This window comes from Xanthomonas sp. NCPPB 1062 (genome assembly GCF_041481705.2).
Classification (GTDB): domain Bacteria; phylum Pseudomonadota; class Gammaproteobacteria; order Xanthomonadales; family Xanthomonadaceae; genus Xanthomonas; species Xanthomonas euvesicatoria.
Map to the genome: position 1 here is coordinate 971,729 of NZ_CM192987.1, position 54,520 is coordinate 1,026,248.

Consider the following 54,520-nt stretch of genomic DNA (forward strand, 5'->3'; position numbering starts at 1 on the left):
CGTCGGACTATCTGAGCGCAGACAAGCACAGCTACGCCGGCCTGAAGTTCGGCTACGAAGGCGACTGGAACGGCCTGTTTGCCGGTGCCACCGGCGCGTTCGGTGGCGAACGCTGGAGCGGCTTGGTGGCGGTGAGTCATCGCCAGGGCCAGGAGGCGCAAAACCAGGGCGATGACCGCAGCCGCGATTTCACCCGCACTGCGGCCAATCCGCAGCGCATCGATGGGCGCAGTGTGCTCGCCAAACTGGTGTACGCCCCAAGCGCACAACAGCGCTTCAAACTCACGGTCGAAGGCAACGAAGACTACGGCAGCATCGATGCATTGACCGGCGTCGATACGCGGAGTCCGACGGCGTCGCTACGCATCCTGTCGCAGCAAGGACGCGATCATCAGACACGTGCGCGGGTCTCGCTGCGGCATGAAGTCGATGCGCTGGATTCCGTGTGGACCGACGATCTGCAGTGGCAGCTGTATCGCCAGGACAGCGAGAGCCTGCAACGCACCAACGAACTGCGCGGCAACACCACGCGCCGGCATAACGAACATAATTTCGATCAGCGTGTTTACGGCCTGCTGGTCAACGCGCATAAGTCCATCGAAACCGGCACCCTCAGCCACGAAATCACCTATGGGCTGGATGGCACCTGGACCGATACGCGCGCCAAGCGCGACGGCTATTCGGTCAATCTGGCCAATGGCGTGGTGAGCAACCGCGTCGGTCAGGACGTGTTTCCGGTGCGCGACTTCCCGATGAGCGAAACCACCAAGCTCGGGTTGTATGCGCAGGACGAGATCGGCCTGCTCGATGGCCAGCTGTCGCTGGCGCCGGGCGTGCGCGTGGATTATTTCCGGCTGTCGCCGCAGGTGGACGACATCTTCCGCGAAGACAATCCCGGCGTTGCCGCCGAGACCATCGACGAGACCCAGGTGTCTCCCAAGTTCGGTGCGGTGTGGCGGTTTTCGGACGCCTGGTCGGCGTATGCCAATTACGCGCATGGCTTCCGCGCGCCGCCGTACAACGACGTCAATATCGGTTTCACCAATCTGCAGGCGCGCTACACCGCCATCGCCAATCCGGATCTGAAATCGGAGACCAGCCGCGGCGGCGAACTGGGCCTGCGTTTCAACGATGCGGTCGGCTATTTCGGGCTGGCCGTGTACTACACCGACTACCGCAACTTCATCGAATCGTATGCGCCGGCTGGCGTGAATGCCGACGGGCTGGCGCTGTTCCAGTCGCGCAACGTGGACGATGTGGTGATCAAGGGCGCAGAGGCGCGCGCGGGCATCGATCTGGGCATGCTGGCGGGTTGGCAAGGCTGGTCGTTGAACAGTGCCGTTGCCTATGCGGAAGGCGACAACCTCACCGACGGCACGCCGCTCAATTCGGTCGACCCGTTGCGCGGCACGCTTGGCATGGCCTTCGAAAGTGATCGCTGGGGCGCAGAAGTGATCGGTACCTTTGTGGCCCGCAAACATCGCCCGCAGCTTGACAGCTATTACGTGCCGGCCGGCTACGCCACGCTGGATCTGATGGGGCATTGGGAATTCGCGCCCGGCGCCAAGCTCACCGCAGGCGTGTTTAACCTGGCCGATCGCCGTTACGTGGACTGGAACGCGCTGCCCAACGGCACGCTGGCCAGCAACACGGTGCTGGACCGCTTCACTGGCGCCGGGCGCACTGCCTCGCTCAGCCTGGCCGTGAGCTGGTAGCGGCCATGCCCAACCTCCGCGCCATCCCGTTGCCCCTGCATGCACGCGCTACCCGCGCGGCACTGCCGCGACCACAGCAGTTGGCGGCGCTAGGGACGGTGCTTTGCCTGTATCGGCCCGCGTTGGGCAACGAACTGGATGGTTGGCAGCACGCGGTCGCTGCAGCCGCGTCCCGTCGGGTGGACAGCGACGGCGTGCACGAGGGCATCTGGTTCTTCGATGCGGCAGGACAGTGCTGCTGGCGGCTCTGCCTGTTGCCCGACAGCGATTTCCTGAGCTGGGACCGCCTGGTCTCTCGGCTGCCGCCACTGCCGATGGACACGCATGAACTGGGCGTCGGCGAACGGCTATGGCGCCGCCTGGCCGGACGCATGCGCGGCGATGCATGGCGCTTGAGCGCACTGCGCTTGCAGCCTGCGGCCAGCCACGATCACCCCATCACCGCCAGCCTGGCCACCGTCTCTGCGCTGGGCGCTGAGGTTGCTGCACGGTTGGCGCGCGACGAGGGCATCGACGGCCGCGTGGTCGTGGACGATTGTTGCTGCGCGCGCGCTGCAGCGCTGCGTACTGCCGCGGTGAATGCCCGCGGTGCCGACCCCGTGTCATGACGATGTCGCTGCTGCGCGCGCGTCCCTGATGTTCCCCAATGACTACCGAGAGTGCCGATGAGCCGATTGTTCTCCCGCTGTGTCGCCGCCACACTGAGCCTGTTGCCGTTGATTGCCGCCGCCGATGCTCAGCGCGATCGGCAGAGCATCCTGGCGATGCAGGGCGAGTACGCGGTGGATTTCGCGTTCGACGAAACCGTGCTGCTCAAGCCCGGCTACGAACGCGCTTCGGCGATGCGCAGCGGCGCCAGCGAAGTGGTCATCGTGGTGGAGGATTCGCCGCGCAGGCTGGTGCTGCAGCACGTGCTGGTCGACGAAAAGACCGGGCACGTGACCAAGCATTGGCGGCAGGACTGGACCTTCGAAGCACCGCAACGGTTTGAATTCACCGCCGAGCAGACCTGGACGGTGCATGCGCTGGCGCCGGCCATCACCAGCGGCACCTGGACGCAATGTGTGTACGAAGTCAGCGACGCGCCGCGTTATTGCGGCACCGGCCGCTGGGACTACGCCGATGGCCACCCCACCTGGACCAGCGATCCCAGCTGGCGCCCGTTGCCGCGGCGCGAGTACACCAGGCGCAGCGACTACAACGCGCTATCGGTGATCAACCGGCACACGCTGACGCCGAACGGCTGGACCCACGAACAATTCAACACCAAGGTGCTGCGCAAGCCCGACGGCACCCAGGAAGCGATTGCACGCGAGTTCGGCTTCAACGATTACCGCAAGACCACCGAGGTGGACTTCGCCCCGGCCTATGCGTACTGGAAAGGCACACAGGGGTATTGGGCCAAGGTGCGCGCGCGCTGGGCCGCATTCCTGCAAACGCCACCGGGTCTGCATCTGAAAACCAAGCCGGACGGCATGGCGATGATCGTACCGATGTTCGAGCAGGCCGAGTCAGCGCAGAAGGGCAAGCCGGTCAAGGACGCGCAAATCGATGCGGTGTTCGCACGGTGGGTCGAACCGGCGAACTAGGCACCCTGACGCCGTAGGAGCGCATCCGGGCGCGATATGGCATTCCCGGTAAGGCCCACGCACCGCAGGGGGCTCTTGCGAGGCCGACCCCGGGTGCGCGCCTACGAGCGAGAGGGCGCTTTGCCTCTATTCCTTGAACATCAGGAACGCGGCCACCAGGATCAGGCCGAACGCGGCCCAATGGTTCCACTTCAGCGACTGCCCCAGGTAGAAGGTGGAGAAACCGGCAAAGACCAGCAGCGTGATCACTTCCTGCATGCCCTTGAGCTGCGGCGCCGAATACACCGCGCTGCCCAGACGGTTGCCAGGCACCTGCAGGCAGTATTCGAAGAACGCGATGCCCCAGCTGACCAGGATGGCGATCATCAGCGGCGTGGTCTTGTACTTCAGGTGCCCGTACCAGGCGAAGGTCATGAACACGTTGCTGGCGATCAGCAGCAGAACCGGGTACAGGTAGGCGGTGAAGGGGGCAGTGGGCATGGCGGCGAGCGGCAGAGAAGGGGGGCCGAAGCATAAGCCAACTTCGTTAAGCGCACGCGACCGTGCCGCCGGGGCCGCGCTAGCGCTGCATGCCCCAGCGACGCACCGTGAGCCGCTCGATCGCCTGGAACACCACGCCCTCCACCAGCAGCCCCAGCACGATCACCATCGCCAGCCCCGCGAAGACCTTGTCGGTGTAAAGCTCATTGCGGTTCTGGAAGATGTACCAGCCCAGGCCGCCCTGGCCGGAGGTGGCGCCGAACACCAGTTCGGCGGCGATCAGGGTGCGCCAGGCGAATGCCCAGCCGATCTTCAGCCCGGACAGGATCGCCGGCAGCGCCGCCGGAACCAGCAGTTGCACCACATAGCGCGGGCCGCGCAGGCCGTAGTTGCGCCCGGCCATGCGCAGCGTGTCCGGTACCGCCTGGAAGCCGGCGTAGGTGGTCAGCGCCAGCGGCCACAGCACCGAGTGCACCAGCACAAACACTAGGCTGCCGGTGCCCAGCCCGAACCACAGCAAGGCCAGCGGCAACAGCGCAATGGCCGGCAGCGGGTTGAACATGGCGGTCAGCGTGCCGAGCACATCGCGGCCCCAGCGCGTGGAAGCGGCCAGCGCGGTCAGTACGAACGCCAGCAGCACGCCCAGCGCATAACCTTGCGCCAGCACACGCAACGACGCACCGACCCGGCGCAGCAGTTCGCCCGACAGCAGCCCGTCGTAGAACGCGCGCGCGGTCTGCACTGCGCCGGGCAGCATCAGATCGTCGCCGACCAGCCGCGCGGCGATCTCCCATGCCGCGACCAAGACCACCAGCACCAATGCCTTGCGCAGCCAGGGCGGTGCGTGCCAACGCGTGGGCGTGGTCGCGGCGCCCAGGGCAGGGTCCAGCGGGGTCAGTGCCACTTCGTACTCGGGCCGCACCGGTGGAATCGGCGGCACTGCGCTTGCGGTGCTGCGGCTCATGTCAGCGCCTGGCGTTGGCGCAGGGACGGGCGACGCAGCGGTGCCACCTTGTCGTCGTCCAGCGTGTCATCGGGCAGATCGAACAGCAGCCGGTGAATGCGTTGCGCGGTCTGCTGGAAGGCCACGCTGCCGGCACTGTGCGGGCCGAAGGCATGCGCGTTGAGTTCGGCGCGCACCTGGCCCGGGTGCGGCGACAACAGCAGCACGCGATTGCCGACCACCAATGCTTCTTCGATGGAATGGGTGACGAACAACAGCGTGAAGCGCAATTGTTCCCACAATTCCAGCACTTGCTCCTGCATGCGCGAACGCGTCAGCGCATCCAGTGCCGCGAACGGTTCATCCATCAGCAGGACACGCGGGCGCATCGCCAGGGCGCGTGCGATGGCTACACGCTGCTTCATGCCGCCGGACAAGGTGTGCGGGTAAGCATCTGCAAATCCGCTCAGCCCGACCTGGGCCAGACTGTCGTCTGCCCGCTCGCGCGCCTCGGCACGGCCGAGTTTGCGCGCCGCACGCAGCCCGAACACCACGTTCTCGCGCACGGTTTTCCATGGTGCCAACTGGTCGAATTCCTGGAACACCACCACCCGGTCCGGCCCGGGACCGGTGACCGCATGACCCTGCAGGCGGATCTGTCCTTCGCGCGGCGCAACGAAACCGGCCACCGCCTTGAGCAAAGTGGATTTACCGCAGCCTGAGGGCCCCAGCAGCACGAAGCGGTCGGCTTCGTGCACATCGAAGCGCACGCGATGGGTCGCGCGCACCACGCGCTGGGCCGAGGCATATTCCAGGCTGACATGATCGACCTGCAGCAGGGGCGTGCTCATCGCTCAGCTCCCGCCCGCAATCAGCGGGTCGTCGAAAAAGTAATCGCCCACCTTGCCCGGCGCCTGCTTGATCGCCCCGCTGTGCTGCATGAACTTGCCCAGCCCCAGCGTGTTCTGCGGTGCCACGGTGAACTGCACTTTCGGGTCCTTGAGGATCTGCAGCACCAGCGCGCGGTCGATGCCCGAGCCATTACGGCGCAGGAAGATATCGGCCGCCTGCTCCGGATGGGCCGTAACGAACTTCGCCGCCTGGTCCAGTGCGGCGACAAACGCGCGGTAGGTCTTGGGATTGTCCTTGCGGAATTTTTCGGTGGCGTACAACACCGTTGCCGACGACGGGCCGCCTTCGATCTCGTAGGAACTGGTGACGATATGCGCGGCCGGGTTGCGCGCCAGTTCCTGCTCCTGAAACGGCGGGCTGGCAAAATGCGCGGTGATTTCGGTACGCCCACGGATGATCGCCGCGGCGGCATCCGGATGCGGCAAGGCGACTTGTAGCGCGTCGAGCTGATGGGTGCCCTTGTCGCCCCAACGTTGTTGCGAGGCGTGTTGCAAGAAACGTGATTGCACGGAGACACCTGTTGCCGGCACCGCAATGCGGTCCTTTGGCGTGAAATCGCCGATGGACTTGATGCGCGGAGTGTTGCTGATCAGGTAGTACGGGAAATTGCCCAGCGATGCGACGCCGCGGACATTCTGGCGGCCGCGCGTACGGTCCCAGATGGTGAACAACGGCCCGACACCGGCACCGGCGATATCGATCGAACCGGTCAACAACGCATCGTTGACTGCCGCCCCACCGGAGAGCTGCAGGAATTGCACGTCGATGTCCACACCGGCGGCCTTGCCCTGCTGTTCGATCAACTTCTGGTCCTGCGCCACGTCCAGCAGCAGGTAAACGATGCCGAATTGCTTGGCGATCCGCAGCTTGCCTTCGGCCTGCGCATGCGCGCTGTGCAACAGCGGCAGCGCGGCCAACACCAGCAGCGCGATGCGCCGCGAAAAACGCCGGCGCGGCGCAGGAGCGTGGGAAGTGACGGTCAAACGCATGCGGCGCTCCAGTCGGGAAGGGGAGGGAACAGGGGCAGGCTCAGAACGGCGCATCGCCTTCGATGGTGGTGCGGTTGAGCCGACGGCGCAGATGATCCGGCGTGCCTGCAGCCAGATGCATCACCGAACGGTTGTCCCAGAACACCATGTCGTGCGGCTGCCAGCGATGCCGATACACCAGCCCAGCATGCGTGGAGTGTTCGAACAACCTCTGCAACAGCGCGCGGCTTTCGTCCTCGGGCAAGCCGACGATGCGCGTGGTGAAATGCTCGCTGACGAACAGCGCCTTGCGGCCCGTCTCCGGATGCGTGCGCACCACCGGGTGCTGCACCGGTGTCACTTCGGCAATCTGCTCCGGCGTCAGTGCCGGCCGCCACGGATTGCGGGCGCGCAACTCCTCGTACTTGGCCAGATAACTGTGTTCGGCACGCAGGTCCTGCACGGCGCGTTTGAGCGATTCGGGCAGCGTTTGCCATGCCAGGTGCTGGTTGGCAAAGAGGGTGTCGCCGCCTTCGCCGGGCAGCTCCTGCGCATGCAGCAGCGACCCCAGGCTCGGTGTTTGCTTGTACGACAGATCCGAGTGCCAGTAATGCCCGGCATCGCCCAGGCCGATCGGCTCGCCGTTCTCCTTGATGTTGGACACCACCAGCACTTCCGGGTGCCCGCGCAGTTGAAAGTTGCGCAGCACGTGAATCTGCAGCGGCCCGAAGCGACGGCTGAATTCCACCTGCTGGGCCGGTGTGATGCGTTGATCGCGAAACACCAGCACGTGGTAATCCAGGTGCGCGCGATGGATACGCGCGAAGGTGGCGGCGTCCAGCGGTTGCGCAAGGTCCAGCCCGATCACTTCGGCGCCCAGCGGAGCGTCGAATGGCACGATCCTGACGCTGGAGCTCTGCACGGGGGAAGACGCATCGCGCGGCGTGTGCACACGCGCTGCGGAAGTGATGCTGGCCATGACGTGGCACCTCGACGGCAACGAAAGGCCGCCTGGGCCGGCGGCCGGACATACCACTCTAGGCAGTCGTGCCACCGCTGCGAACGTACGATTTGCAAGGTGCTTATGCGCTGCAGACATATGCAGCACTCACAGAAGAGCAAGGCCCCTCACGCTGCGCGCCACAGCGTCCGTGAGCTGGCCTGCAGCACAGCCACCGGGCCGCGCGTCGCATGCCGTTGCCCGCATGCGACGCGTTTTACCCGCGCTTATTCGCTCCGCAATGCCAATGCCGGCGGCGTGGACAGGATGCGCCGCGTGCCCGACCAACCCGCCAACAGACTCAAGGCCAGCCCGAATGCGCCGCCGAGCAGCAGGCGCGGCCAATCCGGTGTCAACGCCATCTCGAACGCCTGCTTCCCGACGACCGCGCCGATCACGGCCGCAGCGGTCACCGCCAGCGTCGCCGCCAGCAAGCCAAGCGCGCCGAATTCCACCAGCACCGCACCGCGTAGCTGGCCACGGCGTGCGCCCAGGGTGCGCAACACTGCGCTGTCGTAACGGCGTTCGCCCGCGGTGGCCTGCAATGCGGCCAGCAACACCAGCATGCCGGCCAGCAGGCTGAAGCCCATCACCAGTTGCACCGCCTGTGCCACCTGGTCGATGACCTCGCGCACGCGGCCCAGGATGGCATCGATATCCAGCAACGAAATGTTCGGATAGTCGCGACTCAGCGCCGCCAGCTTGGACGCATTGCCCGGCGGCAGGTGGAAGGCGGAAATCAGGTTGTACGGCGCATCGCCGACCGATCCTTGATTGAGCAGCAGGAAGAAGTTGACCCGGAACGAATCCCAGTCGGCCTTGCGGATGCTGGTCACGGTGAACGTGCGTTGCTGTTCGCCCAGCAGCAGGGTGATGCGATCGCCCAGTTTGAGCTGGTAGCGCTGCGCCCAGCCTTCTTCCACCGAGGCTTCCGCCGCGGTGCTGTCGGCCGCCCAGAACTTGCCCTGCAGCAGCGTATTTGCCGGCGGGAACGCGTGGCGCCAGGAAAAATTCACCGGGCGGTTGTCGCCGTCGCCGTCGTCGGCCGGGTCGCGGTCGCCACGCACCGGCGGTTTGTCGTTGATGGCCACCAGGCGCCCCGTGGAAAACGGCTCCACGGCCGCATCATTCACCCCCAGACCGCGCAGCGTCTGCAGCACCGGCTGGGTTTGTTCGGGCTGGATGTTCATCAGGAAGTAGTTGGGCGTATCGGCCGGCAGGCGGTCGCGCCATTGGCCGAGCAGGCCCGGGCCGACCACCGCCAGCAGCAACAGCGCGCACAACGACAGCGACAGCCCGACCAGTTGCACCACGCTCAGGCCGCGGCGCCGTGTCAGCGAGGCCAGGCCAAGTTTCCAGGCACCGCGCAGACGGTGCTGGATCGGTCGCAGCAACGCGAGCAGGCCCAGCCCCAGCAACATCGCCACCAGTGCCAGCGCGGCCAGGCCGCCCAGCACCCAGCCGGCCAATACCAGGTTGCCGGTGGCATAGACGGTGAGCGCCAGCGTGGCGGCCAGGGCGGCGCCATACACCAGCAACGAGCTGGGCGGCACTGCGGCAAAGCTGCGGTTGAGCACGCGCATCGGTGGCACGTTGCGCAGCCGCAGCAGCGGCGGCAGGCCGAAGCCCAGCAACAGCACCAGGCCGATGCCTGCACCGGCCAGGGCCGGGGTGGCCTGCGGCAGCGGCAACCGGTTCGGGATCAGGCTGCCCAGCGCCTGCACCAGGCCTTCCTGCGCAAGCATGCCAAGCCCGATACCGACCAGGCAGGCCGGAATCGCCGTCAGCAGCAACTGCAGCGACAGCATTGCCAGGATGTCGCGCTGGCGGGCGCCCAGGCAGCGCAAGACCGCCACGGTGTCGATGCGTCGCATCGCAAACCGGTTCGCTGCCAGGGCCGTGGCCACGCCGGACAACAGCACCGCCAGCAACGCCGACAAGGCCAGGAAGCGGCCGGCGCGATCAAACGCTGCACGCATGCCGCGTTGGGTGTCTTCGATACCCACCAGGCGATACTCGCTGGCGCGTGGCTTGAGCCAGGCGCGCAAATCGGCGATGGCATCCGGTGCGCCGGCGAACATCAACCGATAGGAGGCGCGGCTGCCTGGGCCGAGCAGGCCGGCGCCGTCGATATCGGCGCGATTGACCAGCAGCGGCGGCGAGAGCTGCATCAGCTCCCCGGAGGCATCGGGCTCGGCGCGCAACACGCCGGTGATGGTCAGATGGCCGGCACCGAATTCCAGTTGCTCGCCCACGTGCAGGCCCAGCGCTTCGAGCAGGCGCGGATCGGCATAGGCCTGGCCCGGCGGCGGTGCGCTGGCGACGCTGCCTTCCGTCCCGGTGCCGTCCTTGGACACCAGCAACTGCCCGCGCAGCGGGTAGCCGGGGCCAACGCCGCGGATATTGGCCATCTGGCTGGCATCGCCATGGAACAGCACGCTGGGAAAGCTGACCATGCGCGTGCTCTGCAGGCCGCGTCGCTGGGCTTCTGCGGCGAAGTCGGCTGGGATCTCCTGCCGCCCGGTCACGCCCAGATCGCCGCCGAGCACTTCGGCCGCGCTGGAGGTCAGCGCGAGCGTCACCCGGTCGACCAGGGTGCCCACCGCGGTCATCACCGCCACGCCCAGCACCAGCGCGGCGAACACCGTCAGCAGATCGCCGGCCAGGAATTCGCGGCGCACGGCGCGCGCGGCTTGGCGCACGACGTTCATGCCGCCGGACCGGTCTGTGCGTGCAGGCGGCCGCTGTCGATGCGGTAGATGTGCCTGCAGCGCTGCGCCAGGCTCATGTCGTGGGTGACCAGCACCAGGGTGGTGTCGCTGGTGGCATTGAGCGCGAACAACAGGTCGCTGATCTGCGCGCCGGTAGCCTGGTCGAGGCTGCCGGTGGGCTCGTCGGCAAACAGGATGCGCGGGCGGGCCACGAAGGCGCGCGCCAACGCCACGCGTTGCTGCTCGCCACCGGACAGCTGGCGCGGGTAATGCCGCGCACGTGCACTCAGGCCCACGGCCTCCAGCACTTCGCGCACCCGCGCCGGATCCTCGCGCCCGGCCAGTTCCAGCGGCAGTGCGATGTTTTCTTCAGCAGTCAGCGCCGGCAGCAGGTGAAAACTCTGGAACACGAAGCCGACGTCGCGGGCGCGCAGCGCAGCGCGCGCTTCTTCGTCCAACTGGCCCAGCTGCTGGCCGGAGAGCGCGATGCTGCCGCGGCTGGGCAGGTCCAGCCCGGCCAGCAGGCCGAGCAGGGTGGTCTTGCCCGAGCCGGACGCGCCGACGATGGCGATACTGTCGCCTTCACTGACCGTCAAGCTCACGTTGTCGAGGATGTGGAGCGTTCCCTCCGGGCCACTGACGGACTTGCCGACCTCGCGAACGTCGATGGCGGTGCGGGTGCTGGAGCGGGGGGCCAGACTGTCGATGAGGAATCTCCGAATGCGTGAAAGAACACTGCGATATGGCGTGCTGGCCCTGTGGCTGCTGACACTCTCCCTGCTTGCGCCGGGGATTGCCTCTGCCAGAAGTCCGGTCGCCACTGCGCCGGTCCTGGTGGTGGGCGACAGCCTGAGCGCTGCGCACAACATCCCGGTGCAGTCCGGCTGGGTAACCTTGCTGGACCAGCGCCTGAAGCGTGACATGGCGACGCCCCCGGCAGTCGTCAATGCCAGCATCAGCGGCGAAACCACCTCCGGCGCGCTGACCCGGCTGCCGGGCCTGCTGGAAAAGCACCGCCCCGGCGTGGTGGTCATCGAGCTCGGCGGCAACGACGCGCTGCGCGGGCTGACCCCGGCCCAGCTCAAGGGCAACCTGGAAAAGATGATCCAGCTCAGCCAGCACGCCGGTGCCAAGGTGCTGCTGCTCGGGATCGACGTGCCGCCCAATTACGGCCCAGCCTACCGCGAGCGGCTCAAGGCCACCTATGCGGACCTCTCCACACAGTACAAGACCGCGCTGGTGCCGTTCTTCCTGGAAAAGGTCGCGCTGCAGCCCGGCCTGATGCAGGCGGACGGTCTGCACCCCACCGCCGCCGCGCAACCGAAGGTGCTGGAGACGGTATGGCCGGCATTGCGCCCGCTGCTCGGCCGCTAAATGCCGCGGAACACGAAACGTTATCCGGTCTTCACGCTCTTTCCACCGTCGATCCGGCATGTTTCACAAAGCTGAAGACCGAGGAAAGTCCATGCGTCAGACCAAGGAAACGTCCGGCCTCGTGCTGGTCGTCGAAGACAACCGCAATATCTCCGAAATGATCGGCGAGTACCTGGAAGGCCGTGGCTTCGAGGTCGACTACGCGCAGGACGGCCTGGACGGCTACCGTCTTGCCGCGGAGAACAGCTACGACGTGGTCGTGCTGGATCTCATGCTGCCACGCCTGGACGGCATCGAAGTGTGTCGCCGCCTGCGTAACGACGCACGCAAGTCCACCCCGGTGTTGATGCTGACCGCCCGCGACACGCTGGACGACAAGCTCACCGGCCTGGGCTTTGGCGCCGATGACTACCTGACCAAGCCGTTCGCGATTCAGGAACTGGAGGCGCGCCTGCGTGCCCTGATCCGCCGCGAGCGTCGCCAGGTGGGCTCGGAAGTGCTCAAGGTCGCCGACCTAGTGCTGGACCCGGTGAGCATGCGCGCCACCCGTGCCGGCACCGAGCTGCAGCTCTCGCCGATCGGCCTGCGCCTTTTGACCATCCTGATGCGCGAATCGCCGCGTGTGGTCACCCGCCAGGAAATCGAGCGCGAAATCTGGGGCAACGGCTTGCCCGATTCGGACACCCTGCGCAGCCATCTGTACAACCTGCGCAAGATCATCGACAAGCCGTTCGACCGTCCGCTGCTGCACACCGTGCAGAGCGCCGGCTATCGCATCGCCGACATCGCCCAACCGATGGCGTGATGTCACGCGCCGGCCGCCGTTCTGGCGGCCGGCTGCTGTATAGGCGCTCACGCGCCGCTCGATCTCCTGTGCTGCCGGCTGGTTGCACGAAGGACTCACGGAAGCGTTGCCTATACTCCGGCGCTCTTCCCTGGATGCAGTAATGCCACACGGGCTTCCGAGAAAAATACGTCTCGCCTTCCTGCTGCAGGTCGCGCTGGCGAGCCTGGCGCTGGTGCTGGCCGGGTATCTGGTGTCGTTCGTCATCAAATACAGCCTGGTGCGCACCGTGCTCGCCGACGAGGCCGTGCATTTCTGGCAGATGCAAAAGAGCGTGCCGGACAACCGGCCGCCCAATACTCGCAATATCCAAGGGTATTTTTCGCCCGCCGGCACCGCCGCCGAGGCTGCACCGGCCGCACTGCGCCACCTTTCTCCGGGTTTCAGCGAAGTGGCCGCCGCCGATGCGCTGGTGTATGTCGATCAACGCCCAGAGGGGCGGCTGTATCTGGTGTTTCCGCGCTCGCGGGCGGCGCATCTGACCTTGTGGTTCGGTGTGGTGCCGGCAATCGTGGTGTTGGTGGCGATCTATGGCGTGTCCTGGTTCACCTATCGGGTTTCCAAGCGGCTGGTCTCGCCGATCAGCTGGCTGGCCCGGCGCGTCTCGCATTGGGACCCACGCAACCCGGATGTGGACGAACTGGCTCCGGAGCGGCTGCCTGCCGAATTGCAGGGCGAAACGCGCCAGCTGGCCGCCGCGCTGCATGCGCTGGGGCTGCGCGTCAGCGAGCATGTCGCGCGCGAACGCAATTTCACCCGCGATGCCAGCCATGAATTGCGCACTCCGCTCACGGTGATCCGCGTGGCCAGCGACATGGCCTTGGCCGACGACGAGTTGTCGGCGCGCACGCAGCGCAGCCTGCGTCGCATCCAGCGCGCCGGCCACGATATGGAAGCGGTGATCGATGCCTTCCTGATCCTGGCGCGCGAAGCCGAGATCGACCCGCAGAGCGAAAATTTCGATGTGGCCGAGCTTGCCAGCGAAGAGCTGGAAAGTGCGCGCGAATTGCTTGGCGACAAACCGGTGTCGTTGCGCATGGTCGGCGACCGCAGCCTGCAGATGTTCGCCCCACCCAGGGTCATGCGGGTGGTGCTCAGCAACCTGTTGCGTAACGCCTGCGCTTACACCGATACCGGCAGCATCGAGGTGGAGGTGACCCACGACCGCATCGTGGTCCGCGATACCGGCATTGGCATGAGCGAAGAGGCGCGTGCCCGCGCGTTCGAACCATTCTTCCGCGCCGACCCCAGCCGCCCGCAAGGCACTGGGCTTGGCCTGTCGATCGTCCGTCGGCTATGCGATCGCTTCGGCTGGCGTATCGAACTGCAGAGCCAAGCCGGCGTCGGCACGTCCGTGGCGGTGGTCGTCGCCTGAGGCGTCACTTTGTGGTCCTGGCGCTTGCTGATGACGCCTTGCTGCCGCTCAACAGTCACGCGGCATGGCAGGAAGACGACGACCGGCTGCTGCACGCGCTTGGCTAACCGCTTCGATCACCCTATTTACCGCTCGGCAGCCGGAACGCTCAACGTGGTGCCAACAGTGCGCCGGCGCCTGGGCGTTTGCAGTGCCTTCAGCGACGTTGCAGGTGCTTGGCATTGCCGGTATTTCTTGCCCACACCGCCAATGCGGTCGCCACGTGCCCAAATCGCAGACCCCTACGTCAGTTGTGTGTGGGAACAGGGCCGGCAGGCTGCCGCCACGAAAAAACGCGCTGGCATGGAGCGGCAGCCAACGCCTCCCCTGCAGGCCGGCCGATCCGGCGACAGGCGCGCCGGATCGGCTCGGTTGCGTTCTAGCGTTGTTCCAATACCGGTGCCACGACCTTGCGCCAGATCGCGTAGCCATCGGCCGTCATATGCAGCCTGTCGGCGCGGAACAGTTCTGCGCGCGGTTTGCCGCTGGCATCGAGCATCGGGGTGTAGATGTCGACGAAGTCCACACGCGGCAGCGGGGCTAGCGCGTCCTTGATCAGGCGGTTGGCCTTGATCACGGCCGGCAGCAGTTGCGCGCGCGACGGGCTGGGCTTGATCGACAGATAGCTGATGCGTGCCTCGGGCAGGTCGCGGCGTACACGTGCCACGAATGCCAGCACATCATCGCGCACCTGTTCGGGTGTGCGGCCGCTGTTGAGGTCGTTGTCGCCGGCGTACAGCACGACCTGGCGTGGCGCGTATGGAATCACGATGCGGTCTGCGTACCAGGTGCTGTCGCGCACTTCCGAGCCGCCGAAGCCGCGATTGATCACCGGTTTGCCCGGGAAATCCTGGGCCAATGTCTCCCAGAACCGGATCGATGAACTGCCGACGAACACGATGCCGTGCTTGGGCGGCGGCTGACGCGCGTCGCTCTCGGCGAAGCGTTGCATGTCTTGTTCCCAAGCGGCATTGGAGACCTGCGCCGGCACCGCCGGAGCGGTGTGCAGGGCGTCGGCATACGCATGGCCGGACAGGAGGACTAGGGCGCACAGCACGCTGCGCAGGCGATGGATGGTCATGCAGGAACCTTCAAAGTGAAGCGGGCTGCCATGGTGCGCCAGGCTGGAAGCTGAGGGCAAACCTGCCGGTAGCTGGCGGGGCGGGGCGCCACGGTGCAAGATTCGCACTTTCCCCAGCAGCGACCATGCCATGCGTTTGATTTGTTCCCCTCTTCGCCCATGCGGCAGGACGCACTGACGCATGGCCGATCAATTGGGGCACGTCCCGCGCGGCCCGCGTCGCATGCTCAAGGCGGCGATCTGGTCATGGCAGGGATTGCGCGCGGCGTGGCTGCACGAATCCTCGTTCCGCCTGGAGGTCTGTCTGGCGGCAGTGCTGGTGCCGCTCGGTCTGTGGCTCGGGCAGTCGGGACTCGAGCGCATTGCACTGATTGCACCACTGTTGATCGTGCTGGCGGCCGAACTGCTGAACTCGGCCATCGAAGCGGTGATCGAACGCTACGGCCCGGAACATCACGTATTGGCGGGGCGTGCCAAGGACATGGGCTCGGCGGCGGTGTTCGTGCTGCTGATTAATGTGCTGCTGTGCTGGGGATTGATCCTGTTGCCGCGGCTGTGGTGACGCGCGGCAGGCAGGGCGAGCCGGGCAGGGGCGTGTGCATGCGGGCTTGACCTGGCACGTGGCATGCTCGGGCTCTCTTCCAATGGAATCGCCTGCATGCCTGTCCTGATTCGCGCCTTGGTGTTGCTGATCCTGACCGCGTCGCTGTCCGGTTGCGGCTACAACGCGATCCAGCAGAAGGAAGAGGGCGTCAAGGCCGGTTGGTCGGAGGTGCTCAATCAGTATCAGCGCCGCGCCGATCTGATTCCCAACCTGGTACGCACCGTGCAGGGCTACGCCCAGCAGGAACGCCAGGTCCTGACCGAAGTGACCAATGCGCGTGCGCGCGTCGGCCAGATCCAGGTCAACGCCGATGACGAAGCGTCGTTGAAGCAATTCCAGCAGGCGCAAGGCGAGTTGGGTAGCGCGCTGTCGCGGTTGTTGGTGGTCAGCGAGAACTATCCGCAGCTCAAGTCGGACCAGTCGTTCCGCGATCTGCAGGTGCAGCTGGAAGGCACCGAAAACCGCATCACCGTGGCACGTGGCCGCTATATCCAGACCGTGCAGGACTACAACACCTACATCCGCTCGTTTCCGCAGGTGATCACGGCCAAGATCTTCGGCTACCAGCCCAAGCCCAATTTCAGCGTGGAAAACGAAGCGCAGATCTCGCGCGCCCCGCAGGTGGATTTCGGTAATCAGCAGACGCCGCAGCAGGCACCGCAGCAACAGCCCGCGCCGCAGCCTGTGCAGTAATCAGTTGCTGTGCGTGCACGGCGGTTGTGCAGTCGTCGCTAGCAAGCGCAGTACGCGCGCTGTCGAACGACGCACGGGCACGCGCCAAGGCGATGCGCGCCGAGCCGCACATCAGCACGAATCTGCGGACCAAGCCAACAGACCGTGTCGAGGCGAGAGCTAGCTCTCCCATCGGGGAAGGGCTTGGTGAGGGTAGGTCGCCAGGCTTTGCAGTCGTTCGACCAGCCGCGGATTCGCTTCAGGCGCACACGTTCTCTGTAAGAGGCAATCTCCCGCAGGGAAGAAGCAATCGCAAAACCCCGCGCTGATGGACGATCGGCGCGCATCAGGTAGGAGTTGGCAATGCGACGAATGTGTTTGCGAGTGGTGTGGATGATGGCGTTGCTGCTGCCGGCATCGCTGCTGGCGCAGGAGTTGGCTGCCATCCCGCCGCTGCGCTCGCCGGTGGTCGACGTCACCGGCACCCTGGATGCGGCGCAGATCCAGCAACTCGAGCAACAGGCGCTGGCCTTGCAGCAGCGCAAGGGCGCGCAGTTGCAGATTTTGATCGTGCCGACCACGCAGCCGGAAGCGATCGAGCAATACACCCAGCGCGTGTTCGACCAATGGAAGATCGGTCGCAAGGGCGTGGACGACGGCGTGCTGCTGCTGGTGGCCAAGGACGACCGCCGCGTCCGCATCCAGCCGGGTTACGGCCTGGAAGGCGCCATTCCGGACATCACCGCCAACCGCATCATCCAGGAGTATCTGGCGCCGCGCTTCCGTGAGGGCGATTACGCTGGCGGCATCACGGCGGCGACCGCAACCCTGGCCGGCCTGATCGAGGGCGAGGCCCTGCCGGCGCCGGTCAGCGGGCATGCCGAGGGCGGCAACGGCGCGGGCGGCGGTGGCTGGATCATGGCGCTGTTCATCGGCTTCGTGGTGGCCACGGTGGCGCGAGGCATCCTGGGCGCGCTACCGCGCCCGCTGCGCGCCGTGCTGACCGGCGTTGCCGCCGGCGGTGCGGCGTTGCTGTTGACGTCGTTGCTGTTGGCCAGTGCGGGCGCGGCGCTGATCGGCCTGCTGGCCGGCCTGTCCTCCGGCTCGCCCGGCCGCTTTGTCGGTGGCGGAGGCTGGGGCGGCGGCTTCGGCGGCTTCGGTGGATTTGGCGGCGGCGGCCGCGGCGGTTTCGGCGGCGGTGGTGGCTGGGGCGGTGGCGGCGGGTCATCAGGAGGCGGTGGCGCCTCGGGGAGCTGGTAATGCGGTGGCTCAGGCATATCTTCGCGCCCTCGGCGCAGCGCACTTTTCCAGCCGCATGCATGGACGCCATTGCGGCGGCGGTGACCGCGAGCGAGCGCTCGCATACCGGCCAGATCATGGTCGCGGTCGAGGCCGACCTGCCGCTGGAGGCGTTGTGGCGCGGGCACAGCGCGCGGCAGCGCGCCGAGCAGGCCTTCGCCCAGCTGCGGACCTGGGATACCGAAGCCAACAACGGGGTGCTGATCTACCTGCTGCTGGCCGACCACGCCATCGAGGTGGTGGCAGACCGCGGTCTGCGCAGCCGGGTGCCGGAAGCGCGCTGGGCAGAGGTGTGCCGGCGCATGCAGCAATTCCTGCGCGAAGGCCAGCACGAAGCGGCTGTCCTGGCCGGCATCGAGGCGGTGACCGAGCTGGTGGCCGAGCAGTTCCCGGCCACAGACGGCGCGCAGCATGAAGACGAGCTACCTGACCGGCCGCGGATTTTAGGCTGAGCGCGTGCGAGGTGTCAGAATAGCGGCCTCGCTTGTTTGTGATACGCGGTCCGCATGATCTATCTGCACGCCATCGACCCCATCGCCTTCTCGCTCGGCCCGGTGCAGGTGCACTGGTACGGCTTGATGTATTTGGCGGCGTTTTTCTCGGCCTGGGCGCTGGGCCGTTCGCGCATCCTGCGCGGTCGCCTGCCCGGGGTAGACATGGATGGTTTTTCCGACCTGCTGTTCTACGGCATGCTCGGCGTGGTGTTGGGCGGGCGCATCGGCTACATGCTGTTCTATGCGTTCGAGACCTTCCTGGCCAACCCGCTGATCCTGTTCAAGGTCTGGGAAGGCGGCATGAGCTTCCACGGCGGCCTGCTTGGCGTGTTGATCGCCTGCTGGCTGTGGGCGCGCAAGCACCGGTTGCACTTCTTCGATGTGATGGACTTTGTCGCCCCGCTGGTGCCGCTGGGTCTTGGTTTCGGGAGGCTCGGCAATTTCGTCGGCGGCGAATTGTGGGGCAAATTCACCCAGGCCGGCTGGGGCGTGATCTTTCCGCACGCGCCGGAACTGGCGGACCGGTTGCCCGCGCAGATCCAGGCGCAGTACGCCGCCGGCGCGTTGAACCAGTTCGCACGCCACCCATCGCAGCTCTATGAAGCTGCACTGGAAGGCGTGGTGATGTTCGTGGTGTTGTGGACGTTCTCCATGAAGCCGCGCTCACGGTATGCGGTCTCTGGCCTGTTTGCATTGCTGTATGGCGTGTTCCGTTTCATCGTCGAATTCGTGCGCGTGCCCGACGCGCCGATCGGCTACCTGGCCTTCAATTGGCTGACGATGGGCCAGATTCTGAGCCTGCCGTTGATTGCGGTTGGCCTGGTGCTGCTGGCGATGTCGCGCCGCGCGCCGGTGTTGCAGCCGGTGCTGCCGGCGCCCGCAGGCGTGGAGGCTGCCAAGTGAAGCCGTACCTGGAGTTGTTGCAGCATGTACTGGAACACGGTGCAGAGAAGTCAGACCGCACCGGTACCGGCACGCGCAGCGTGTTCGGCTGGCAGATGCGCTTCGATCTCAACGACGGCTTCCCGTTGGTGACCACCAAGAAGCTGCACCTGCGCTCGATCATCCATGAGTTGCTGTGGTTCCTGAAGGGCGACACCAATATCGGCTACCTCAGCGACAACCAGGTACGCATCTGGGACGAGTGGGCCGACGACAACGGCGATCTCGGTCCGGTGTACGGCAAGCAGTGGCGGCGCTGGACCGGCCCGGACGGTGTCGAAATCGACCAGATGCAGTGGCTGGTGGATGAAATCAAGCGCAATCCGGATTCGCGTCGGCTGGTGATCAGCGCCTGGAATGTCGGCGAGCTGCCGCAGATGGCGCTGATGCCGTGCCACAGCCTGTTCCAGTTCTATGTGGTGAACGGCAAGCTCAGTTGCCAGCTCTATCAGCGCAGCGGCGACATCTTCCTGGGCGTGCCGTTCAATATCGCCAGCTATGCGCTGCTGACGCACATGGTGGCGCAGGCTACCGGCCTGGGCGTTGGCGATTTCGTGCACACGCTGGGCGATGCGCACCTGTATTCCAATCATTTCGAGCAGGCACGCGAGCAGCTGACGCGCACGCCGCGCGCGCTGCCCACCTTGCGTTTGAATCCCGAGGTCACCGACCTGTTCGGGTTCCGCTTCGAAGACATCGCCATCGAAGGTTATGACCCGCATCCGGCGATCAAGGCGCCGGTGGCGGTGTAATTAAGGTCAGTCAAGGAGGGCATATGACTAGTGGTTGGTCTTCACGAATCGGAATGGTCGTACTGCTTGTTGTAGCTAATTGCTTCGGCTCAATAGAGGTTTTCGCAGCAAAGCTGACCTCGCTGACGCCACTCGAGCAATCGCGCGCCTTCTATCAGCAGTTATTGGCGCCGACGCTTACAAAGAATTTAACTTCTAAATATCTAGCTGAGCTTGAAACGCAGCTGGAAGAGGAAATGCAAGATCGCTGGAAAGGGGGTTGCCCTGAGATGCGCCCCGCAATTCGCTCCGAGCTGGAAAAACAAATGCGGCCATCGCTGCAAGAATTATTTGATCGCCCCTGGCTTGGCGACACAATGGCCCCCTTGATCCTTTCTGCGACTACGGATTCGCAACGTTTGATGATTGCTACGGCACTGGATACCAATAATAGGGAGCTAGCATCATTCCTGATGGGGAAAACCAGTTTTGACTCTGTGACGCCGGGTAAGGTTGACGAAGTCATAGCATTGAAAGTGCAAGAAGCTATGCCTGGATTAGTGTCTAGGATGAATAGTATTTTTGCAGCGTTAAGGCCTATTACCGATCAATGCGATGCACGTTTAACCAGCGGTACTTTCAAGTGATGAAACTGACCCTGGTCGTGGCCTTCGACCGCAACAACGCCATCGGTCGCGATAACGAGCTGCCGTGGAAGCTGCCCGATGATCTCAAGCGCTTCAAGGCGCTGACGCTGGGCAAGCCAATCCTGATGGGGCGCAAGACGGCGCAGTCGCTGGGGCGTGCGTTGCCGGGGCGGTTGAATCTGGTGCTGACCCGCTCGGGGCAGGTGCCGTTCGACGGCATGCAGGCGGTCGCATCGGTGGAGCAGGCGATCGAACGCGCCGTGCAGGAGGGGGCGCAGGAGCTGTGCGTGATCGGTGGCGGGGAGGTGTATCGCCTGACCATGGAACGCGCCGATCTGCTGGCCGTGACCGAAGTGGACACCGCGGTGGATGGCGCCGATACGCACTTCCCGCCGATCGACCCTGCGGTGTGGTCGCCGGCGAGGCGCGAGTTACATGCTGCCGACGCCCGGCATGCCCATGCGTTTTCGTTCGTGGACTACGAACGCCGCTGAGCGATGCAGTGTCGCGCCCGGCACCGCGATGGCGACGGGCGCCTCGCGCGCTCAGTCCTGTGGCGTATCGACTGACGGCTTGGGGCCGGCCGCTGCGCTCCCCGCATTGCCGCGGTTGCCGCGCGAGCGCTGACGCCCCTGACGCTCACGTGGACGCCGCGGTGCGCGTGCGACCGGTGCCGGCCCGGTCACTTCCCGTCCGGGCACCTGCACCACGCGCAGCTCATCGCTATCCAGCTGCAACGCCGTCAGCTTGCCGCCCCAGACCGCGCCGGTATCGATCGCATGCACACCCTGGGTGATCGTCAGGCCCAGTGCGGACCAATGCCCGCAGACGATCTTCAGGTCGCGCTCGACCCGTCCCGGCACTTCGAACCAGGGATACAGGCCCTGCGCCTGCGTCCCCGGCGTGCCCTTGTCGTCGGTGGCGATGCGCCCACGCGGGGTGCAATAGCGCATGCGGGTGAACAGATTGATGATGGCGCGGCTGCGGTCGTAGCCGCTCAGGCCCGGCGACCAGCCCGGCTGGTCGCCGTACATATTGCGCAGCAGCTTGCGATAGCCGCCGCCCTGCAGTTGCTGCTCGACCTCGCGTGCATGCTTTTCGGCCATCTGCGTGGTCCACTTCGGCGCCAGCCCGGCATGGATCATCATCCAGCCCAGGGTGCGGTCCACGTGCGCCAGCTTCTGCATGCGTAGCCAGTCCAGCAACGCATCGCGATCTTCGGCCATCACGATGCGCAGCAGATCCGGGTTGACCTTGCGCTGCTCTTCTTCCGAACGCGCACCGATCGCCAGCAGCGACAGGTCGTGATTGCCCAGCACCACCACGCTGTGCGCGCGCAGGGAATGCACCAGGCGCAGCGTTTCCAGCGATTGCCCGCCGCGGTTGACCAGATCGCCGCAGAACCACAGCGTGTCCTGGGCGGGGTCGAAATTGATCTTCTCCAGCAACCGCTGGGTGATGTCGTAGCACCCTTGCAGGTCGCCGATGGCCCAGACGCTCATTGCGCGCGCTCCCTTACTCCGGCATTCATCAGTGCAGCGTCCTGGGCACGCTCAGCACGAAGGCGGCGATCGGGGCGATAAATTCGGTGCCATCGTCGGCCACCATGTCGTAGTGGCCTTGCATCTGTCCCTGCTCGGTCTCCAGCAGTACGCCGGAGGTGTAATGGAAAGCTTCGCCCGGTCGCAGCCACGGCTGTTCGCCGACCACGCCTTCGCCATCCACCTGCTCGGTGCGCCCGTTGCCATCGGTGATCTGCCAATGACGCGCGATCAGGCGCGCAGGCACCGCGCCCGCATTCTGGATGCGGATGCTGTAGGCAAAGGCGTAGCGGCCTTCGTCCGGGGTGGATTGATGGGCGAGGAAGCGGGGCGATACCTCGACCTCGACGCGGTAGCGCGGATCATCTTGCATGGCGAAAGTCTAAATAAAACGGTGTGGGAGCGGCGCTCAAGCCAGCTCGACATTGGCCAGCCGGATGAAATCCGCGACCTCCAGTTGTTCGGCGCGTGCATCCGGGCGCACCTGCGCGGCGTCGAAATGGGCCGGTTCGCAAATGGTGGACAAGGCATTGCGCAGGGTCTTGCGGCGCTGCCCGAACCCGGCGCGCACCACATCGGCGAAGCGGCGGCGGTCGTTGATCTGCACCGTGGCCGGGTCGCGCGGCACCAGCCGCACCACGGCCGAGTCCACCTTCGGCGGCGGCCGGAATGCGCCCGGCGGCACCACGAACAGCGCAGTCACCTCGCAATACGCCTGCAGCATCACGCTGAGCCGTCCGTACACCTTGCTGCCGGGGCCGGCGGCCATGCGGTCGACCACTTCCTTTTGCAGCATGAAATGCATGTCGGTCACGGCAGCGGCATGGTCCAGCGCATGGAACAGGATCGGCGAGGAGATGTTGTAGGGCAGGTTGCCGACCAGGCGGATCGGCGTGCCGTTGGCCAGTGCAGTGAAATCCACGCTGAGCACATCGCGGTGGATGATGCTCAGCGCGCCGATCGGGGCCGCCGCTTCGGTCAACGGCGCGATCAGGTCGCGATCGAATTCGATCACGGTCAGCGCGCCATGCCTGCGCAGCAACGGAAAGGTGATGGCACCCTGGCCCGGGCCGATCTCGACCAGATGCTGGCCGGCGCGCGGGTCTACCGCCTGCACGATGCGGTCGATGTAATACCGGTCGGCAAGAAAGTGCTGGCCAAGCGACTTCTTGGCCGGTGCGCTGAAAGAAGAATTCATCTGCGCAGTTTAACGGAGGCCGCGCCTGCACGCGGTGTCGTTCGCGTGCCCGCCTGGCCTGGCGGATCGGCAGCGTGCGCCATGCGGCATCCCCGCGCCGAGCCAAGCACGCGTGGTGTTAGCGGCGCGCCGCCAATCGGGCGCACAACGCAGTGGCTGCCATCAGGCTGGAGGGGTCTGCGATTCCGCGGCCGGCCAGTTCCAGCGCAGTACCGTGATCCACCGCCACGCGCGGGTAGGGCAGGCCCAGGGTGATATTTACAGCCTGCTCGAAGCCGCTGTACTTGAGCACCGGCAGGCCCTGGTCGTGATACATCGCCACCACCGCGTCGAAACCGCGCAGTTTCTGCGGCAGGAACGCGGTGTCCGCCGGCAGCGGGCCGATCAGCTGCATGCCCTCGCCGCGCAGCTGCTCGAGCACCGGAATGACGATATCCAGTTCCTCGCGGCCCAGGTGACCGTCTTCGCCGGCATGCGGGTTGAGGCCGAGCACGGCGATGCGCGGGTGCTCCAGGCCGAAGTCGCGCTGCATCGCTGCATGGGTGATGCGCAGGCATTGCAGCAGCGCATCGGCGGTGATCGCATCGGCCACCGCACGCAGTGGCAGATGGGTTGTCACCAGCGCAACGCGCACGATGCTGTTGGCCAGCATCATCACCACCGGGCAACCGGCTTGTTCGGCCAGCAGTTCGGTGGTGCCGGTGTAAGCAATGCCGCCGGCGTTGATCACTGCCTTGTGCACCGGGCCAGTGACGATTCCCTGCAGGCGGCCGGCGAGGCAGTCGCCCGCGGCGCTGCGCAGGCCGGCGATCACTGCTGCCGCATTGGCCGGGTCGGGTGCGCCCAAACGCGTGGCCACGGCCTGGCGAACGGGATGCAGCGGCAGGTCGCCGGGCGCACGTGCCGGCTGGTCGGGATCGAGCAGCCGTACAGGCAACGACAGCGCCGTTGCGGCGCTGTGCAGGGTATCTGGGTCGGCGTAGGCAATCAGATGCGCGTCCGAGCGCGGCTGCTGCGCAAGCCGGATACAAAGCTCCGGCCCGATTCCGGCCGGCTCGCCTGGCACCAGCGCGAGCGACGGGACCATCATGCTATCCGGCTGCCCGGTCTCAGCGCGTCGGCTTTGCCGGCGGCGGCGAGGGCGCTGCCGGGTCTGCCGATTTGGCCGGAGCGGCAGTGGCATTGTCATCGGCGCGGTCGCCGGTGCGGTAGCTCACGTACGCTTCGCCACGCAGTTCCTGCAGATAGCGGTTGTACTCTTCTTCCAGCTTGCGGCGACCGATGGTTTCACGCACCTGCGCGCGCTGGTTCTCGGCGCTGACGTCGGTCTGGCGGCTGCCGACGCGCTGCACGATGTGCCAGCCCGCCTGGGTCCGGAACGGTTCGGAGACTGCGCCGTCGGTCAGGCTTTCGACCTGCTTGCCGAAGTCCGGGCCGAACGCATCGGCGGGGAACCAGCCCAGATCGCCACCCTGACCGCGGCTGTTGGTGTCCTCGGAGGACTCCTTGGCCGTCGCCTGGAAATCGGCACCACCAACGATGCGCGCGCGAATCGTATCGATCTTGGCCTTGGCCTGCGCCTCGGTCTGGTTCTCGCCGATCCGCACCAGGATGTGGCGTGCGTGGTACTCGGTGACCATCTTCTTTTCGCCGCCGGCATTGGCGTCGCGCATTTCCACCAGCTTGAGCAACTGGAAGCCACTCGGGCCGCGCAGCGGTCCGGCCACCTGGCCGGGCTGCATGTCGCGGATCAGCTGCGCAAATGCGTTCGGGATTTCATCCAGGCTGCGCCAGCCCAGATCGCCGCCTTCCAGCGCATTGGGGCTATCGGAATAACGCACCGCAGCGGCCGAAAAATCCAGCTCGCCCTTGTCGATCAAGGCTTTGACGCCATCGACCTTCTTCTGGCCGGTGGCGATCTGCTCGGCAGTTGCCCCTTCCGGCAAGCCGATCAGGATGTGCGCCAGGTGGTACTGGCTACCGGTGGCGGCCTGTTGGGCCAGTGCGGTATCCACTTCGCCTTCGCTCACGCTGATGCGGCTCTGCGCAAAGCTCTGGCGCAGGCGCTGCACGATGATCTCGTCGCGCACCGATGCGCGGAAATCGGCGTAGCCCATCCCGTCGGCTGCCAGCTTCTGGCGCAGGCCGTCCACGGTCGTGCCGTTCTGCTGGGCGATGCTGGCGATGGCGCGGTTGAGTTCTTCGTCGCTGACGCGGATACCGTTGCCATCGGCACGGCTGACCTGCAGCTTGACCAGCACCAGGCGCTCAAGCACCTGCCGCTGCAGCACATCGTCTGGCGGCAGCTGGTTTTCGCGACCGGCATACTGCGACTTGACGTTGCGTACGGCGCGATCGAGCTCGCTCTGCAGCACCACGTCTTCGTCGACGATGGCAGCGATGCGATCCAGCGGCTGGGATTGCTGTGCCGAGGCCAACGGCGAAACCGTGCTGGTGATGGCCAGCAGCGAGGCAAGAACAACAGAGAAAGGCTTGGTCATGGAATCAGGTTCGGATCGTAATCGTCCGGATTGGTCGTGGTGTTGCTGGGCGGGACCAGGTAGAGGTCGTCGCGGTAATAGCCGAGAATAGCACGGCGCAAAGTGCGGTCCGTGTTCTGCCCGAACGAGCTCAAGCCCTTCAGCACGAACTCAATCTGGATCGAGTTGTCCATCTCGCCGTCGCGGTTGCGCACGAACCGGCGCACCAGCCCGCGTACCGCCAGGCAGCAGCTGTCCCATTGCACGCCACCGATGATTTCCAGCGGCTTGCGGTCCAGCAGCGAGTAGTAGTACCGACCGACCGCGCTCCAGCTGGGGTTGATCGGGTACAGGAAGGAGAAATCGGCCTGCTTGAGCTGGTCGCTGTTGTCGGTGAGGTTGCGACGGTAGCGATACGCCAGGTTGATGATGCCGTCGTTGTTGAGCAGGTAGCGCGTGCGCAGGCTGGCCAGATCTTCCTTGCGCGAGTTCGGGTTCCACTGGTAGGTGGCGCCCATCGACCAGCGGTCGTTGATCATGTAGTTGGCGTCGGCCACCCAGGCGGACTTGCCCTGCTCGACGGTCTGCTCGCTGCCGGCTGCCGAGTTGTTGCTGTTGTTGATGGTGACCAGCGAGTCGCTGAAGTACAGGATCTGGCCCGCGCTCAGCGAGAGCTTTTCGCGGCCGTCGTCCTGGCGCAGCCAGCGCGAGGTCACTGCCAGGGTCAGCTGGTTGGCATCGTTCTGGCGGTCGGCGCCGGTATAGCGAGTGTCGCGGAACAGCTGCCCGTAGCTGAAGGTGAACGGACGGGTGTCGAACACCGGCAGATCGTCCTGGTCGCGGTACGGCACGTACAGGTAGTACATGCGCGGCTCCAACGTATTGAGATAGTTGGTGCCAAACAGCGAGGTTTCGCGATCGAAGTACAGACCGGCGTCCAGCGAGGCGATCGGCAGGCTGCGCGTGGGCGTGCGGTTGCCGGTCAGCGGTGCGGTATCGGCCAGCGTGGAATCCAGCTGGTACGCGGTGTAGCGCCACGCCACGGTGGGCGTCAGGAACCATGCTGCGCCCGACAGCGGCATCGAGATGTACGGCTTGACGTCCAGGCGCGCGCCGCTGCCGTATTGCTTGTTGCGGATATTGGTACGGACGTACTCGTCGCCATTGTTGTTGTTGGCGTTCGGGATGAAATTCACCTGGTACGAATCGTCGTGGGTGAAGCGCACCGCCTCGGCATAGATACCGGCCTCGAAAATGCCCAGCGGCTTTTCCCAGGTGAAATACGCGCGCGGCTGCCGGTTATAGGGCAGGGCCTGCTCGTCCAGCGTGTAGTCGGTGAGCTGCCAACGGTCGGCCATCAGGCCCGCGGTCCAGGTCTCGCCGGTGCCGTAGATGCCCACGGTGCTCTGCAGGCTGGAGGCCGAGCCCATGCCGTTGATGCGGCTGGTGAAATCTTCCACGTAGCGCGTGTCGCTGACCCAGGAGATGCTGCTGCGCGCCTGCCAATTGCTGTTGACGTTGTGGTAGCCGCTGTAGAACACGCTGCCACGGTCCTTGTCGCGCAACTTGTCGTTGGGCAGGTAGTTGCCGGTGACTTCGCCGCGACCGCCCTCGTACAGGTAGCGGAATTCGGTGCCGAACATGAAACCGCGCTTGCTCATGTAGCGCGGCAACAACGTGGCGTCGTAGTTCGGCGCCAGGTTCAGATAGATCGGCTGCAGGTAGTCGAAGCCGTTACGGCCGGACAGACCGAATTGCGGAAACAGCAGGCCGGTCTGGCGGCGGTCGTCGATCGGGAACTTGAACCACGGGAAGTACAGCACCGGCACCTTGCCGATCTGCAGCACCGCGTTGCGCGCGGTACCGAAACCTTCCTCGTTGTCGACGTCGATCTCCGGCGCGCGAACGCGCCAGATCGGCTGGGAGGGGTCGCAGGTGGTGTACGTGGACCGATGCATCTGCCCGACCTGGCCCTGCAGGTCCACCGATTCGGCGTCGCCATTGCCGCGGCGCTCCACCAACTGGTACTGGATGTTGGTGACCTTGTGGGTGTCGGTGTCCTGATTGCCCTCGGCGCGGTCGGCGACCATGCGGAAAGAGGTGTCCTGGTAGCGGACATTGCCTTCGGCGATGTAGTTGCCGGTTTCGGTGTCCATGCGCAGGTTGTCGGCACCCAGGAACTGGTCGCCGCGCTTCAACGCAACATTGCCTTGGTATTGCGGGGTGGTGCTGGTGCCGGAGAGTTGGTCGCCTTCGATGTCGGTCGGCAACTGCTGGCGCATTTCTGCGGCCTTGGGGTCGGCGGCGGGGGCGCCGTCGAAGCCGGGTAGCGGGTCTACGGCCGGGCACAGTCCCCAGTTCAACGGCTTGTCGGCAGCCATGGCCGGGAGGCAGATGGCGATGCTCAAAGGCAGGGGCAGCAGGCGGAGAGCTCGGCGCACGCGTGGGTTCAACCAATAAAATGGCGACTAGCTTGCCGCATACCCCGCATAGGGGCAATGAAAAGCGCCGGCGCCGGGAGGGCGAGGTTCATCGCACTCGGTGACGCGACCGGCGCCCTGGCCGGGGTTCAGCGCAGCGCTGCCACGTGCGCCACGCTGCTTTCGCGCAGCGCCTGCAGGTCGTAGCCGCCTTCCAGCATCGAGACCACGCGGCCGCGTGCATGGCGGTCGGCGAGGGTGCGCAGCGCGCCGGTGAGCCAGGCGAAATCGTCGTCGTCCAGCATCAGGTCGGCCAGTGGGTCGCGCAGATGCGCATCGAAGCCGGCGGAGATCAGGATCAATTGCGGGCGGAAGGCATCGACGAGCGGCAGCATCTCGTCTTCCCAGACATTACGGAAGCGCAGCCCGTCGCTGCCCGGTGGCAGCAGCAGGTTGTGGATATTGCCGACGCCGCGCTCGTACACGCTGCCCGAATGCGGATACAGCCCGGACTGGTGGGTGCTCAGGTACTGCACGGTGGGGTCGCGTTCGAAGATCGCCTGGGTGCCGTTACCGTGATGGACGTCGAAATCCACGATGGTGATGCGTTCCAGCCCATGCCGGTCGCGGGCGTGGGCGGCGGCCAAGGCGATGTTGTTGAACAGGCAAAATCCCATCGACACCTGTGCGGTGGCGTGGTGACCGGGCGGACGCACGGCGCAGAAGGCGGTGCGGGCCTGGTCCTGCATCACCGCATCGACCGCGGCGATGCCGGCGCCTGCGGCGCGCAAGGCGGCCGCGCGCGAGGCCGGCACCATGCGTGTATCCACGTCCAGCTGACGATAGCCGTCGAAGGCGGTTTCCAGCACCGCATCCACCTGCTCGCGCTCGTGCACGCGGCACAGGTCGCCCAGCTTGGCCAACGGCGCTTCGCGCCAGTCCAGATCTGGGAATGCGCCGCGCAGGGCCTGGACGACCGCTTCCAGGCGGGCGGGGCTCTCCGGGTGCTCAGGGCCGGCGTCGTGACCGAGGCAGGCGGGATGGGTAAAGACCAACATGGGGCAACTCTAGCCTCTGTGCCGACCCGGGCACATGCTCAACCGCGTCGGCGGTCGTGCCGCCACAGGACTTCCTGCCGACCATCGGCACGCGCCAGCACGCGCGCCAACACGAACAGCAGGTCGGACAAGCGGTTGAGATAGCCGATCGCCTCGCTGCGTACCGCTTCCTGGCGCGACAGCGCAACGGTCTCGCGCTCGGCCCGGCGCACGATGGTGCGGGCCAGATGGCAGCGCGCGGCGGCCTCACCGCCGGCCGGCAAGATGAATTCCTGCAGTGCGGGCAGCGTCTGGTTGAAGGCGTCCAGCTGCGTCTCCAGCGCCTGGATGTCGGCCGCGTCGATGGCCGCGTGGCCGGGGATGCAGAGCTCGCCGCCCAGGTCGAACAACTGGTGCTGCACGGTGGTCAGCAGTGCGGCGATCGGCTCCGGCACACCGGGGGCGGCCAGCAGCACGCCGATGGCCGAATTGGCTTCGTCCACGGTGCCGTAGGCATTGACGCGCAACGCATCCTTGCCGGTCCGGCTGCCGTCGCCCAGGCCGGTGCTGCCGTCGTCGCCGGTCCGCGTATAGATACGAGAGAGTCGATTGCCCATGGCTTAGCCGGCGTAGGGCTGGCGACGCGGTGCGGACAGGCGCTCGGCAGCCACCTGGATCACCGCGGCGGCCGCCACGTACAGCGCGGCACTGCGCAGATAGGGCCCCAGCCAGTCGGTGTAATTCTTGAACCAGCCGGCCACGGTCGGGTCGGCCACGCTGGCGCTGATCCAGTAGAAGCTGCCCTGGGCGATCAGCTGGCACAACGCCACGGCGATCAGCAGGGCCGGCACCAGCCGCGCCAGCGCGCTCCACTGTGCGCCATGATAGTGCCGGCGCAGCCACATGCCGCCGGCCCACAGCGCGAAATACGCCGGGATCAGGCACCAGTAGGCCGGCGACACGCAGTAGTGCTGCCAGAAGCTCAGGCCCTGGCCGGTGATCACCAGCCAGTCCACCGCCACGGCCAGCAGCATCAGCAGTGGAAATGCCAGCTTGGTGCGCGCAGCCAGATGAAATCCGCCGATGAAGAACACCGCCCAGGACGCATCCGGAACCGGCGCGAAGTGATTGATCCGCGTGGCTGCCATCAATACGGCGAGCAGACTCAGAATCAGGGTGTCGTGCGAGCGAGAAGTCATGCGCGGAGCGGGCCGGATTACAGGCCCTGGAGTGTAGCGTGGAAGTGGTGCTGCCCGCGGCTTGGGCACGGCAGCTGCAGAACGAGTGCGCAGTGCCAGGCGCGCGTGGGCGGCGCCCGGAATCGGCCTGCACCACGCCTAGATCGCCGCGTCCGGGTGCGCCGTCCGCGCCCGCCCTGCGACTGCCCGCCACGCTGTGCCAGCCGCTGCATGCGTTTTGGGGAGCGCGTGACGCGCTGCGCTGCGTGCGAGCCGGGCAAGGCGCAGGTGGGCAGCGGGCGCGGCAGATGTCCCGCCCTTTGGCGGCAACGCGCAGGGGGCGAAGGCTTATCATGTGGGAATGACACATCCCCATGACGTTCTGATCGTTGGCGGCGGCCTGGTCGGCTCCAGCCTTGCGATTGCGCTGGACCGCCTCGGCCTGGATGTCGGGCTGGTGGAGGCCACCCCGGCCGGCACGCCGCCGGCAGTGTTTGATCAACGCAACCTCAGTTTCGCCGCGGCCACGGTGAACGCGCTGGGTGCGCTCGGGGTGATGGCCAAGCTGCGCAGCCCGCCCGGGCCGATCCGGCGCATCCATGTCAGCCGCGCCGGGGACTTCGGCCGCGTGCAACTGGACGCGGCCGATTACGGCCGCGACGCCTTCGGCCAGGTGGTGGTGGCACGCGACTTCGGCGATGCCTTGCAGACCCGTCTGGACGAACTGACCCATCTGCGGCGTTACCGGCCTGCGCGGTGCATCGGCATAGAGCCGGTGCAGGACGACGTGCGCGCGGTGCGCCTGGCCACCGATGCGGGCGAGCAACGTGTGCAGGCCAAACTGGTGGTCGGCGCCGATGGCAGCCATAGCGCGGTGCGCGAGCTGCTGCATATCGGTACCGATGCCCACGATTTCCTGCAGACCCTGTTCGTGGCGCGCGTGCGTGCGTCACGACCGCCCGATGGCACGGCCTGGGAGCGTTTTGGCGAACATGGGCCAACTGCGCTGTTGCCACGCGGCGACCGCCATTACGGTGCGATCCACTGCGTGGCGCGCGCCGAGGCCGAGGCCGTGGCTGCGCTCGATGACGCCGGCTGGCTGGCGCGCCTGCAGCGTGCCGCCGGCTGGCGTGCCGGGCGCTTCGTCGCCACCGGCGAGCGCAGTGCCTATCCGCTGGTGCAGGTGCTGGCCAACAGCCTCATCGCCGAGCGCGTGGTGCTGTTGGGCAATGCCGCGCAGACGCTGCATCCGATCGGTGCGCAGGGCTTCAACCTGGGGCTGCGCGATGCGCTGACGCTGGCCGAATTGATCGAGCACGATCGCAGCGATGCCGGTGCCGGTGCGTTGCTGGCCGAGTATCTGGCGCGGCGGCGGGTGGACCGCGAGCACACCATCGGGTTTTCCAGCGGTCTGGCGCGGCTCACCGGCAACCCGGCGCCGTTGCTGCGGCCGTTGCGTAGCCTGGGCTTGTTTGCCACGTCGCAGGCGGCCCCGCTGCAATCGATGCTGGTAGGCGGTGCCATGGGCTTTCGTGGCGATGTGCCGCAGCTGTGCCGGAGCAGCGCATGAGCCGGCGCAGCACGCGCGATGCGGTGATCGTCGGCGGTGGCGTCGTCGGCGCCGCCTGCGCGCTGGCGTTGAACGATGCCGGCCTGAGCGTTGCCCTGGTCGAAGGGCGTGAGCCTGTCCGCTGGCACGCCGATCACCCCGATCTGCGTGTCTATGCCTTCGCCGCCGACAACGCTGCGTTGCTCGACAGCCTGGGCGTGTGGAATGCGGTGTGTGCCGCGCGTGTGCAGCCTTACCGGCGCATGCGGGTCTGGGATGCCGGTGGCGGTGGCGAGCTGGGCTTCGACGCCGACACGCTGGGACGCGAGCAACTGGGATGGATCATCGAAAACGACGTGCTGGTGGACCGCTTGTGGGCCGCCGTGCATGCGGCCGGCATCGAAGTGCATTGTCCGGCACGCGTGGTCGAACTGGAGCAGGACACCGCCAGCGTGCGCCTGCGCCTGGACGATGGCAGCCGGCTGGAAGCGGCAATGGCCATTGCCGCCGATGGTGCAGCCTCCACCCTGCGTGAACTCGCCGGGCTGCCGGTCTCCCGGCATGCCTACGCACAGCGCGGCGTGGTTGCCTTCGTGGAAACCGAGCACCCGCATCAGGCCACCGCCTGGCAGCGCTTCCTGACCACCGGGCCGCTGGCCTTCCTGCCGTTCGCCGATGGCCGCAGTTCGATCGTGTGGACCTTGCCGGATGCCGACGCCGAGCGCGTGCTGGCGCTGCACGATGCCGATTTCTCGCGTGAGTTGACCCAGGCCTTTGCCGCGCGCCTGGGCGAGGTGCGCGTGGTGTCGGCACGCACTGCCTTCCCGCTGCAACGGCAGCTGGTGCAGCAGTACGTCAGCGGCCGCGTGCTGACCCTGGGCGACGCCGCGCATGTGGTGCATCCGCTGGCCGGGCAGGGCGTCAACCTGGGCCTGCGCGATGTGGCGGCATTGCGGCAGAGCGTGCGCGAGGCGATGGCCAAACGTGCCGATTGGGCCGCGCCGCATCGCCTGCAGCGCTGGGCACGTACCCGGCGCAGCGAGAACACCGTGGCCGCCTACGGCTTCGATGCGATCAATACGGTGTTTTCCAACGACGAAATGCACCTGACCTTGTTGCGCGGATCGGTATTGGGCCTGGCCGGCACGTTGCCGCCGTTGGTCGATGCGCTGTGGAAGCGCGCCTCCGGCGGCGCGTGAGCCAATCGCACCCGCCGCCGGAATCGGCGTCGGCGGCTGTCTGTCATGCCTTGATATGCCTTTGATGCTATAGCGAAGGCAGCAGGTTCCATACGACGTGCGTGGCTGCCATGGCTACAGTCGCGCCATGACCTCGTCTGCGCCTCCTTCGTCCAAGCCGGCAGTGCTGTTGTTGTGCGGCCTGCTGTGCGACGCCGCCATCTGGCAACCGCAGCGCGTCGCGCTGCGCGATCTGGCCGATGTGCAGGTGATGGATTTCGCCGGCTTCGACAGCATCGCGCAGATGGCCGCGCATGTATTGGACGTTGCGCCGCCGCACTTTGCGCTGGCGGGACATTCGATGGGCGGGCGGGTCGCGCTGGAAATCATGCGCCAGGCGCCAGCGCGCGTGCTGCGGCTGGCCCTGCTCGATACAGGCATCGCGCCGCGCCGCGACGGCGAACGCGAAGAGCGGCTTGCATTGGTGCGACTGGCGCATGCCCAGGGAATGCAGGCGCTGGCTCAGCGCTGGTTGCCGCCGATGCTGCACCCCGATCACCGCGCCGATGGCGCGTTGATGGATGGCTTGATGGCCATGGTGCAACGGCAAAGCGCGCAAAGTTTTGCTGGGCAGACCAATGCCCTGCTGGAACGCCCCGATGCGGCACCGGTGCTCGCGCACATCACATGCCCGACGTTGTTGGGAGTCGGGCGACAGGACGCGTGGAGCCCATTGGCGCGGCATCAGGACATGGCACGACACATTCCGCAGGCGCGGCTGGCGATTTTCGAACACTGCGGGCACATGGCGCCGGTGGAAGCACCTGCCGCCGTCAGCGACGCGCTGCGCGACTGGTTGCAGGCCGCGTGATGGCGCGCCCGCCGAACGCATGGGACTACGGGGCCACTGCTGCCGAAACACGCAGTTCGCCGGGTGTCGAGATTGCCTTGGTCACGCCTTGAGGAACGCTGCATGCACGACGACGTCTCGATCATCATTGCCTGCGAGCAAGCGATCCGCCGGTTCGCGCTGTGCAACGACCGCCATGATCATGCCGGCCTGGCCGCGTTGTTCACCGACGATGGTGTGTTCGCGCGTCCCAGTGCACCGGATGCGCCCGTGCGGGGGCGCGAGGCCATCTTGCAGTCGTTTCGCGAGCGTGCGCCGCGCACCACGTGCCACCTGATGCTCAATACCTTGGTCAGCGTCCAGTCGCACACGCTGGCGCACGCGCACAGCCATGTCCTGCTCTACACCGCCGGCGATACCTCCGCAGCGCCGCCGTGGACGGCGCAATCGCCGGCATTGCTGGGCAGCTTCGAGGATGTGCTGGTGCTCGAGCAGGGGCGCTGGTTGTTCCAGCAACGGCTCGGGTCGCTGCTGCTGCGGGTCGGCACCGGCTGAGTCGGCGTATCCGGGCTGCAGACAACACCGTTACCCATCGCTGTCCCGATGGCGCATGTCGCGTGCCGCCGTCTTTGAGTCCTGTTTTCTCCCCCTCCCCGTCGCGTCGCATCGCAGTCATCCATTCCCTTTGCATCGGAGATTCGCCTAGTGGAACGCGTCCGTTCGTCTGTTCGTTGTGGTTCGGTGTTGCCGCATGCGCTGTCGCCTCGTCAACCTGCGCTGATCATCGCTGCCTTGCTGGCCGCAGCGTCGCCAGCAGCGTGGGCGCAGGCCGTGCCGGAAACCGCGGCGCCACCGCAAGGCATCAATTTGGGTGGCACCAGTTTTCTAGATGGCTTCAGTTCCATGAAGCCTGGATGGACGGCCATCGAGTATCTGCGGTACTACGATTTCGATGCGATCAAAAATGCCAACGGCGATAATTCGCCGGCGTTCCGCGACCCCAACGTCGGGGTCAGCGTCGCGTTGACCCAGCTCATCTACGTCACGCCCTACACCTGGAAGGGCGGTTCGTTGAGCTTCAATGCGATCGTGCCGCTGGTCAATTACGACACCTCCGTCGCTGCCGATAGCCCGGTGCGCTTGAGCAGCAATGGCTTGGGTCTGGGCGATATCTCGTTCGGGCCGGCGCTGCAGATGCCGCCGGTGATGCGCGATGGGCGGGTGCTGTTCTTCCAGCGATTTGCCATCGACGCCTTCGCGCCCGTGGGCAAGTTCGATCGCGATGTCGCCATCAACCAGAGCACCGGTTTCTGGTCGGTCGCACCGCATTGGGCCTTCACCGTGCAACCCAGCGACAACTGGGAAATCAGCGGGCGGCTGAATTACCTCTACAACTTCCGCACCAGCCGCGCCGGCGGTGTGCCGCCGATTCCCGGGTTCCGTTTTCGCAACGGCCAGGCCGGCGATGTGCTGTGGGCAAACTTCGCCAGCTCGGTCAAGGTCACCGAACAATTGCGTCTGGGCATCAATGGGTATTACCTGCAGCAGTTAAAGAACAACCGCACCAACGACCAGAGCATTCCCGACAGCAAGCGCAGGCAGTTCTACGTTGGTCCCGGGTTGTCCTGGCGGTTCGACGAAAAGAACCTTCTCAACTTCAACGTTTACCTCCCCATCGAGGTCGAGAACTCGGTGGCGGGCAATAGCTACAACCTGATGATTGTGCACTCGCTGTAACGTGTGCGGGTCATGTGTCCTGCATTGCCTGTGCCGCGGTGCCGGCATGTGGACGATGCTGATGCGATGCGATCGGTCACGCGAACCTGCTTGCGCGGGAGGTCCGGCCTCATCGCTCAAGCCGGGTGCTTGGCGCGCAGGGGTATCGACGAGCAAAGCGCTCGTCTCACAGTCCCATGCTGTGCCGTTGCGTGTTGGCGTGTTCGCGGAACAGCAATTCCGCGCGTGCGCCATCGCGTTGCTCGATGGCCGAGACGATCGCGCCGTGTTGCCTGTGTCCGTAAAACAGATCGTCGTAGGCAAGCGCGGCAGTGCGTTGGCCGAACACGACGTTGACCGGACTGACGAACGGCACCAATGTGCAGCGCTCCACCGTTTCGGTCAGGATCGGCTTGTTGGCCGCCTCCACGATGGCGCGATGGAAACGGGCATTCATTGCGCCATATGCCTGCTCGTCGTCGGCACGGAGATTGCGGCTGGCCAGGATGCGGTCGCCTTCGCCCAGGCAGGCGTACAAGGTGGCGAGCAACTCGGCGGGGGCGCCCCGTTCGGCGACGGTGCGCGCGGCCATGCCTTCCATCACTGCGCGCACCGCCAGTGCATCCAGGCTTTCCTGCTGGCTGAAGCGCCGCACGGCGTAACCACGGTTGCCTGCCTGCACCAGCAGGCCTTCCTGGCACAACGCCGGCAGGGCCTGGCGGATCGGCGTGCGCGAAAGCGCCAGGCGCTCGGCCAGTGCCGCCTCGGTGAGGCGCTCGCCCGGCGCGAAGGTGCCGCACAGGATCAATTCGCGTAGCTGCTGGATCGCTTGCAATCGGTGGTTGTTCGCCATTGGCTCCATTCTCTCGCGCCATACCGCAGCGCACGTTCCTTCGACAGGGAAAACTCGCACTTACGTGTATAAAAACCTTGCGGATGAGATCGCTTGATGGCAATTTGGATCCCAAGGATACCGTTTTGGCGATCCGAAGTCGTTGGTCGTCCTTTGTTGGGATCCATTGCGTTGCAGATCCCAATCACCCACTGATGCGCGCCTGCCCCGACCGGGCCCGGCCCGCGTCGCAGGAGCACAACATGGCAAGCATCATCGGCGGTATCGGGACCTCGCACGTTCCCACCATCGGGGTGGCCTACGACAAGGGCAAGCAGCAGGACCCGGTGTGGAAGCCGTTGTTCGACGGCTACACGCCAGTGGCCGCGTGGCTGGCCGAGCAACGGGCCGACGTGCTGGTGTTCTTCTACAACGACCACTGCACGACGTTCTTCTTCGATCTGTATCCCACCTTCGCGCTGGGCGTGGGCGAACGCTTTCCGGTTGCCGACGAAGGCGCGGGGCTGCGCGAGCTGCCGCCGATCCGCGGCGACGTGCAGTTGCAGGCGCATATCGCCGAATGCCTGGTCAATGACGAATTCGACCTGACCGTGTTCCAGGACAAGCCGATCGACCACGGCTGCGCAGCGCCGCTGCCGCTGCTGTGGCCGCATGTGCCGGACTGGCCGGGCACGGTGGTGCCGATCGCCATCAACGTGCTGCAGTACCCGCTGCCGACGGCGCGGCGCTGCTATCGCCTGGGCCAGGCAGTGCGCCGCGCGATCGAATCGTATCCGGAAGATCTTCGGGTGGTGGTGGTGGGCACCGGTGGGCTATCGCACCAGATCCATGGCGAGCGCACGGGCTTCAACAACACTGAGTGGGACATGGAATTTCTGGACCGGTTCCAGCATGCGCCCGAGACACTCACCCATCTCACCCACACCGATTACGTGCGCCTGGGCGGTGCGGAGAGCGTGGAGCAGATCATGTGGCTGGCGATGCGCGGCGCGCTAGATGGGCCGATCCGCAAGCTGCATCAGAACTACTACCTGATGACCACCACGGCGATGACCGTGGTGCTGTACGAGCCGGGCGAAGAAGCGGCCGGCGCGCCGCGTTCGGCCGAGCTGCTTGCGCGCACTGCCGCTGCGGCCTGAGGAGGTGCTGATGAATCCGCAAACCCATGGCATGGAGCAGATCGGCGGCACGTACCTGTTCGATCTGCGCACCAGCAATCGCGCGCTGCGCCTGAACCGCTTTTTCTGGCACATGATCCGCGCCCCGTGGCGCGATCGTTTCTTGCAGGATGCAGAAGCATTGATGCAGGAAGCCGAACTCACCGAGCAGGAGAAGGCGCTGATCCGTGCACGCGACTGGCTGGGCCTAGTGCAGTACGGCGCCAACTTCTTCGTCATCGAAAAATTTGCGCGCGTGGTGCGCATGACCAATCTGCAGGTCTACGCCATCATGCGCGGCGAATCGTTCGAAGACTTCATGCAGACGCGGCGTGTGCCCCATGCGCGCTGAGCCGGGCGTATCGGCTCAGCGCCGCATCGTCGCGTTACCCGACTTCCCAACCCAAGGTCTCCCCCAATGACCATGTCCTCCGTGTTCTTCGAACACCGCATCAAGGTGCGGCACCTGCGTGTCATCGAGGCGCTGGACCGACAGAAAAGCCTGTTGCGCGCCTCACGCGTCTTGAATGTCACCCAGCCTGCGCTCACGCGCGCTTTGCAGGAGATCGAAGAGATCGTCGGTGCGCCGCTGTTCGAGCGGCATTCGCGCGGCGTTCGCCCCAACGCGATGGGCGAGGTGCTGGTGCAGACGGCGCATGTGGTACTTGGGCAGCTGCGACGCGCCCAGGACACCTTCGAAGGGCTGCTGCAGGACGATGCGCTCACGATCACCGTGGGTGCCTTGCCGGTGGCGGCCAGCGGTCTGCTGCCGGCGGTGCTGGCCGCGCTGTATCGCACCGAGCCCACGCTGCGGGTGCGCCTGCTGCACGGCCGCACCGATGAGCTGTTGCCCAAGCTGGCCGGTAACGAGATCGATCTGGTGGTCGGGCGGTTGTATCCGCTGGCCCGCTACGACGCACTGATTCGCAAGGTGTTGTACCAGGATCCGATTGCGCTGGTGGCGCGCAGCGACCACCCGCTGTTCGCCAACGGGCCGGTGCGCGTTGCCGAGGCGGTCGCGTACCGGCAGGTGCTGCCGACCCTGAGCCAGCATGTCGAACGCGACGTGGCGCAGGTCATGCGCGAGCACGGTCTTGCAACGCGCGATCAGTTGCGTTCCAGCTCGGCCAGTTTCACGCGCGAAATCCTGCTCGGCACCGACAGCATTGCGGTGATGCCGAGCATGATGGTGGCCGGCGACATCGCACGCGGCGAGTTGCGTGCCTTCCAGCTGCAGCAGCCCTCGCAGGCGCGCGCGGGCGGGGTGATCTATCGCGATGGCGCCGCAATCCACAAGCCGGGCGTGCGCTTGCTGATGCGCGAGCTGGAGCACCAGCTGGCCCTCATGGCCGAACAGGGCGCGGTGTGGGTGGACGACCGCGTTGGCGAAGACGATGTGCTGCTGGATGCCTCTGCGTGATCGCGTAAGGCCGGCGCAACGCGCGGCGCTTCGCGATTCCTGCTGAGCTGCATCAACGCGCAACGGGTTGTCGCGCGCGGCTGCACACGGCGGGTCGTGCGCCGCGCCACAGCAACGGGCAGCCCAGGCTGCCCGTTGCAGTTGGCGGTGCGCATGCGCGCCCGATGCGACGGCACCTCAGGTGTCACTGGCCAAGGTGTCCTTCAAGCGCGCTTTTTGTAATTTGCCGGTCGCCGTGCGCGGCAAGGCATCCACCAACCGCAGATGCTTGGGCACCTTGTACTTGGCCAGCCGTGCGGTCAGATAGGTGCGGATCTCCTCCAGGTCCGGCGCCGCAGCGGCCGGCACGATCGCCAGATAGCCCACCTCGCCCCACTGCGGGTCGGCCAGGCCGACCACTGCGCACTCGCGGATGTCCGGATGGTCTGCGAGCAACGCTTCGATCTCTGCCGGGTACACGTTCTCGCCGCCGGAAATGAACATGTCCTTCTTGCGGTCGACGACCCAGAAGAAGCCGTCGGCATCGCGCTGCACGATATCGCCGGTACGGAACCAGCCCTGCCCATCGAGCACGTCGGCGCTCGCGTGCGGGTCGCGCCAGTAACCGGGGCTGAGGTTGGGACCGCGCAAGAGCAATTCACCGGGAACGCCCGCCGGGCAGTCGTTGCCGTGGTCATCGACCACGCGCGTCTGCACCGATGGCGTTGCGATGCCGGCCGCGCCCAGCTTGTTGCGGATCACATCGCAGTCCACCGACATGCCGAACACCGTGCCGGCTTCGCTCATGCCGAAGCCGCAGACCATCGGGATGCCATCGTCCAGCCAGCCAAGCAGATCGTCGCTGGCGTGCGGCGCGCCGCCGCTGACCAATGCGGTGAGGTGGCGCAGCGCTGCCGCATCGAAGCCGGGCTGATTGCGAAATGCCTGCATCATCTGCGGCACGCCGACGTAATGCGTGATTCCCAGCGATGGATCGGCAAGCCAGCCCAACGAGCGTTTGGGCTCGAAGCCATTGGAGACCTGGATCGAACCGCCCACCGCCAGCGCCGAGCGCACATTGGTGACCAGGCCGATGATGTGGAACATCGGCGCTTCGCACAGAAAGCTGCTGCGTGCGTCCACGCGTGTGGTGACGCCGAAGTTATGCGCGGCATGCTGCAGGTTCTGCTCGCTGAGCATCACGCCCTTGGGCTGACCCGAGGTGCCGGAGGTAAACAGGATCAGGCTGACACGATCCGGCGGAATCGATGGCGTGTCGGCAGGCTCCAGTGCATCGGCGCTCGCGATAAAGCCTGCCAAGGCTTCCATGTCCGTGCGACCGGCAGCGACATCGTCGCCCAGCAATACGCGTGGCTCTGCGCGTTGCAGCAGCGCATCGAGCTCGCTCGCGCTCAACCGCCAGTTGAGCGGTACATAGATCGCGCCGACCCGCCCGCAGGCGAAGTGCAAGGCCACCTGCCACACCGAATTGCGCGCCAGCACGGCGAGCCGCTCTCCATCGACGCAGCCACGCCGGCGCAACAAGGCCGCCAGGCGGCCCACCAAGGCGTCCAGTTCGGCATAGGTCCATTTCAGGCCCAGCACTAGGTCGCGTGCGGCAAACTGTTGCGGCGAGAGACGGGCGTGGAAGGCGATCGAGTCGGTCGGCATGGCCATGGCGCGGTCTTCTGGAAGAGTGGGAAGTGACTAGGTGTGAGTGCGAGTGCTGCGTGCGAAAGGTTTAGACGTCCCGGAGAACGTGATGCGCACGTGGCGGATGCAGCCCACGCGTGCGCCTGCGCACGGCAGGCACGCAATGCGCTATCGGTTGGCGATGTGTGCATGCCAGTCCGCACGCAGGCGCGCGTTGTTTCGGCTGTGCGCTAGCTCAGGTAGAGGGTTTTGGTTTCGAGGAAGGCATGCAGACCTTCGATACCGCCTTCGCGGCCGATACCCGAGTGCTTGAAGCCACCAAACGGCATGCTGATATCGACCCACATGCCGTTGATCGCATGACTGCCGCTGCGCACGCGGCGCGCGATGCGATAGGCGCGTTCGGCGTCTTCGCTGTAGATGGTGCCGTGCAGGCCGTAGTCGCTGGCATTGGCCTTGGCGATGAGGTCGGCTTCGTCGTGGTAGTCGATGAAGCTCACCACCGGTCCGAAGATTTCCTCGCGCGCAATGGTCATGTCCGGCGTCACCTCTGCAAACACCGTCGGTTCGACGAAGAAGCCGCGCGACAGGTGTGCCGGGCGGCCTCCCCCCATGGCCAGGCGTGCGCCCTGCGCCTTGCCTTTGGCGATGTAGGACTGCACACGTTCGAGCTGGCGGCCCAGGGCCAACGGGCCCATCCCGGTGTCTGCCGCAAACGGGTCGCCCAGCTTCACTGCGCTCAGTGCCGCGCAATATGCCTGCAGGACTTCTTCGCGGCGCTGCGCCGGCACCAGGACGCGCGTCAACGAGAAGCACACCTGTCCGGCGATCGGCATGGAGTAGGGCACCAGGGTGGGCAGCACCTTGGCGATGTCGGCGTCCTCCAGCACGATTGCTGCCGATTTGCCGCCCAGCTCCAGCCCAACCCGTGCCAGGCGCTCGGCGCAGGCGATGCCGATCGAGCGGCCGGCCTGGGTGGAGCCGGTGAAGCTGACCTTGTCCACGTGCGGGTGGCGGATCAATTGCTCGCCCACCTCGCGGCCGGCGGGGAGCAGGTTGAACACGCCATCGGGCACGCCGGCGGCGCTGATGCACTCGGCCAGGATATAGGCATCGATCGGCGTTTCCGGCGAGGGCTTGGCCACCACCGTGCAGCCGGCAGCCAGCGCGGCGGCGACCTTGTAGCACAGCAATACCAGCGGCGCGTTCCAGGGCGTGATCGCGGCGACCACGCCGACCGGCTCCTGCACCACATGCACGCGGCCACCGTTGGGGCGCACACGTGGTTCGACGAATGCGTGGGTGGCAATCAGGTCGGCGTAGTAGTCGAATAAATCCGGCGCCTGCTGCGAGGCGCGCTTGCTGAAGCCAAGGGTCGCGCCGACCTGGCCCGTCCATGCTTCGGCCAACTCCGGCATGCGTGCACGCAAGTGGTCGGCCACCCGCTTGAGTGCCACGCTGCGCGCTTGCGGGGAGAGCTGCGGCCAGGGGCCGTGGTCGAAGGCGCGGCGTGCAGCTGCGATGGCCGCTTCGGTATCTGCGTGCGAGGGTTCGGTGTAGCGCAGCATCCGTTCTTCGGTATGCGGCGCGATCACATCGACCGAGCGATCGCCGGTGCTTGCGCGCCATTGCCCGTCGATGAACAGACCCAGGGGACCTCGCGCGGCGATGCCGCGCAGCGTTTCGAATAAGGCTTCCATACTCCCTCCTCGGTGCAGAAAACCACTGGCAGCGCCAGCGATGCACGCACAACGCGCACCGCTTCGGACGCCGTAGGACGCGCTTACGCTCGGTGTTTGCTGAGGTCGTACTCGCCCAGGCCGGGCTTGTAGCTCTTCTCGTCGATGAACTGACGGATGCCTTCCTTGCGGGCGTTGTTGTCGAACGAATTGGCCGCTTCCTGCATGCGCACCAGGTAATCTTCGGCTTCGTCGTAGGTCATGGTGCCGACGCGGCGCACCGCATCCTTGGCGTACTTGAGCGCGACCGGGTTCTTGCGCAGCAACAGTTCGGCCACTTCGCGGGTGCGTGCCTCCAGGCGTTCCAGCGGCACGCTTTCGTTGACCAGGCGCCATTCGGCAGCCTTCTTGCCATCCACCATTTCGCCGGTCAGCGTCATCCACATCGCATCGCGCATCGACAGCAGTTCCACCGCGACCTTGGTGACGCCACCGCCGGGCAGGATGCCCCAGTTGATTTCCGACAGGCCAAACTGCGCCTCATCGGCGGCAATCGCCAGGTCGCAGGCAAACAGCGGGCCGAAGCCGCCGCCGAAACACCAGCCGTTGACCATGGCGATGGTCGGCTTCTGATACCAGCGCAGGCGACGGAACCAGCCATACGATTCGCGCTGCGAGCGCCGCACGCCACGCAGGCCCTGCGCTTCGGTTTCGCGGAAATATTCCTTCAGGTCCATGCCCGCCGACCAGGCGGTGCCTTCGCCGCCGAGCACCAGCACGCCGACGTTGTCGTCGAACTCCAGCTCGTCCAGCACGTCCATCATGCGGCGGTTGAGCGCCGGGCTCATCGCGTTGCGCTTGTCGGGGCGCGCGAACTTCACCCAGGCGATGCGGTTTTCGATGCGAACCGATACCACGTCATGCTCGTTCAAGCGGCGTCTCCTTCGAGTCGTGAGAGTGCTGGTGTGTTGATGGGCTCAGAGTGCTTCGGCCAACGCGGTGTCTGGCGCGGCGGCGCGCTCCAGTGCAGCGCTGGCGTTCAACTTGCAGAGCAGCCGCAGCAGGGTCTGTTGTTCGCTGGCCTGCAGGCCGGTGCAGGTGCGTTCGCCCGCGCGCGCCAGGCAGCCCTGCGCAACCAGCAGCGTGCGCTCGCCCGAGTCGGTGAGGTACAGGCCCTTGCTGCGACGATCGCGGCCAGCAAGGCGTTCGATCAGGCCTTGCTCGGCCAGCGCATTGGCGATCTTCATGCCGGCGGCGCGGTTGACCAGCAGACGGTTGCCCAGCTCGGTCTGGTCGCAGCCGGGTTGATCGCGGATGTGGATCAACGCGGTCACGCGCGCCGGGGTGAGCTGTAGCTCGGCCAATTCCTGGCGCGCGGCGTGGCTGGAGGCCAGGGCGGCGAGTTGCAGCTGGTAGCCAAGATCGGCGGCAAGTGAAAGGCGAGCAGTCATCGGTCCGTCCAGATTGTATCCGTTAAATACAATCTAGCCGACCGAAGCGGGCCCTGCAAGAGGGGGCGATGGCGTGATGCGAAGCACAGTGCGCGGTTGCGTAGTACAGCCGCGCCTGCCGTAAGACGATCAGCGGATCAGCCAGCCAGCGAGCTGTTCGCGGGTCAGGTAACCGCTGTGACGGGTGTCGAGCGCGTCGAATTCATCGGCCAGGGCAGGGTTGGCCTGCGCCTCCGCACGGCTGATGCGGCCATCGCCATCGGTATCCATGGCTTCAAAATCGATGCGGTAGCTGCCGACCACGCTGTTGGGCTGGATCGAACGCACGATCACGCTGGATTCGCCGCGCGGGCGCTCCAGTTCGGTTTGATGGGTGACTTCGCCACTGGACAGCGGCTGGGTGCGGATGGCACTGGGCACGTCGATCAGCGGCATGCTGCTGGCCGGCGTGGGCGCCTGCTGCGCCTGTGCGGCAGTGCAGAGCAATAGCGACAGCGTGGAGACGAGTGTGGCAAGACTGCGGTTGGTCATCAGATCCCCCTGATGCGGAACAGCCCACAAGCATAGAGCCTGGCGGCCTTTTGCGCTGTGCGTGACGGTGGCGCGCCGCTTGGCGATGGGGATACGCTGTTGGAGTGTCAGAGGCGGCGAACGGGTCTTGTCGCGCTGCTGCATCGTTGCCCTGAGCGAGCACTGCGCATTGCATCGCGCAGTGCTCTGGTTGGCGCCACTCAGCCGGGAATGAAGGGGAAGACGATCTTCAGTAGTCCCTTCAGGCCGCCCTCCGCCGTGCTTGTCACCGCCTTGGCACCCAGGCTGTTGAGTGCGCGGCGCACGTCGTCCCAGCGCAACTGCGCAATGTCCTTCTTGAGCAGATCCGACACCTCTTCTGCGGTGGGCGTGAGCTTCTGCAATGCGCGCACAGTGGCGTGCGGATCCGGTTGCAGGTAGCCCCAGCGCTCGGCGATTTTCAGCAGGGTGTCGAAGCGCACCGCGACCACTTCGCGGTTGCGTTCGTACACCGGCAGCGCACCGACATCGAGAATGGCTTGCTCGAACTGTTGCGCGTCGTCGGGATGTTCGATGCGCACCGCCAAAAAGCCTTCCTTGCGGCTGCGTTCGCTGACATGTTTTGCACCCGAGCGCAGATTGTCTTCGGTGAGCACGTTGGCAACGATGCGCTGCATCGCGGCGTCGCCCTCTTCGGGCACCAGCGAGCGCCAACGCGCATAGCCATCGCGCCGCAGCGCCTTGACCTTGGCCGAAGTCACCCGCAACTGCAATGCGACCGCAGCGTTGGAGCTGTTGCGCGAGATGGCGCCATCGCGTTCGAGCAGCACGAAGATCAACAATTCCAGGTCACGCTTGGTCAGCGACTGGAACCCCTGCAACAGGGTCAGGCGCAGAAATTCGCTGCCGAAGGCGGCCGCGTCCTTCAATTCGATCGGTTGCATGGGGAGTCCTCCACAGGTGACCTGCAGCATGCCAGGACGCTGTTGCGCGGCCTGAGAACCAATGCGACGCACACGCCAGTTTCAGTGTCCGGTTTCGCGCCCGCGACGATCGGACCTGAACGTTTCAACTGCGCCGCGGTCCTGCAAGGTGACGAACACCTGCTTGCCATCGGCGCCGCCGAAGGCCACGTTGCTGGCCTTGCGCCCCTTCAATGCAACCGTGCGCAGCAGCTTGCCCTGCGGCGACACCACTGCAATCTGCCCGGCATCGTAGCGGGCGATGTACAGATTGCCGTCGGCATCGCAGCGCATGCCGTCCATGCCGAAATCGGGGAAGCTGATCAGCAGCCGTTTGTTGCGCAGGCTGCCGTCGCTGCCACGGTCGTAGGCCCACACCTTGCGCGACATGCTTTCATTGACATACAGCTGTTTGCCGTCGGGGCTGACATCCAGGCCGTTGGGCGTGGTCATCCCTGCCTCCAGCAGCCGCACCGCGCCGTCGCGGCCGATGTGCCACAAGCGCCCGCCATTGTCCTTCCAGTTCGGGTCGCTGGCGTAGAAGCTGCCATCGGGCGCCAGCGCCAGATCGTTGGGGCCATCTGCCTCGGGCAACGCCGCGAACGTGCTGACCGCACGCGTCTGCATGTTGACCTGCAGGATCTTGTGGCCGGTGTAATCGGCGACATACATGGTGCCGTCGCGAAAGCGGATGCCATTGCCGGTGCTTCCCTCGGGCAAGGTGACGAACACCTCGGCACGTGCGCCGCCGTCGGCCTGCAGCGCGATGCGCGCGATGGTGCCGTCCTTGCCCAGGTTCACCGCGTACAGCGCGCCATCCGGACCGGTCGCCGGGCCTTCGGCATTGTGTGTGAATGCGCCATCGCCGATCAGATCGCGCGCAACGAAGGGAGTGTCGGCAGCGCTGGCGAGCGAACTGGACAACAGGAGCGCCAGCGGCAGATAGCGAAGATGGGCAACGACGGTCATGCGCAATGCTCCGGATGTGATCGCCAGCAGTGTGCCAGAACGTGCAGCGCGACCATGGCGGTGATCACACCCGATCAAGTAAGGTGCGCGAGCAGTACGCCCACACTCGCGAAGGAGGTTTGCATGTCCGTGGAATCGATCACACGTCGCCGCTTGCTTGCCGCCTTTGGCGGTGCAGGCATCCTGCTGGCTGCACCGACGTGGGCAGTGCCGAAGAAAAAGCCCGGAAAACCGCTCAATGTCGCGTTGGTCGGGTTGGGTAGTTATGCCAGCGAACAGCTCGCGCCCGGCCTGGCGCTGACCAAGCATTGCAAGCTTGCCGGGATCGTCACCGGCACGCCGTCGAAGATTCCGCAGTGGCAGTCCAAGTACGGCATCGCCGACCGCAATGTCTACAACTACGAGAACTTCGATCGTATCGCCGACAACGACGACATCGATGTGGTGTACATCGTCACGCCAACGCATCTGCATGCGCCACTGACCCTGCGTGCGGCTGCCGCGGGCAAGCATGTGTGGTGCGAGAAGCCGATGGCGATGCACGCCGGTGAATGCGAGGCCATGATTGCTGCCTGCAAACGCAACAAGGTGGCGCTGACGATCGGCTACCGCATGCAGCATGAGCCCAACACGCGGCGCGTGATTGCGATGGCCAGCGAAAAACCGTTCGGCGCGATGCAACGCGTGCGTGCCGAGGCCGGGTACAACGGCTATCAAGGCACCGCCAAGGCCGACCGCCCGTGGCGGTTGCGCTCGCAGTTCGGTGGCGGCGCGATGTACGACATGGGCGTGTATCCGCTCAACGCCGCGCGTTACACCGTGGGCGCCGAGCCGCTGGCAGTAACGGCCAAGCGCTGGACCGACCGACCCGATTTGTTCGATGAAGTCGACGAGCACATGGACTTCACCCTGGAGTTTCCCAATGCGGTGCGCGCCGAGTGCAAGACCAGCTTCGGCAAGAACATGAATGTGCTGCGCGCCGAATGCGAGCGCGGTTGGTACGAGTTGTCGCCGTTCCAGAGCTACCAGGGCGTGACCGGCAAGGCCAGCGATGGCCGCGTGTTCGACGCCAAGGTGCCGCATCAGCAAGCGCTGCAGATGGACGAAGACGCGCTGGCCATCATGAACGGCACGCCATTACGTGCGCCGGGCGAAGAAGGCCTGCGCGACATCCGCATCGTCGATGCGATCTACCGCTCGGCGCGCGAGGGCAGCAAGCGCATCGTGCTGTAAATGAGCTGGTTCCGGCGGCCAAGTGCCGCCGGGGCCACCGCAATAGCAAGCAGCGGCCCAGGGCCGCCAGGCATGGCAGCACACAGCGGCCAACACACATCCTGACTATGGAGCGAGCAAGCGGCCAACCGACCAACCGGCCGCGGTGCGTCACGCCCGCAATCAATGGCCGACAGCTGCAAGCAGCACACCAGCGGCAACCAGCGGCCGCAGAAATGTTGATTCAGTGAGAAGAGCAAGCGTCAATTTCGCAAAAGCGAGTCGCGCCAGTCGGGAAGCAATTTCTACTACAAGGCACGGGACCAACCATCACGAGGATTCCCGTTGCACGCCTCAGGCGCGCTTCAAACGCTCAGAGCATCGCTGTGCAGGAATGATTCAAAACGCTCCGTGAACGTCGCGCGGTGGTCGAAGGAATCGACGACAGCATATACAGCCGAACCGGCCAACCGCTTTTACGATTCCCGATTCCCGATTCCCGATTCCCGATTCCCGATTCCCGATTCCCGATTCCCGATTCCCAAATCCCAAATCCCAAATCCCAAATCCCAAATCCCAAATCCCAAATCCCAAATCCCAAATCCCAAATCCCAAATCCCAAATCCCAAATCCCAGCCTCACTCCCGCATCGCCAGTACCGTGATCTCCTCGCGATCGTGATACAGCTGCTTGGCGCGCACGATCAATGATTTTTCTGCCTGTTGCTCGAACAGGTCCAGGCACAGGCGGGTCTCGTCCCAGCGCTTTTTCATCGGCAGCTTGAGGTTGAAGATGGTGTTGCGGCACCAGCCTTCGCGCACCCAGGTGGCCATGCGTTCGGCCACGCGGCGCGGTTGCTCCACCATGTCGCAGACCATCCAGTCCAGCGGCTGCGCGGGCTTCCAGTGGAAGCCGTCGGCGCGCAGGTGCTCCACCAGCCCGGTCTCCAGCACATGCTCGCGCAGCGGGCCGTTGTCCACGCTGGTGACGTGCACGTGCTGCCGCGTCAGTACCCAGGTCCAGCCGCCGGGCGCAGCGCCCAGATCGGCCGCGCGCATGCCCGGCTTGACCAGTGCGTCGCGTTCTTCGGGCGTGAGCAGCGTCAGCAGGGCCTCGTCGAGCTTGAGGGCAGAGCGCGAAGGCGCTTCCGGCAGCAATTTCAGGCGTGGAATGCCCAGCGGCCACGGCGCGCTGTCGGCGTTGTCGGCCACCGCCAGCACGGCGTGGTCGCCGTCGAGAAAACAGACGTGCAACCGCGGTTGGCGCAGCTGCGGCTTGTCGGTGAGCAGGCCGGCCTTGCGCAGGGCCGGTCGCAGTGCATTGCCGAAGCTGCGCGCCAGGCCTGCAAGCGGCTTGCCAGCGTCCGAATCCGGGTGTTCCACCCACAGATCGCCAAACCGCTGGTGCCCGTCCAACGCGGCCAGGATCGGCGTGATGCGGTCCTTGGGATCGATACCTTTCAGCTCGGCAATCACCACCAGCTTTTGCCGGGCGAAGATCAACTCGCGCCACTGCAGTTTTGCTGCAAGTTGCGCAGCCTCGTCGCAGACGAACAGCACATAGCCGTCGTTGCGTTGGGTGCGCGCATACCCGGCGATACCGACGAATGCAGCGCGCGCGCTCAGTTCTGCGGCCAGCTCAGGTTCGAAACCCTGCCGGCAATAACACAGCAGGCCGCTCATCGCTGCACCTGCAGGAGGGCGCCCGCTGCGCCGGCGACATCAGTAATGGTCACCGCCGCCCTCGCCATAGTTGCGCAGCACTGCACACGCCTGGTCGCGCAGTACGTCGCGCACCACCTCGATGCCGCGGCGGCTCAGTTCACCCACCCAGTCGGCCGGCAACGGGCCTTCGTCGAATTGCGTCAGCGCCATCACGTCGTCGGCGCGCGCGCCGATCAGCAGGCGGTCGATGCCGGCCCATACGGTCGCGCCGTAGCACTGGCAGCACGGCTGCGCGGAGGTGGCCAGCGTCACCGGCGACAGCACATCGTTCAAGCGTGGCGTCTGCAGGCGCTGTTGCGCCAGCATGTAGGCCATGTTTTCGGCATGCGCCAGCGAGGTGGTCTGCGGCACCACGCGGTTCACTGCGGCGGCGATGATGCGATGGTCCGGGCCGAACACCACCGCGCCGAACGGGCCGCCGCTGCGTTCGCGCACATTCATCCGCGACAGCTCGATCGCCAGGGCCACCTTGTCCTCATCGCTGGGATAGGCGCGGCTGTCGTCGACATGCGCGTGGATCCAGTCGGGCAGGGTGAGGTGGATGTGCGCGTAAAGCATCAGTGGACCGTTTCTGTAGGGGGAGTGGCGGGGCGCAGTGTATCGGCCTGCGCGTCCTTTGCGGCACATTGACCGGCCACGCACTGGCAGGCGCTGATCTCGCGGAAGCCGCACACGCTCATCATGCCGCCAGCCTGGCATTGCGCCAGTACGCCGTTGGGGTCGGTGGCGCTGTTGACGTTGACGCAGGCCGGAAACGCACCGCAACAGTTGCCGACGTTCTTCACCGTGCAATCGGCATCGGTGCGGCAAGTGGTGGTGACGACCACCGCTTTGCCGGCTGCCGGGCCGCGTGTCGAGCCGGTCGCCGGAGGTGGCGTGGCGGTATCGGTCGGTGGTGCGGCCACGCAGCCAATCGACCCAAGACAGGCCAGCAGCAACAGCGTGCTCAGACACCGGGACAAAAGACGGGACATGCAGCCGCTCCGATCAGGATAGGTGAGCGGCCATGGTAAGCCCCGGGTGCGCGGAATGTGGCACGCGCAGGATCAGCTAGAAAATTCCGCAAGCCAGATCGTGCGCGCGTTGTGGCTGATGACGCTGGCGACGGCGTCGCGTGTGACCGAAACACGCCTGCAGCCTTGGAGCAGCTAACGAAACGACTGTGCAGCCGCCGGGCGGGCGCGGCCGCTGCCCGGAATCGGCATGTACCACGCGTCCACTCCGGTTGCTCCGCGCCGTCGTATCCGCCTGACGACTGCCCGCTAGGTGTTGTCAGCTGCTCTTGGTGAAGTCAACGCCGTCTGCGCAGTGACCGGTGGCAGCGCGTGGCAAGGTCCAGTTGCTGCATGCTTTCGTCGCGGCGATCGCTGGGCAGATCGTCATCCGGCCGACCCGGAAGCAGCGTACAGAACACCTCGGCCGGAGTCGCCGCGTTGGAGACGGGCGGCTGCGGCGAGCAGGCCGCCAGGCCGATCGACAGCGAAAACACCGCGCCGCGCAAGGTATTTGCAGGTGGGCGTAAGCATGGTTGCGGGAGGCACATGGCGGCATCGCTGGCTGATACAGCCTGCAATCTAGGCCGCTGCGTGCATCAGGTACCGGGGTCATTTCGCTTCCGCATGCAGTGCTGCGCACCACAGCACGCCGACCAGCAGGCAGGCGATGGCGGCCAACTCCAATGGCGTGGGCAGCCGCATTTCCCAGGCGAAGCCGTACAGCAGCGCAAACACCGTCTCGAATACGATCATCTGCCCGACCAGGGTCAGCGGTAGCACGCGGCTGGCACGATTCCACAGCGCATTGCCGATGATCGAGGCCAGGATGCCCAGCAACAGCGACACGCCCCAGAAACTGGCCCACTCGAGCGGTGCATGCGCGGCACTGCCGATCAGGGCCGCCGGCGCCAGCAACAACGCCAGTGCGCCGGTGACCACGCCGGTCAGCAGCGACCAGTCGCCGCCGGACAGATCCGGGCGCCGCCGCAACCAGCGTGCATTTGCGATCGAATAGGCCGACCACGACACCAGCGCACCCGCCGCGCACAGCAGGCCGGCGATCCGGGTCAGGCGATCGCTTGCCTGCTGGCCGGAGTCGTCCTGCACGGTATCCACTGCCACCAATGTCACGCCGATCACGCACAAGACGCAGGGCGCGGCCAGACGTCGCAATTGCACCGCACCGGCGGCACGCGTCCCGATCACGGTGACCACCACCGGCAACAGCCCGATGATCAACGCCGTTGCCGCGCTGCCTGCCCACTGCACGGCGCTGCCAAGCAGCACGTAATACATCAGGTTTCCCATCAGGCTCAAGCGCACCAACGCCCACCATTCGGCAGCGCCCAGCCGGGCAGCGGTCTGCCGCGCGCGTGGCGCCAGCAGCAAGGCTGCCACGGCGCCATACGAGAGATACCGCGCCACCGCCAATTGCAGCGGCGTAAAAGCGCCCAGCAATTGCGGCGCCAGAAACACCAGCCCCCACAGCGCGCCCGCACCGATTCCGCAGGCGACACCCACCATCAAGCGTTCACGCATCGTGCTGTTCCTCAGGGCATGCATTGCAGCGTGCCGTGCGCCAGGGCGTTGATCAAGGCGGGCCCTGCAGACGGATGCAACGCCGCCACGCTGCATCAGTGCGCTGTTCCGGCTTCTGTGATGTCGTCGGTCACACGCATGGCGCCGCGTGCGTGCGATGGCGCTGCGCAAATCAATGGGATGCCATCGCAGCGCATGCGCCACCGCCACGATCGTGATGGCCTAAAGCGGTCCACGGCGTGGCAGCCGCTTGCTGCGCATCGGCGTTGCGGCCAAGAGGGTGCGTGACGACGCAGGTGCCGCCTCTGCAGCCGTGCAGCCGCCGCCCAACCCAGGGAGCAGCGACGCCCGCCTTGCAAGAGCGCCGCTGTCTGTCCTGCGTTGTTACTTGGCCCAGGTATCGCGCAAGGTCACGCTGCGATTGAAGACCGGCGTGGCCGCGCTATGGTCGCGACGGTCGGCAACGAAGTAACCGCTGCGTTCGAACTGGAACGCCTGCTCCGGCGCAGCCATCGCAGCGCTCGGCTCCACGTAGCCGCGCACGTTGCGCTTGGACTCGGGGTTCAGATAATCGCGGTAGGTCTTGCCTTCGGATTCGTCGTCGGGCTTTTCCACCGAAAACAGGCGGTCGTACAGGCGGATTTCCGCTTCCACCGCGTGTGCGGCGCTGACCCAGTGGATGGTGCCCTTGACCTTGCGGTTGGCGCCTTCCATGCCCGGACGCGATTCCGGATCGAGCCAGCCGCGCAGTTCGACGATCTCGCCGTCAGCGTTCTTGATCACCTCGTCCACGCGCGCAATGCCTGCGCCGCGCAAGCGGATTTCGCCGCCCGGTACCAGGCGCTTCCAGCCCTTGGGCGGCACCTCGGCAAAATCCTCGCGTTCGATCCACAGCTCGCGCGCAAACGGTACTTCGCGTGTGCCGAAGCTCTCGTCCTTGGGGTGGTTGGAAAACTGCAGCGTTTCGGTATGGCCTTCCGGCAGGTTGGTCAGCACCAGCTTGAGCGGGTCGATCACCGCCATGCGGCGCGGCGCGGCGGCGTCCAGATCCTCGCGCAGGCAACCTTCCAGCACCGAGAAATCGATCAGCGAGTTCTGCTTGCTGATGCCCACGCGGTCCACGAACAACCGCATCGCCGCCGGCGTATAGCCACGCCGGCGCAGGCCCTGCAGCGTGTACATGCGCGGGTCGTCCCAACCGTCCACCAGCTGCTCTTCCACCAGCGCGGTGAGCTTGCGCTTGCTCATTACCGTGTAGTTGATGTTGAGGCGCGAAAACTCGATCTGACGCGGCTTGGCCGCTTCGCGCGGCAAGCCCTTGTCCAGCAGCGGCTGCAGCAGTTCCGGGTGACCGGCCAGGTCCACCTTGTCCACGCACCAGTCGTACAGCGGGCGGTGGTCTTCAAATTCCAGCGTGCACAGCGAATGGGTGATGCCTTCGACTGCATCGCCGAGCGAATGCGCGAAGTCGTACATGGGGTAGATCGGCCACGCATTGCCGGTGTTCTGGTGCTCCACATGCTTGATGCGGTACAGCGCCGGGTCGCGCAGGTTGATGTTGCCGCTGGCCATGTCGATCTTGGCGCGCAGCGTGCGCGCGCCGTCGGGGAATTCGCCGGCACGCATGCGCGCGAACAGCTCCAGGTTTTCTTCGACGCTGCGCTCGCGGAACGGCGAATTGCGGCCGGGCTCGGTCAGCGTGCCACGGTATTGCCGCACCTGTTCTGCGGACAGGTCGCACACGAACGCATGGCCATCGCGAATCAGCTTCTGCGCGGCCAGGTAATACACCTGGAAATAATCCGAGGCGTGGCGCAGTTGCGCCCACTCATAGCCCAGCCAGCGCACGTCGTCCTGGATGGCCACCACGAACTCGGGGTCTTCCTTGGCCGGGTTGGTATCGTCCAGGCGCAGGTTGCACAGCCCGCCGAACTCGGCCGCCAGGCCGAAATCCAGGCAGATCGCCTTGGCATGGCCAATATGCAGGTAGCCGTTGGGCTCGGGCGGGAAGCGGGTGCGGATGACCGTGTGCTTGCCGCTGGCCAGATCCTCGCGGACGATCTGGCGGATGAAGTCTTTCTTCTCCGCCGGGGCGGTGGCGTCGGTGGCTAGGGTCTCGGACATGCGCGCATCAGCAATGGGTAAACCGCAAGTTTAGGCGGTGGCACCGGTTAGGGGTAGGCGCGGGGCGCGGCGGGGCGGCTTCCGGGCGTTGGTTTGCGCGGGGTTGGGTCCCGGGCAGCCGCTGCAGGCCGTGCCGGCGATGTGCGGATCTGTCGTCGCCGGTTTCACGATGCAACCCACGGCACGCCAGGCGGCGCCGACGGATCTGGCGAGCAGGCGCGGTCGGCGTGCCCATTGCGCAGCAACCACGGCGCAAGGCCCGCTCTCACCTCACGCTTGGCCTTTTCACGTTGTTGGCCCGCACGCGCGGCCTTGCGCGCGTGCTGCAGGACCAGGCGTGCCTGCGGCCGGGCATGGCTGGCGGGTATCGGCCGCGACGCGTACGCTGCGCCGACCCCGTTGGAGCGCTCGAGCCCATGCCACTGCCCCGTCTGGTGATCGGCGACAAGACCTTGTCTTCCTGGTCGTTGCGGCCGTGGCTGCTGTTGCGACACTTCAGGGTGCCGTTCGAGGAAGTCGCGCTGCCGCTGGCGACGCCCGAATTCCAGGCGCGCATTGCCGGGTATTCGCCGACCCGCCAGGTGCCGGTGCTGTGGGACGACGCCCTGCATGTGTGGGATTCGCTGGCGATCTGCGAATACATCAACGAGCGCTGGTTGGACGGCCGCGGCTGGCCGGCCGACCTGGCCGTGCGTGCACAGGCGCGCGCGGCCGCGGCAGAGATGC

The 54,520-nt window shown here is 65.8% G+C and carries 55 protein-coding genes, 1 other RNA gene and 1 pseudogene (2 of these 57 cut by a window edge); 25 read left to right on the forward strand and 32 right to left on the reverse strand.

Going from position 1 to position 54,520, the window contains the following annotated elements; all coding sequences use genetic code 11:
- The 3 genes in view from ACCQ16_RS04155 to ACCQ16_RS04165 are tightly spaced (at most 57 nt apart) and all read left to right on the forward strand, a layout consistent with a single transcriptional unit that may run on beyond the window.
- On the forward strand, positions 1–1,715 hold the 3' portion of the coding sequence (locus tag ACCQ16_RS04155; protein WP_277573157.1) for a TonB-dependent hemoglobin/transferrin/lactoferrin family receptor. The gene continues 517 nt to the left of window position 1, outside the view; 1,715 of the gene's 2,232 nt are visible here — the last part of the coding sequence; its start codon lies off the left edge, out of view; it ends in the stop codon at positions 1,713–1,715.
- A gap of 5 nt (positions 1,716–1,720) precedes the next feature.
- On the forward strand, positions 1,721–2,323 hold the full coding sequence (locus ACCQ16_RS04160; RefSeq protein ID WP_031421163.1) for a hypothetical protein: 603 nt from the start codon (positions 1,721–1,723) through the stop codon (positions 2,321–2,323).
- A gap of 57 nt (positions 2,324–2,380) precedes the next feature.
- The gene (locus tag ACCQ16_RS04165) at positions 2,381–3,304 is read left to right on the forward strand and encodes a DUF6607 family protein (protein ID WP_029818711.1); all 924 of its coding nucleotides are present in this window, start codon (positions 2,381–2,383) and stop codon (positions 3,302–3,304) included.
- Positions 3,305–3,430: 126 nt separating this feature from the next.
- Here ACCQ16_RS04165 and ACCQ16_RS04170 read toward each other — a convergent pair whose 3' ends face one another.
- From ACCQ16_RS04170 to ACCQ16_RS04200, 7 genes are all read right to left on the reverse strand, one after another.
- Positions 3,431–3,784, reverse strand: coding sequence for a DMT family protein (locus ACCQ16_RS04170; protein ID WP_005910790.1), 354 nt, complete (start codon positions 3,782–3,784; stop codon positions 3,431–3,433).
- Between the two features lie 79 nt (positions 3,785–3,863).
- The gene (locus ACCQ16_RS04175; protein ID WP_008573578.1) at positions 3,864–4,748 is read right to left on the reverse strand and encodes an ABC transporter permease; all 885 of its coding nucleotides are present in this window, start codon (positions 4,746–4,748) and stop codon (positions 3,864–3,866) included.
- On the reverse strand, positions 4,745–5,578 hold the full coding sequence (locus ACCQ16_RS04180) for an ABC transporter ATP-binding protein (protein ID WP_008573580.1): 834 nt from the start codon (positions 5,576–5,578) through the stop codon (positions 4,745–4,747). The genes ACCQ16_RS04175 and ACCQ16_RS04180 overlap by 4 nt, the downstream gene beginning before the upstream one ends.
- A 3-nt stretch (positions 5,579–5,581) precedes the next feature.
- Entirely contained in the window at positions 5,582–6,628 is a 1,047-nt protein-coding gene (locus tag ACCQ16_RS04185; RefSeq protein WP_008573582.1) for an ABC transporter substrate-binding protein, read from the reverse strand.
- 40 nt (positions 6,629–6,668) lie between these two features.
- Positions 6,669–7,586, reverse strand: coding sequence for a TauD/TfdA dioxygenase family protein (locus ACCQ16_RS04190; protein WP_011346465.1), 918 nt, complete (start codon positions 7,584–7,586; stop codon positions 6,669–6,671).
- 248 nt (positions 7,587–7,834) lie between these two features.
- Entirely contained in the window at positions 7,835–10,318 is a 2,484-nt protein-coding gene (locus ACCQ16_RS04195; protein ID WP_109291178.1) for an ABC transporter permease, read from the reverse strand.
- Entirely contained in the window at positions 10,315–10,914 is a 600-nt protein-coding gene (locus ACCQ16_RS04200) for an ABC transporter ATP-binding protein (RefSeq protein ID WP_277573187.1), read from the reverse strand. The genes ACCQ16_RS04195 and ACCQ16_RS04200 overlap by 4 nt, the downstream gene beginning before the upstream one ends.
- Positions 10,915–11,023: 109 nt before the next feature.
- Here ACCQ16_RS04200 and ACCQ16_RS04205 point away from each other — a divergent pair, with 109 nt between their 5' ends.
- The 3 genes from ACCQ16_RS04205 (at position 11,024) to ACCQ16_RS04215 (ending at position 13,911) form a co-directional block, all read left to right on the forward strand.
- Entirely contained in the window at positions 11,024–11,692 is a 669-nt protein-coding gene (locus tag ACCQ16_RS04205; RefSeq protein ID WP_011346468.1) for an arylesterase, read from the forward strand.
- 91 nt (positions 11,693–11,783) lie between these two features.
- Positions 11,784–12,497: a response regulator transcription factor gene (locus tag ACCQ16_RS04210; RefSeq protein WP_002811889.1), complete on the forward strand. Its 714-nt coding sequence runs from the start codon at positions 11,784–11,786 to the stop codon at positions 12,495–12,497.
- Positions 12,498–12,639: 142 nt separating this feature from the next.
- Positions 12,640–13,911 carry a sensor histidine kinase gene (locus ACCQ16_RS04215; protein WP_184420361.1) on the forward strand — a complete coding sequence of 424 codons (1,272 nt, stop codon included), beginning with the start codon at positions 12,640–12,642 and terminating at the stop codon, positions 13,909–13,911.
- A 418-nt stretch (positions 13,912–14,329) separates the two neighbouring features.
- On the opposite strand, the gene ACCQ16_RS04220 is transcribed toward ACCQ16_RS04215, so the two are convergent.
- A complete protein-coding gene (locus ACCQ16_RS04220; RefSeq protein ID WP_014089428.1) occupies positions 14,330–15,031 on the reverse strand; it encodes an SGNH/GDSL hydrolase family protein in 702 nt (233 codons plus the stop codon).
- Between the two features lie 181 nt (positions 15,032–15,212).
- Between ACCQ16_RS04220 and ACCQ16_RS04225 the strand changes: the two genes are divergently transcribed.
- The 8 genes from ACCQ16_RS04225 to ACCQ16_RS04260 all read left to right on the forward strand — a co-directional run bounded on the left by ACCQ16_RS04225 (position 15,213) and on the right by ACCQ16_RS04260 (position 20,914).
- The gene (locus ACCQ16_RS04225; protein WP_005910722.1) at positions 15,213–15,593 is read left to right on the forward strand and encodes a diacylglycerol kinase; all 381 of its coding nucleotides are present in this window, start codon (positions 15,213–15,215) and stop codon (positions 15,591–15,593) included.
- A gap of 96 nt (positions 15,594–15,689) precedes the next feature.
- Entirely contained in the window at positions 15,690–16,328 is a 639-nt protein-coding gene (locus ACCQ16_RS04230; RefSeq protein WP_008573598.1) for a LemA family protein, read from the forward strand.
- Positions 16,329–16,670: 342 nt separating this feature from the next.
- Positions 16,671–17,567: a TPM domain-containing protein gene (locus ACCQ16_RS04235; protein WP_218498684.1), complete on the forward strand. Its 897-nt coding sequence runs from the start codon at positions 16,671–16,673 to the stop codon at positions 17,565–17,567.
- On the forward strand, positions 17,567–18,058 hold the full coding sequence (locus ACCQ16_RS04240) for a TPM domain-containing protein (RefSeq protein WP_277573158.1): 492 nt from the start codon (positions 17,567–17,569) through the stop codon (positions 18,056–18,058). The genes ACCQ16_RS04235 and ACCQ16_RS04240 overlap by 1 nt, the downstream gene beginning before the upstream one ends.
- A gap of 54 nt (positions 18,059–18,112) precedes the next feature.
- On the forward strand, positions 18,113–19,003 hold the full coding sequence (gene lgt, locus ACCQ16_RS04245; protein WP_008576385.1) for a prolipoprotein diacylglyceryl transferase: 891 nt from the start codon (positions 18,113–18,115) through the stop codon (positions 19,001–19,003).
- Positions 19,000–19,794 (forward strand): thymidylate synthase, encoded by a 795-nt coding sequence (locus ACCQ16_RS04250; RefSeq protein WP_218551653.1) that lies wholly within the window; start codon positions 19,000–19,002, stop codon positions 19,792–19,794. Before lgt ends, ACCQ16_RS04250 begins: the two co-directional genes overlap by 4 nt.
- Positions 19,795–19,847: 53 nt before the next feature.
- The gene (locus tag ACCQ16_RS04255; protein WP_127165370.1) at positions 19,848–20,420 is read left to right on the forward strand and encodes a hypothetical protein; all 573 of its coding nucleotides are present in this window, start codon (positions 19,848–19,850) and stop codon (positions 20,418–20,420) included.
- On the forward strand, positions 20,420–20,914 hold the full coding sequence (locus ACCQ16_RS04260) for a dihydrofolate reductase (RefSeq protein WP_127165372.1): 495 nt from the start codon (positions 20,420–20,422) through the stop codon (positions 20,912–20,914). The genes ACCQ16_RS04255 and ACCQ16_RS04260 overlap by 1 nt, the downstream gene beginning before the upstream one ends.
- Positions 20,915–20,965: 51 nt before the next feature.
- On the opposite strand, the gene ACCQ16_RS04265 is transcribed toward ACCQ16_RS04260, so the two are convergent.
- The 9 genes from ACCQ16_RS04265 to ACCQ16_RS04305 form a co-directional block, all read right to left on the reverse strand.
- Entirely contained in the window at positions 20,966–21,922 is a 957-nt protein-coding gene (locus ACCQ16_RS04265; RefSeq protein ID WP_071118526.1) for a symmetrical bis(5'-nucleosyl)-tetraphosphatase, read from the reverse strand.
- Between the two features lie 28 nt (positions 21,923–21,950).
- Entirely contained in the window at positions 21,951–22,334 is a 384-nt protein-coding gene (gene apaG / locus ACCQ16_RS04270) for a Co2+/Mg2+ efflux facilitator ApaG/CorD (RefSeq protein WP_007965232.1), read from the reverse strand.
- 36 nt (positions 22,335–22,370) lie between these two features.
- Positions 22,371–23,159, reverse strand: coding sequence for a 16S rRNA (adenine(1518)-N(6)/adenine(1519)-N(6))-dimethyltransferase RsmA (rsmA, locus tag ACCQ16_RS04275; protein WP_218498681.1), 789 nt, complete (start codon positions 23,157–23,159; stop codon positions 22,371–22,373).
- Positions 23,160–23,277: 118 nt separating this feature from the next.
- Positions 23,278–24,249: a 4-hydroxythreonine-4-phosphate dehydrogenase PdxA gene (pdxA, locus tag ACCQ16_RS04280; protein WP_179119420.1), complete on the reverse strand. Its 972-nt coding sequence runs from the start codon at positions 24,247–24,249 to the stop codon at positions 23,278–23,280.
- Between the two features lie 19 nt (positions 24,250–24,268).
- Positions 24,269–25,660: a peptidylprolyl isomerase gene (locus ACCQ16_RS04285; RefSeq protein WP_008576397.1), complete on the reverse strand. Its 1,392-nt coding sequence runs from the start codon at positions 25,658–25,660 to the stop codon at positions 24,269–24,271.
- The gene (gene lptD / locus ACCQ16_RS04290) at positions 25,657–28,080 is read right to left on the reverse strand and encodes an LPS-assembly protein LptD (protein WP_074053464.1); all 2,424 of its coding nucleotides are present in this window, start codon (positions 28,078–28,080) and stop codon (positions 25,657–25,659) included. The genes ACCQ16_RS04285 and lptD overlap by 4 nt, the downstream gene beginning before the upstream one ends.
- 128 nt (positions 28,081–28,208) lie before the next feature.
- Entirely contained in the window at positions 28,209–29,117 is a 909-nt protein-coding gene (locus tag ACCQ16_RS04295; RefSeq protein ID WP_372380214.1) for a histone deacetylase family protein, read from the reverse strand.
- Positions 29,118–29,155: 38 nt separating this feature from the next.
- On the reverse strand, positions 29,156–29,713 hold the full coding sequence (locus ACCQ16_RS04300; protein WP_008576403.1) for a cob(I)yrinic acid a,c-diamide adenosyltransferase: 558 nt from the start codon (positions 29,711–29,713) through the stop codon (positions 29,156–29,158).
- A 3-nt stretch (positions 29,714–29,716) separates the two neighbouring features.
- A complete protein-coding gene (locus tag ACCQ16_RS04305; protein ID WP_008576405.1) occupies positions 29,717–30,295 on the reverse strand; it encodes a hypothetical protein in 579 nt (192 codons plus the stop codon).
- A 340-nt stretch (positions 30,296–30,635) separates the two neighbouring features.
- Between ACCQ16_RS04305 and ubiH the strand changes: the two genes are divergently transcribed.
- The 5 genes from ubiH (at position 30,636) to ACCQ16_RS04330 (ending at position 35,588) form a co-directional block, all read left to right on the forward strand.
- Entirely contained in the window at positions 30,636–31,844 is a 1,209-nt protein-coding gene (gene ubiH, locus ACCQ16_RS04310) for a 2-octaprenyl-6-methoxyphenyl hydroxylase (protein WP_209261707.1), read from the forward strand.
- Complete coding sequence (locus ACCQ16_RS04315) at positions 31,841–33,022, forward strand: UbiH/UbiF family hydroxylase (RefSeq protein ID WP_033478662.1); 1,182 nt, start codon at positions 31,841–31,843, stop codon at positions 33,020–33,022. Before ubiH ends, ACCQ16_RS04315 begins: the two co-directional genes overlap by 4 nt.
- A 127-nt stretch (positions 33,023–33,149) precedes the next feature.
- On the forward strand, positions 33,150–33,872 hold the full coding sequence (locus tag ACCQ16_RS04320) for an alpha/beta fold hydrolase (RefSeq protein ID WP_014089440.1): 723 nt from the start codon (positions 33,150–33,152) through the stop codon (positions 33,870–33,872).
- Positions 33,873–33,974: 102 nt separating this feature from the next.
- Positions 33,975–34,406 (forward strand): nuclear transport factor 2 family protein, encoded by a 432-nt coding sequence (locus ACCQ16_RS04325; RefSeq protein WP_008572574.1) that lies wholly within the window; start codon positions 33,975–33,977, stop codon positions 34,404–34,406.
- A 150-nt stretch (positions 34,407–34,556) separates the two neighbouring features.
- Entirely contained in the window at positions 34,557–35,588 is a 1,032-nt protein-coding gene (locus ACCQ16_RS04330; protein WP_011346485.1) for a SphA family protein, read from the forward strand.
- A gap of 166 nt (positions 35,589–35,754) precedes the next feature.
- Here ACCQ16_RS04330 and ACCQ16_RS04335 read toward each other — a convergent pair whose 3' ends face one another.
- The gene (locus ACCQ16_RS04335; protein ID WP_005917283.1) at positions 35,755–36,429 is read right to left on the reverse strand and encodes a GntR family transcriptional regulator; all 675 of its coding nucleotides are present in this window, start codon (positions 36,427–36,429) and stop codon (positions 35,755–35,757) included.
- Positions 36,430–36,662: 233 nt separating this feature from the next.
- On the opposite strand from ACCQ16_RS04335, the gene ACCQ16_RS04340 reads away from it, so the two are divergent.
- The 3 genes from ACCQ16_RS04340 (at position 36,663) to ACCQ16_RS04350 (ending at position 38,997) form a co-directional block, all read left to right on the forward strand.
- Positions 36,663–37,559, forward strand: a complete 897-nt coding sequence (locus ACCQ16_RS04340) for a gallate dioxygenase (RefSeq protein ID WP_277573161.1) — start codon at positions 36,663–36,665, stop codon at positions 37,557–37,559.
- Positions 37,560–37,569: 10 nt separating this feature from the next.
- Positions 37,570–37,929: a protocatechuate 3,4-dioxygenase subunit alpha gene (locus tag ACCQ16_RS04345; protein WP_011346487.1), complete on the forward strand. Its 360-nt coding sequence runs from the start codon at positions 37,570–37,572 to the stop codon at positions 37,927–37,929.
- A 66-nt stretch (positions 37,930–37,995) separates the two neighbouring features.
- Positions 37,996–38,997: a LysR substrate-binding domain-containing protein gene (locus tag ACCQ16_RS04350; protein ID WP_008572588.1), complete on the forward strand. Its 1,002-nt coding sequence runs from the start codon at positions 37,996–37,998 to the stop codon at positions 38,995–38,997.
- 177 nt (positions 38,998–39,174) lie between these two features.
- Here the strand turns inward: ACCQ16_RS04350 and ACCQ16_RS04355 are convergent, their stop codons facing one another.
- The 7 genes from ACCQ16_RS04355 to ACCQ16_RS04385 all read right to left on the reverse strand — a co-directional run bounded on the left by ACCQ16_RS04355 (position 39,175) and on the right by ACCQ16_RS04385 (position 46,200).
- Positions 39,175–40,653, reverse strand: coding sequence for an AMP-binding protein (locus ACCQ16_RS04355; RefSeq protein WP_031421195.1), 1,479 nt, complete (start codon positions 40,651–40,653; stop codon positions 39,175–39,177).
- A 206-nt stretch (positions 40,654–40,859) separates the two neighbouring features.
- Complete coding sequence (locus ACCQ16_RS04360) at positions 40,860–42,329, reverse strand: aldehyde dehydrogenase (protein WP_372380215.1); 1,470 nt, start codon at positions 42,327–42,329, stop codon at positions 40,860–40,862.
- 83 nt (positions 42,330–42,412) lie between these two features.
- Entirely contained in the window at positions 42,413–43,240 is an 828-nt protein-coding gene (locus tag ACCQ16_RS04365) for a p-hydroxycinnamoyl CoA hydratase/lyase (protein WP_008572593.1), read from the reverse strand.
- 45 nt (positions 43,241–43,285) lie between these two features.
- Positions 43,286–43,759 carry a MarR family winged helix-turn-helix transcriptional regulator gene (locus ACCQ16_RS04370; protein WP_008572595.1) on the reverse strand — a complete coding sequence of 158 codons (474 nt, stop codon included), beginning with the start codon at positions 43,757–43,759 and terminating at the stop codon, positions 43,286–43,288.
- A gap of 129 nt (positions 43,760–43,888) precedes the next feature.
- Positions 43,889–44,290 carry an EF-hand domain-containing protein gene (locus tag ACCQ16_RS04375; protein WP_031421198.1) on the reverse strand — a complete coding sequence of 134 codons (402 nt, stop codon included), beginning with the start codon at positions 44,288–44,290 and terminating at the stop codon, positions 43,889–43,891.
- A 200-nt stretch (positions 44,291–44,490) separates the two neighbouring features.
- Positions 44,491–45,213, reverse strand: a complete 723-nt coding sequence (locus ACCQ16_RS04380) for a hypothetical protein (protein WP_014089445.1) — start codon at positions 45,211–45,213, stop codon at positions 44,491–44,493.
- An 81-nt stretch (positions 45,214–45,294) separates the two neighbouring features.
- A complete protein-coding gene (locus ACCQ16_RS04385; RefSeq protein ID WP_008572599.1) occupies positions 45,295–46,200 on the reverse strand; it encodes an SMP-30/gluconolactonase/LRE family protein in 906 nt (301 codons plus the stop codon).
- A 123-nt stretch (positions 46,201–46,323) separates the two neighbouring features.
- Here ACCQ16_RS04385 and ACCQ16_RS04390 point away from each other — a divergent pair, with 123 nt between their 5' ends.
- Complete coding sequence (locus tag ACCQ16_RS04390; protein WP_033478660.1) at positions 46,324–47,433, forward strand: Gfo/Idh/MocA family protein; 1,110 nt, start codon at positions 46,324–46,326, stop codon at positions 47,431–47,433.
- A 617-nt stretch (positions 47,434–48,050) separates the two neighbouring features.
- On the opposite strand, the gene rlmM is transcribed toward ACCQ16_RS04390, so the two are convergent.
- The 3 genes from rlmM to ACCQ16_RS04405 are packed head-to-tail and all read right to left on the reverse strand — an operon-like array spanning position 48,051 to position 50,074.
- Positions 48,051–49,094, reverse strand: a complete 1,044-nt coding sequence (gene rlmM, locus ACCQ16_RS04395; protein ID WP_039417418.1) for a 23S rRNA (cytidine(2498)-2'-O)-methyltransferase RlmM — start codon at positions 49,092–49,094, stop codon at positions 48,051–48,053.
- Between the two features lie 39 nt (positions 49,095–49,133).
- Positions 49,134–49,694: a nucleoside deaminase gene (locus tag ACCQ16_RS04400; protein ID WP_008572602.1), complete on the reverse strand. Its 561-nt coding sequence runs from the start codon at positions 49,692–49,694 to the stop codon at positions 49,134–49,136.
- Positions 49,694–50,074: a hypothetical protein gene (locus tag ACCQ16_RS04405; RefSeq protein ID WP_046932418.1), complete on the reverse strand. Its 381-nt coding sequence runs from the start codon at positions 50,072–50,074 to the stop codon at positions 49,694–49,696. Before ACCQ16_RS04405 ends, ACCQ16_RS04400 begins: the two co-directional genes overlap by 1 nt.
- A 265-nt stretch (positions 50,075–50,339) precedes the next feature.
- Between ACCQ16_RS04405 and ACCQ16_RS04410 the strand changes: the two genes are divergently transcribed.
- A non-coding RNA gene (locus ACCQ16_RS04410) (sX9 sRNA) lies at positions 50,340–50,414 on the forward strand.
- 13 nt (positions 50,415–50,427) lie between these two features.
- On the opposite strand, the gene ACCQ16_RS04415 is transcribed toward ACCQ16_RS04410, so the two are convergent.
- From ACCQ16_RS04415 to ACCQ16_RS04430, 4 genes and pseudogenes are all read right to left on the reverse strand, one after another.
- Positions 50,428–50,637 carry a hypothetical protein gene (locus ACCQ16_RS04415; protein ID WP_162012997.1) on the reverse strand — a complete coding sequence of 70 codons (210 nt, stop codon included), beginning with the start codon at positions 50,635–50,637 and terminating at the stop codon, positions 50,428–50,430.
- Positions 50,638–50,740: 103 nt separating this feature from the next.
- A complete protein-coding gene (locus tag ACCQ16_RS04420) occupies positions 50,741–51,670 on the reverse strand; it encodes a DMT family transporter (protein WP_127165391.1) in 930 nt (309 codons plus the stop codon).
- An 11-nt stretch (positions 51,671–51,681) separates the two neighbouring features.
- Positions 51,682–51,889: pseudogene (locus ACCQ16_RS04425) on the reverse strand (hypothetical protein).
- A gap of 165 nt (positions 51,890–52,054) precedes the next feature.
- The gene (locus ACCQ16_RS04430; protein ID WP_014089451.1) at positions 52,055–53,794 is read right to left on the reverse strand and encodes a glutamine--tRNA ligase/YqeY domain fusion protein; all 1,740 of its coding nucleotides are present in this window, start codon (positions 53,792–53,794) and stop codon (positions 52,055–52,057) included.
- 416 nt (positions 53,795–54,210) lie between these two features.
- On the opposite strand from ACCQ16_RS04430, the gene ACCQ16_RS04435 reads away from it, so the two are divergent.
- Positions 54,211–54,520, forward strand: partial view of a glutathione S-transferase family protein gene (locus tag ACCQ16_RS04435; protein ID WP_031421206.1) — the start only. Its footprint extends 332 nt past the window's final position; only the first 310 of its 642 coding nucleotides appear in the window; it begins with the start codon at positions 54,211–54,213; its stop codon lies off the right edge, out of view.

Excerpts from the sequence above, each read along its gene's own strand:
- ACCQ16_RS04220 (WP_014089428.1), bottom strand. The coding sequence starts at position 15,031 with ATGACCATCCATCGCCTGCGCAGCGTGCTGTGCGCCCTAGTCCTCCTG.
- ACCQ16_RS04225 (WP_005910722.1), top strand. The coding sequence starts at position 15,213 with ATGGCCGATCAATTGGGGCACGTCCCGCGCGGCCCGCGTCGCATGCTC.
- ACCQ16_RS04255 (WP_127165370.1), top strand. The coding sequence starts at position 19,848 with ATGGTCGTACTGCTTGTTGTAGCTAATTGCTTCGGCTCAATAGAGGTT.
- ACCQ16_RS04215 (WP_184420361.1), top strand. The coding sequence starts at position 12,640 with ATGCCACACGGGCTTCCGAGAAAAATACGTCTCGCCTTCCTGCTGCAG.
- ACCQ16_RS04420 (WP_127165391.1), bottom strand. The coding sequence starts at position 51,670 with ATGCGTGAACGCTTGATGGTGGGTGTCGCCTGCGGAATCGGTGCGGGC.
- ACCQ16_RS04350 (WP_008572588.1), top strand. The coding sequence starts at position 37,996 with ATGACCATGTCCTCCGTGTTCTTCGAACACCGCATCAAGGTGCGGCAC.
- ACCQ16_RS04340 (WP_277573161.1), top strand. The coding sequence starts at position 36,663 with ATGGCAAGCATCATCGGCGGTATCGGGACCTCGCACGTTCCCACCATC.
- ACCQ16_RS04400 (WP_008572602.1), bottom strand. The coding sequence starts at position 49,694 with ATGCTTTACGCGCACATCCACCTCACCCTGCCCGACTGGATCCACGCG.
- ACCQ16_RS04235 (WP_218498684.1), top strand. The coding sequence starts at position 16,671 with ATGCGACGAATGTGTTTGCGAGTGGTGTGGATGATGGCGTTGCTGCTG.
- ACCQ16_RS04265 (WP_071118526.1), bottom strand. The coding sequence starts at position 21,922 with ATGAGCGTCTGGGCCATCGGCGACCTGCAAGGGTGCTACGACATCACC.
- ACCQ16_RS04390 (WP_033478660.1), top strand. The coding sequence starts at position 46,324 with ATGTCCGTGGAATCGATCACACGTCGCCGCTTGCTTGCCGCCTTTGGC.
- ACCQ16_RS04430 (WP_014089451.1), bottom strand. The coding sequence starts at position 53,794 with ATGTCCGAGACCCTAGCCACCGACGCCACCGCCCCGGCGGAGAAGAAA.
- ACCQ16_RS04345 (WP_011346487.1), top strand. The coding sequence starts at position 37,570 with ATGAATCCGCAAACCCATGGCATGGAGCAGATCGGCGGCACGTACCTG.
- ACCQ16_RS04355 (WP_031421195.1), bottom strand. The coding sequence starts at position 40,653 with ATGGCCATGCCGACCGACTCGATCGCCTTCCACGCCCGTCTCTCGCCG.
- ACCQ16_RS04260 (WP_127165372.1), top strand. The coding sequence starts at position 20,420 with ATGAAACTGACCCTGGTCGTGGCCTTCGACCGCAACAACGCCATCGGT.
- ACCQ16_RS04165 (WP_029818711.1), top strand. The coding sequence starts at position 2,381 with ATGAGCCGATTGTTCTCCCGCTGTGTCGCCGCCACACTGAGCCTGTTG.
- ACCQ16_RS04320 (WP_014089440.1), top strand. The coding sequence starts at position 33,150 with ATGACCTCGTCTGCGCCTCCTTCGTCCAAGCCGGCAGTGCTGTTGTTG.
- ACCQ16_RS04195 (WP_109291178.1), bottom strand. The coding sequence starts at position 10,318 with ATGAACGTCGTGCGCCAAGCCGCGCGCGCCGTGCGCCGCGAATTCCTG.
- rsmA (WP_218498681.1), bottom strand. The coding sequence starts at position 23,159 with ATGAATTCTTCTTTCAGCGCACCGGCCAAGAAGTCGCTTGGCCAGCAC.
- ACCQ16_RS04385 (WP_008572599.1), bottom strand. The coding sequence starts at position 46,200 with ATGACCGTCGTTGCCCATCTTCGCTATCTGCCGCTGGCGCTCCTGTTG.
- ACCQ16_RS04380 (WP_014089445.1), bottom strand. The coding sequence starts at position 45,213 with ATGCAACCGATCGAATTGAAGGACGCGGCCGCCTTCGGCAGCGAATTT.
- lgt (WP_008576385.1), top strand. The coding sequence starts at position 18,113 with ATGATCTATCTGCACGCCATCGACCCCATCGCCTTCTCGCTCGGCCCG.
- ACCQ16_RS04370 (WP_008572595.1), bottom strand. The coding sequence starts at position 43,759 with ATGACTGCTCGCCTTTCACTTGCCGCCGATCTTGGCTACCAGCTGCAA.
- ubiH (WP_209261707.1), top strand. The coding sequence starts at position 30,636 with ATGACACATCCCCATGACGTTCTGATCGTTGGCGGCGGCCTGGTCGGC.
- ACCQ16_RS04170 (WP_005910790.1), bottom strand. The coding sequence starts at position 3,784 with ATGCCCACTGCCCCCTTCACCGCCTACCTGTACCCGGTTCTGCTGCTG.
- ACCQ16_RS04285 (WP_008576397.1), bottom strand. The coding sequence starts at position 25,660 with ATGACCAAGCCTTTCTCTGTTGTTCTTGCCTCGCTGCTGGCCATCACC.
- apaG (WP_007965232.1), bottom strand. The coding sequence starts at position 22,334 with ATGCAAGATGATCCGCGCTACCGCGTCGAGGTCGAGGTATCGCCCCGC.
- ACCQ16_RS04315 (WP_033478662.1), top strand. The coding sequence starts at position 31,841 with ATGAGCCGGCGCAGCACGCGCGATGCGGTGATCGTCGGCGGTGGCGTC.
- ACCQ16_RS04360 (WP_372380215.1), bottom strand. The coding sequence starts at position 42,329 with ATGGAAGCCTTATTCGAAACGCTGCGCGGCATCGCCGCGCGAGGTCCC.
- ACCQ16_RS04230 (WP_008573598.1), top strand. The coding sequence starts at position 15,690 with ATGCCTGTCCTGATTCGCGCCTTGGTGTTGCTGATCCTGACCGCGTCG.
- ACCQ16_RS04205 (WP_011346468.1), top strand. The coding sequence starts at position 11,024 with ATGAGGAATCTCCGAATGCGTGAAAGAACACTGCGATATGGCGTGCTG.
- ACCQ16_RS04185 (WP_008573582.1), bottom strand. The coding sequence starts at position 6,628 with ATGCGTTTGACCGTCACTTCCCACGCTCCTGCGCCGCGCCGGCGTTTT.
- ACCQ16_RS04335 (WP_005917283.1), bottom strand. The coding sequence starts at position 36,429 with ATGGAGCCAATGGCGAACAACCACCGATTGCAAGCGATCCAGCAGCTA.
- ACCQ16_RS04375 (WP_031421198.1), bottom strand. The coding sequence starts at position 44,290 with ATGACCAACCGCAGTCTTGCCACACTCGTCTCCACGCTGTCGCTATTG.
- ACCQ16_RS04160 (WP_031421163.1), top strand. The coding sequence starts at position 1,721 with ATGCCCAACCTCCGCGCCATCCCGTTGCCCCTGCATGCACGCGCTACC.
- ACCQ16_RS04295 (WP_372380214.1), bottom strand. The coding sequence starts at position 29,117 with ATGTTGGTCTTTACCCATCCCGCCTGCCTCGGTCACGACGCCGGCCCT.
- ACCQ16_RS04180 (WP_008573580.1), bottom strand. The coding sequence starts at position 5,578 with ATGAGCACGCCCCTGCTGCAGGTCGATCATGTCAGCCTGGAATATGCC.
- ACCQ16_RS04325 (WP_008572574.1), top strand. The coding sequence starts at position 33,975 with ATGCACGACGACGTCTCGATCATCATTGCCTGCGAGCAAGCGATCCGC.
- ACCQ16_RS04210 (WP_002811889.1), top strand. The coding sequence starts at position 11,784 with ATGCGTCAGACCAAGGAAACGTCCGGCCTCGTGCTGGTCGTCGAAGAC.
- ACCQ16_RS04240 (WP_277573158.1), top strand. The coding sequence starts at position 17,567 with ATGCGGTGGCTCAGGCATATCTTCGCGCCCTCGGCGCAGCGCACTTTT.
- ACCQ16_RS04190 (WP_011346465.1), bottom strand. The coding sequence starts at position 7,586 with ATGGCCAGCATCACTTCCGCAGCGCGTGTGCACACGCCGCGCGATGCG.
- ACCQ16_RS04175 (WP_008573578.1), bottom strand. The coding sequence starts at position 4,748 with ATGAGCCGCAGCACCGCAAGCGCAGTGCCGCCGATTCCACCGGTGCGG.
- ACCQ16_RS04305 (WP_008576405.1), bottom strand. The coding sequence starts at position 30,295 with ATGACTTCTCGCTCGCACGACACCCTGATTCTGAGTCTGCTCGCCGTA.
- rlmM (WP_039417418.1), bottom strand. The coding sequence starts at position 49,094 with ATGAGCGGCCTGCTGTGTTATTGCCGGCAGGGTTTCGAACCTGAGCTG.
- pdxA (WP_179119420.1), bottom strand. The coding sequence starts at position 24,249 with ATGATGGTCCCGTCGCTCGCGCTGGTGCCAGGCGAGCCGGCCGGAATC.
- ACCQ16_RS04300 (WP_008576403.1), bottom strand. The coding sequence starts at position 29,713 with ATGGGCAATCGACTCTCTCGTATCTATACGCGGACCGGCGACGACGGC.